This window comes from Streptosporangium nondiastaticum (genome assembly GCF_003011965.1).
GTDB classification, from domain to species: Bacteria; Actinomycetota; Actinomycetes; order Streptomycetales; family Streptomycetaceae; genus Streptomyces; species Streptomyces nondiastaticus.
In genome coordinates, this window is record NZ_PXWG01000007.1 from 56,674 (window position 1) to 112,160 (window position 55,487).

The 55,487-nt window shown below is 71.2% G+C and carries 56 protein-coding genes and 1 pseudogene (1 of these 57 running past the window's edge); 28 read left to right on the forward strand and 29 right to left on the reverse strand.

The features are described from left to right. The 4 genes from B7P34_RS05500 to B7P34_RS05510 form a co-directional block, all read right to left on the reverse strand. Positions 1-338 carry the start of a cytochrome P450 family protein gene (locus B7P34_RS05500; protein ID WP_223267533.1) on the reverse strand. 658 nt of this gene lie to the left of the window's left edge, so only the first 338 of its 996 coding nucleotides appear in the window; its start codon is at positions 336-338; the stop codon falls past the left edge of the window. 30 nt (positions 339-368) lie between these two features. Then, positions 369-605 (reverse strand): cytochrome P450, encoded by a 237-nt coding sequence (locus tag B7P34_RS38270; protein WP_223267534.1) that lies wholly within the window; start codon positions 603-605, stop codon positions 369-371. A gap of 66 nt (positions 606-671) precedes the next feature. Next, complete coding sequence (locus tag B7P34_RS05505) at positions 672-1,679, reverse strand: TIGR04222 domain-containing membrane protein (protein ID WP_106674648.1); 1,008 nt, start codon at positions 1,677-1,679, stop codon at positions 672-674. Positions 1,680-1,792: 113 nt separating this feature from the next. Next, positions 1,793-2,668: a DUF692 domain-containing protein gene (locus B7P34_RS05510; RefSeq protein WP_223267535.1), complete on the reverse strand. Its 876-nt coding sequence runs from the start codon at positions 2,666-2,668 to the stop codon at positions 1,793-1,795. A 146-nt stretch (positions 2,669-2,814) separates the two neighbouring features. Between B7P34_RS05510 and B7P34_RS05515 the strand changes: the two genes are divergently transcribed. Beyond that, complete coding sequence (locus B7P34_RS05515) at positions 2,815-3,819, forward strand: TIGR01777 family oxidoreductase (protein ID WP_106674650.1); 1,005 nt, start codon at positions 2,815-2,817, stop codon at positions 3,817-3,819. A 52-nt stretch (positions 3,820-3,871) separates the two neighbouring features. Here the strand turns inward: B7P34_RS05515 and B7P34_RS05520 are convergent, their stop codons facing one another. The 3 genes from B7P34_RS05520 to B7P34_RS05525 form a co-directional block, all read right to left on the reverse strand. Further along, positions 3,872-4,594 (reverse strand): class I SAM-dependent methyltransferase, encoded by a 723-nt coding sequence (locus B7P34_RS05520; protein WP_106674716.1) that lies wholly within the window; start codon positions 4,592-4,594, stop codon positions 3,872-3,874. Between the two features lie 52 nt (positions 4,595-4,646). Further along, positions 4,647-4,868: a hypothetical protein gene (locus tag B7P34_RS36665; RefSeq protein WP_146166739.1), complete on the reverse strand. Its 222-nt coding sequence runs from the start codon at positions 4,866-4,868 to the stop codon at positions 4,647-4,649. A 129-nt stretch (positions 4,869-4,997) separates the two neighbouring features. Then, positions 4,998-5,735, reverse strand: a complete 738-nt coding sequence (locus B7P34_RS05525) for a TetR-like C-terminal domain-containing protein (RefSeq protein WP_106674651.1) — start codon at positions 5,733-5,735, stop codon at positions 4,998-5,000. Between the two features lie 188 nt (positions 5,736-5,923). Here B7P34_RS05525 and B7P34_RS05530 point away from each other — a divergent pair, with 188 nt between their 5' ends. The 3 genes from B7P34_RS05530 (at position 5,924) to B7P34_RS05540 (ending at position 7,535) form a co-directional block, all read left to right on the forward strand. Further along, positions 5,924-6,937 carry a MerR family DNA-binding transcriptional regulator gene (locus B7P34_RS05530; RefSeq protein WP_106674652.1) on the forward strand — a complete coding sequence of 338 codons (1,014 nt, stop codon included), beginning with the start codon at positions 5,924-5,926 and terminating at the stop codon, positions 6,935-6,937. A gap of 143 nt (positions 6,938-7,080) precedes the next feature. Further along, entirely contained in the window at positions 7,081-7,332 is a 252-nt protein-coding gene (locus B7P34_RS05535; protein ID WP_106674653.1) for a hypothetical protein, read from the forward strand. Further along, the gene (locus B7P34_RS05540; RefSeq protein ID WP_106674654.1) at positions 7,329-7,535 is read left to right on the forward strand and encodes a hypothetical protein; all 207 of its coding nucleotides are present in this window, start codon (positions 7,329-7,331) and stop codon (positions 7,533-7,535) included. Before B7P34_RS05535 ends, B7P34_RS05540 begins: the two co-directional genes overlap by 4 nt. A 206-nt stretch (positions 7,536-7,741) precedes the next feature. Here the strand turns inward: B7P34_RS05540 and B7P34_RS05545 are convergent, their stop codons facing one another. Next, positions 7,742-9,031 carry an MFS transporter gene (locus B7P34_RS05545; protein WP_106674655.1) on the reverse strand — a complete coding sequence of 430 codons (1,290 nt, stop codon included), beginning with the start codon at positions 9,029-9,031 and terminating at the stop codon, positions 7,742-7,744. Between the two features lie 79 nt (positions 9,032-9,110). Here B7P34_RS05545 and B7P34_RS05550 point away from each other — a divergent pair, with 79 nt between their 5' ends. Continuing rightward, positions 9,111-10,034 carry a LysR family transcriptional regulator gene (locus B7P34_RS05550; RefSeq protein WP_189382490.1) on the forward strand — a complete coding sequence of 308 codons (924 nt, stop codon included), beginning with the start codon at positions 9,111-9,113 and terminating at the stop codon, positions 10,032-10,034. A gap of 54 nt (positions 10,035-10,088) precedes the next feature. Here B7P34_RS05550 and B7P34_RS05555 read toward each other — a convergent pair whose 3' ends face one another. Both B7P34_RS05555 and B7P34_RS05560 read right to left on the reverse strand, forming a co-directional pair. Further along, positions 10,089-10,451 (reverse strand): cupin domain-containing protein, encoded by a 363-nt coding sequence (locus B7P34_RS05555; RefSeq protein WP_106674718.1) that lies wholly within the window; start codon positions 10,449-10,451, stop codon positions 10,089-10,091. 111 nt (positions 10,452-10,562) lie between these two features. Beyond that, a complete protein-coding gene (locus B7P34_RS05560; protein WP_106674656.1) occupies positions 10,563-11,339 on the reverse strand; it encodes a hypothetical protein in 777 nt (258 codons plus the stop codon). Positions 11,340-11,704: 365 nt separating this feature from the next. Between B7P34_RS05560 and B7P34_RS05565 the strand changes: the two genes are divergently transcribed. Together B7P34_RS05565 and B7P34_RS05570 are read left to right on the forward strand one after the other, a co-directional pair. Next, entirely contained in the window at positions 11,705-12,124 is a 420-nt protein-coding gene (locus B7P34_RS05565) for a nuclear transport factor 2 family protein (protein ID WP_223267536.1), read from the forward strand. Between the two features lie 171 nt (positions 12,125-12,295). Continuing rightward, positions 12,296-12,769 carry a flavodoxin family protein gene (locus tag B7P34_RS05570; protein ID WP_106674657.1) on the forward strand — a complete coding sequence of 158 codons (474 nt, stop codon included), beginning with the start codon at positions 12,296-12,298 and terminating at the stop codon, positions 12,767-12,769. A 70-nt stretch (positions 12,770-12,839) separates the two neighbouring features. Here B7P34_RS05570 and B7P34_RS05575 read toward each other — a convergent pair whose 3' ends face one another. Both B7P34_RS05575 and B7P34_RS05580 read right to left on the reverse strand, forming a co-directional pair. Then, positions 12,840-13,292, reverse strand: a complete 453-nt coding sequence (locus tag B7P34_RS05575; RefSeq protein ID WP_223267537.1) for an RpiB/LacA/LacB family sugar-phosphate isomerase — start codon at positions 13,290-13,292, stop codon at positions 12,840-12,842. Positions 13,293-13,395: 103 nt separating this feature from the next. Continuing rightward, positions 13,396-14,004, reverse strand: a complete 609-nt coding sequence (locus B7P34_RS05580; RefSeq protein ID WP_106674658.1) for a TetR/AcrR family transcriptional regulator — start codon at positions 14,002-14,004, stop codon at positions 13,396-13,398. Between the two features lie 151 nt (positions 14,005-14,155). On the opposite strand from B7P34_RS05580, the gene B7P34_RS05585 reads away from it, so the two are divergent. Both B7P34_RS05585 and B7P34_RS05590 read left to right on the forward strand, forming a co-directional pair. Next, positions 14,156-14,533, forward strand: a complete 378-nt coding sequence (locus tag B7P34_RS05585; protein ID WP_223267545.1) for a nuclear transport factor 2 family protein — start codon at positions 14,156-14,158, stop codon at positions 14,531-14,533. After that, complete coding sequence (locus tag B7P34_RS05590; protein ID WP_106674660.1) at positions 14,530-15,429, forward strand: NmrA family NAD(P)-binding protein; 900 nt, start codon at positions 14,530-14,532, stop codon at positions 15,427-15,429. The genes B7P34_RS05585 and B7P34_RS05590 overlap by 4 nt, the downstream gene beginning before the upstream one ends. Positions 15,430-15,452: 23 nt before the next feature. Here the strand turns inward: B7P34_RS05590 and B7P34_RS05595 are convergent, their stop codons facing one another. Next, entirely contained in the window at positions 15,453-16,511 is a 1,059-nt protein-coding gene (locus tag B7P34_RS05595; RefSeq protein ID WP_189382492.1) for a hypothetical protein, read from the reverse strand. 457 nt (positions 16,512-16,968) lie between these two features. Here B7P34_RS05595 and B7P34_RS05600 point away from each other — a divergent pair, with 457 nt between their 5' ends. From B7P34_RS05600 to B7P34_RS05635, 7 genes are all read left to right on the forward strand, one after another. After that, complete coding sequence (locus tag B7P34_RS05600; protein WP_106674662.1) at positions 16,969-17,274, forward strand: hypothetical protein; 306 nt, start codon at positions 16,969-16,971, stop codon at positions 17,272-17,274. A gap of 535 nt (positions 17,275-17,809) precedes the next feature. Continuing rightward, positions 17,810-18,337, forward strand: a complete 528-nt coding sequence (locus B7P34_RS05610; RefSeq protein ID WP_286157447.1) for an SDR family NAD(P)-dependent oxidoreductase — start codon at positions 17,810-17,812, stop codon at positions 18,335-18,337. Positions 18,338-18,924: 587 nt separating this feature from the next. Continuing rightward, entirely contained in the window at positions 18,925-19,281 is a 357-nt protein-coding gene (locus B7P34_RS05615; protein ID WP_106674664.1) for a hypothetical protein, read from the forward strand. A 180-nt stretch (positions 19,282-19,461) separates the two neighbouring features. Further along, positions 19,462-20,073: an aminotransferase class I/II-fold pyridoxal phosphate-dependent enzyme gene (locus B7P34_RS05620; protein ID WP_106674665.1), complete on the forward strand. Its 612-nt coding sequence runs from the start codon at positions 19,462-19,464 to the stop codon at positions 20,071-20,073. Between the two features lie 73 nt (positions 20,074-20,146). After that, positions 20,147-20,809 (forward strand): sterol desaturase family protein, encoded by a 663-nt coding sequence (locus B7P34_RS05625; RefSeq protein ID WP_189382495.1) that lies wholly within the window; start codon positions 20,147-20,149, stop codon positions 20,807-20,809. A gap of 401 nt (positions 20,810-21,210) precedes the next feature. After that, on the forward strand, positions 21,211-22,290 hold the full coding sequence (locus B7P34_RS05630) for a serine hydrolase domain-containing protein (RefSeq protein ID WP_189382497.1): 1,080 nt from the start codon (positions 21,211-21,213) through the stop codon (positions 22,288-22,290). 251 nt (positions 22,291-22,541) lie between these two features. After that, the gene (locus B7P34_RS05635; protein ID WP_106674668.1) at positions 22,542-23,363 is read left to right on the forward strand and encodes a lipase family protein; all 822 of its coding nucleotides are present in this window, start codon (positions 22,542-22,544) and stop codon (positions 23,361-23,363) included. Positions 23,364-23,420: 57 nt separating this feature from the next. Here B7P34_RS05635 and B7P34_RS38275 read toward each other — a convergent pair whose 3' ends face one another. Beyond that, positions 23,421-24,134 carry a hypothetical protein gene (locus tag B7P34_RS38275; RefSeq protein WP_223267538.1) on the reverse strand — a complete coding sequence of 238 codons (714 nt, stop codon included), beginning with the start codon at positions 24,132-24,134 and terminating at the stop codon, positions 23,421-23,423. A 200-nt stretch (positions 24,135-24,334) separates the two neighbouring features. Between B7P34_RS38275 and B7P34_RS05645 the strand changes: the two genes are divergently transcribed. After that, on the forward strand, positions 24,335-24,910 hold the full coding sequence (locus B7P34_RS05645; protein ID WP_106674670.1) for a GNAT family N-acetyltransferase: 576 nt from the start codon (positions 24,335-24,337) through the stop codon (positions 24,908-24,910). Further along, positions 24,907-25,287 (forward strand): type II toxin-antitoxin system death-on-curing family toxin, encoded by a 381-nt coding sequence (locus B7P34_RS05650; RefSeq protein ID WP_106674671.1) that lies wholly within the window; start codon positions 24,907-24,909, stop codon positions 25,285-25,287. The genes B7P34_RS05645 and B7P34_RS05650 overlap by 4 nt, the downstream gene beginning before the upstream one ends. 96 nt (positions 25,288-25,383) lie before the next feature. On the opposite strand, the gene B7P34_RS05655 is transcribed toward B7P34_RS05650, so the two are convergent. The 3 genes from B7P34_RS05655 to B7P34_RS05670 all read right to left on the reverse strand — a co-directional run bounded on the left by B7P34_RS05655 (position 25,384) and on the right by B7P34_RS05670 (position 27,377). Then, positions 25,384-25,758 carry a hypothetical protein gene (locus B7P34_RS05655; RefSeq protein ID WP_106674672.1) on the reverse strand — a complete coding sequence of 125 codons (375 nt, stop codon included), beginning with the start codon at positions 25,756-25,758 and terminating at the stop codon, positions 25,384-25,386. A gap of 72 nt (positions 25,759-25,830) precedes the next feature. Next, the gene (locus tag B7P34_RS05660; RefSeq protein ID WP_223267539.1) at positions 25,831-26,310 is read right to left on the reverse strand and encodes a VOC family protein; all 480 of its coding nucleotides are present in this window, start codon (positions 26,308-26,310) and stop codon (positions 25,831-25,833) included. Between the two features lie 581 nt (positions 26,311-26,891). After that, entirely contained in the window at positions 26,892-27,377 is a 486-nt protein-coding gene (locus B7P34_RS05670) for a carboxymuconolactone decarboxylase family protein (RefSeq protein WP_106674674.1), read from the reverse strand. A gap of 172 nt (positions 27,378-27,549) precedes the next feature. On the opposite strand from B7P34_RS05670, the gene B7P34_RS05675 reads away from it, so the two are divergent. Further along, complete coding sequence (locus tag B7P34_RS05675; RefSeq protein ID WP_223267540.1) at positions 27,550-28,494, forward strand: RNA polymerase sigma-70 factor; 945 nt, start codon at positions 27,550-27,552, stop codon at positions 28,492-28,494. An 80-nt stretch (positions 28,495-28,574) separates the two neighbouring features. Here the strand turns inward: B7P34_RS05675 and B7P34_RS05680 are convergent, their stop codons facing one another. Then, entirely contained in the window at positions 28,575-29,630 is a 1,056-nt protein-coding gene (locus B7P34_RS05680; RefSeq protein WP_146166741.1) for a YncE family protein, read from the reverse strand. 145 nt (positions 29,631-29,775) lie between these two features. On the opposite strand from B7P34_RS05680, the gene B7P34_RS05685 reads away from it, so the two are divergent. Continuing rightward, complete coding sequence (locus B7P34_RS05685) at positions 29,776-30,687, forward strand: LysR family transcriptional regulator (protein WP_106674677.1); 912 nt, start codon at positions 29,776-29,778, stop codon at positions 30,685-30,687. A gap of 173 nt (positions 30,688-30,860) precedes the next feature. Beyond that, entirely contained in the window at positions 30,861-31,847 is a 987-nt protein-coding gene (locus tag B7P34_RS05690; protein WP_106674678.1) for an aldo/keto reductase, read from the forward strand. A gap of 270 nt (positions 31,848-32,117) precedes the next feature. On the opposite strand, the gene B7P34_RS05695 is transcribed toward B7P34_RS05690, so the two are convergent. Beyond that, complete coding sequence (locus tag B7P34_RS05695) at positions 32,118-32,831, reverse strand: class I SAM-dependent methyltransferase (RefSeq protein ID WP_189382499.1); 714 nt, start codon at positions 32,829-32,831, stop codon at positions 32,118-32,120. 316 nt (positions 32,832-33,147) lie between these two features. Then, positions 33,148-34,401, reverse strand: coding sequence for a HEAT repeat domain-containing protein (locus B7P34_RS05705; RefSeq protein ID WP_189382501.1), 1,254 nt, complete (start codon positions 34,399-34,401; stop codon positions 33,148-33,150). 236 nt (positions 34,402-34,637) lie between these two features. Here B7P34_RS05705 and B7P34_RS05710 point away from each other — a divergent pair, with 236 nt between their 5' ends. From B7P34_RS05710 to B7P34_RS05725, 3 genes are all read left to right on the forward strand, one after another. Next, positions 34,638-34,871: a hypothetical protein gene (locus B7P34_RS05710; protein ID WP_106674680.1), complete on the forward strand. Its 234-nt coding sequence runs from the start codon at positions 34,638-34,640 to the stop codon at positions 34,869-34,871. A 711-nt stretch (positions 34,872-35,582) separates the two neighbouring features. After that, positions 35,583-37,919, forward strand: coding sequence for an Orn/Lys/Arg decarboxylase N-terminal domain-containing protein (locus B7P34_RS05720; RefSeq protein WP_106674681.1), 2,337 nt, complete (start codon positions 35,583-35,585; stop codon positions 37,917-37,919). 52 nt (positions 37,920-37,971) lie between these two features. After that, positions 37,972-38,385, forward strand: coding sequence for a VOC family protein (locus B7P34_RS05725; protein ID WP_106674682.1), 414 nt, complete (start codon positions 37,972-37,974; stop codon positions 38,383-38,385). A 55-nt stretch (positions 38,386-38,440) separates the two neighbouring features. On the opposite strand, the gene B7P34_RS05730 is transcribed toward B7P34_RS05725, so the two are convergent. The 4 genes and pseudogenes from B7P34_RS05730 to B7P34_RS05740 form a co-directional block, all read right to left on the reverse strand. After that, the gene (locus B7P34_RS05730) at positions 38,441-39,169 is read right to left on the reverse strand and encodes a DUF2625 domain-containing protein (protein WP_106674683.1); all 729 of its coding nucleotides are present in this window, start codon (positions 39,167-39,169) and stop codon (positions 38,441-38,443) included. 68 nt (positions 39,170-39,237) lie between these two features. Further along, positions 39,238-39,645 carry a peptidase inhibitor family I36 protein gene (locus B7P34_RS05735; RefSeq protein WP_106674684.1) on the reverse strand — a complete coding sequence of 136 codons (408 nt, stop codon included), beginning with the start codon at positions 39,643-39,645 and terminating at the stop codon, positions 39,238-39,240. Next, positions 39,646-39,939, reverse strand: a pseudogene (locus B7P34_RS39655) (glycosyltransferase family 2 protein); the annotation flags it as partial. 116 nt (positions 39,940-40,055) lie between these two features. After that, positions 40,056-40,766 carry a sulfotransferase gene (locus B7P34_RS05740; RefSeq protein ID WP_106674685.1) on the reverse strand — a complete coding sequence of 237 codons (711 nt, stop codon included), beginning with the start codon at positions 40,764-40,766 and terminating at the stop codon, positions 40,056-40,058. Between the two features lie 400 nt (positions 40,767-41,166). Between B7P34_RS05740 and B7P34_RS05745 the strand changes: the two genes are divergently transcribed. Then, entirely contained in the window at positions 41,167-41,700 is a 534-nt protein-coding gene (locus tag B7P34_RS05745; protein WP_106674686.1) for a hypothetical protein, read from the forward strand. A gap of 151 nt (positions 41,701-41,851) precedes the next feature. Here the strand turns inward: B7P34_RS05745 and B7P34_RS05750 are convergent, their stop codons facing one another. The 3 genes from B7P34_RS05750 to rsgA all read right to left on the reverse strand — a co-directional run bounded on the left by B7P34_RS05750 (position 41,852) and on the right by rsgA (position 45,359). Continuing rightward, positions 41,852-42,025: a CsbD family protein gene (locus tag B7P34_RS05750; RefSeq protein WP_106674687.1), complete on the reverse strand. Its 174-nt coding sequence runs from the start codon at positions 42,023-42,025 to the stop codon at positions 41,852-41,854. A 167-nt stretch (positions 42,026-42,192) separates the two neighbouring features. Further along, entirely contained in the window at positions 42,193-44,166 is a 1,974-nt protein-coding gene (locus tag B7P34_RS05755; protein ID WP_106674688.1) for an APC family permease, read from the reverse strand. A gap of 152 nt (positions 44,167-44,318) precedes the next feature. After that, complete coding sequence (gene rsgA / locus B7P34_RS05760; protein WP_106674689.1) at positions 44,319-45,359, reverse strand: ribosome small subunit-dependent GTPase A; 1,041 nt, start codon at positions 45,357-45,359, stop codon at positions 44,319-44,321. 494 nt (positions 45,360-45,853) lie between these two features. Here rsgA and B7P34_RS05765 point away from each other — a divergent pair, with 494 nt between their 5' ends. The 3 genes from B7P34_RS05765 to B7P34_RS05775 all read left to right on the forward strand — a co-directional run bounded on the left by B7P34_RS05765 (position 45,854) and on the right by B7P34_RS05775 (position 51,021). Beyond that, positions 45,854-47,041 (forward strand): sensor histidine kinase, encoded by a 1,188-nt coding sequence (locus B7P34_RS05765; protein WP_353620231.1) that lies wholly within the window; start codon positions 45,854-45,856, stop codon positions 47,039-47,041. Further along, complete coding sequence (locus B7P34_RS05770) at positions 47,029-47,772, forward strand: response regulator transcription factor (protein ID WP_106674691.1); 744 nt, start codon at positions 47,029-47,031, stop codon at positions 47,770-47,772. Before B7P34_RS05765 ends, B7P34_RS05770 begins: the two co-directional genes overlap by 13 nt. Positions 47,773-48,078: 306 nt before the next feature. Beyond that, positions 48,079-51,021: a helix-turn-helix transcriptional regulator gene (locus B7P34_RS05775; RefSeq protein ID WP_223267541.1), complete on the forward strand. Its 2,943-nt coding sequence runs from the start codon at positions 48,079-48,081 to the stop codon at positions 51,019-51,021. 43 nt (positions 51,022-51,064) lie between these two features. On the opposite strand, the gene B7P34_RS05780 is transcribed toward B7P34_RS05775, so the two are convergent. Both B7P34_RS05780 and B7P34_RS05785 read right to left on the reverse strand, forming a co-directional pair. Next, positions 51,065-52,648 carry an ATP-binding cassette domain-containing protein gene (locus tag B7P34_RS05780; protein ID WP_223267542.1) on the reverse strand — a complete coding sequence of 528 codons (1,584 nt, stop codon included), beginning with the start codon at positions 52,646-52,648 and terminating at the stop codon, positions 51,065-51,067. Continuing rightward, complete coding sequence (locus B7P34_RS05785; RefSeq protein ID WP_106674693.1) at positions 52,645-55,407, reverse strand: lanthionine synthetase LanC family protein; 2,763 nt, start codon at positions 55,405-55,407, stop codon at positions 52,645-52,647. Before B7P34_RS05785 ends, B7P34_RS05780 begins: the two co-directional genes overlap by 4 nt. Between the last annotated feature and the right edge of the window lie 80 nt (positions 55,408-55,487).

The window sequence follows — 55,487 nt, forward strand, 5'->3', positions numbered from 1 at the left end:
TCGGCCATGGCACGGTTGGCGGCCAGGGCGCGCTCGGGGCTGGTCGTGGTGCTCACGATCAGGTTCGACAACTGGTGCAGCTGTCCCCGCATGCCGGGGTCGACGCCGAGCAGTTCGCTGATGACTGCCATGGGCAGGGGGAGGGCGAAGTGCTCGCGCAGGTCGACCACCGCCGAGGCGCCCGTCTCCGCGTCGAGCGCCGCCTCGTCGAGCGTGTGCAGCAGCCGGGCCGTCAGCTCCTCGACACGCGGCCGTAACCCCTCGATGCGGCGAGGCGTGAAGACCTGGGTGACCAGTGCGCGCAGCCGCCGGTGGTCGTCCCCGTCCGCGGTGGTCATGCCCTCGACGGTGGCGAAGGTGGTGAGCGGTCACCCCGGCGGTATGGCGCCTTCGCGCAGCGCCGTGAAGTGGCGGGCGTTCTTGGCGACGTCGGGGTGGGCGAGGAACTCCTTCAGTTCCTCGTACCGGGTGACCGCGACGGAGGCGACCTCGCCGGGCAGGGTGACGGGAACGGCGGGGCCCTGCGCACGCAACCGCTCGTTGACTGCGTGCTGTTCGGATCCTGCCGGGTCGAGGCGGTGCGGTGTGTCGGACCGGTCCGGCATCGGAGTCTCCTCGGGGGACGGATGAGGGGTGGCGGCGAGGGCCGCAGCAGGCGGGGAGCCGTTCTGTCAGCCCCCGCAGCCGCCGCACCCTCCACCGCATCCACCGCCGCAACTGTGGCCCCCGCAACTGCTGTGACCTCCGGCGGACCCGTCGCTGCCACCGCATCCGCCCTGGCCGGGGGGCGTGGATCCGCTTGAGTAGCCGGTGGCAGCCGCGCCCGCCGCCGCGGCGGTGGCGGTGGCTGCGGTGGCTGCCGACCGCCGATCGCCGGCGGACGCGACAATCCTGAATTCGTTGAGAAGCGTCTGCACCTCGTCGTCCGCCATCCCCGGCACATGCGTGGTGCTGCCCAGTGCGAAGGGTTTGAGCGCCGCGGTGGTCTCGGTGGCAAGTCCCACGTCGGCCGGCTGCCAGGCGGCGTCGCCCTGCAGTGACGCGAACTGTCGCCGGTGCTCTTTGCCGCTCCTGAGGGGGTCCGGAATGCGGTAGCGGAAAACCGGTACGGAGCCCAGTGCGAGAAGGAGCAGGAAAGCGAGAAGGGAAGGTAGGCCTCCATTTCCGGTCGCCGTGGCGACCGGTACGGTCACGACTCCGACGACAAGCGCCGCGACGAGCATCCAGCCGTGGAATGCCCGGTGCTTGGCCAGGTAGCGGAACCCGTCCACCGTGATGGGCTGCAGAATTGCCCCTTCACGGGTCAGCCGTACGCCGAGCGCCCGGACGGCCGCGCTGGTGCGCACGCCGGGGGCCAGTTCACGCAGAGCCTTTTGGCGGGTGGGACCGGCCGCGCTGATGATCGCGCCTTCGACGTCGTTGCGCGGGGCGGGATCCGTCACCGTGACCGTGCCGGAGCGGGAGAGGATCAGCCGGCCTTCGAGGCGCATGGCCAGGAAGGCCGTCACCGCTGCGTGTGCCGTACCGCCGTGGAGGTAGGCGACGTCGAACAACGAGAGCTCCTGCGGCGAGAGGGCATCCGGGGCGGGGGTGCGTCGCAGGGACAGGAAAGCTTTACGGAGGTGCCATGCGCCCGTAGCCACGAGTGCGGTGCAAATGAGGAAGGGTATGGTCCACATGAATTCCCCTCGGTTCTCCGGGCGATTGATGCCGAATGAGCCGGGACATCGAGATGATACGACGAGCGGTGCGGGCCTGCTGCCTCGTTTTCTCCTGCTTTTCAGGGTCCCGGTCACCCCGAGGCGGGGAGCACGGGCAGCGCGGGCGGTACGGGGCTTTCGGCCGCGCTGCCCTGCAGCGCCTTGCGGATCATTTCCAGTTCACCGGCGAGCTCGTGGGGCGGAGGGTAGTTGCCGTCCCGTTCCAGCAGTACTCCGGGAGGCTTCATGCGCCCGCACAGTTCCGCCAGCAGTTCCAGTACGGGCCGGGACAGGGGATGTTCGTGCGTGTCGTGCCACACCCCGTCGACCAGCCGGCCGCCCGCCACGTGGACGTACGAGATCCTCTCCATCGGCAGCGCGGCGATCTCGGCCGCGGCATCCACCCCCAGATTGATCTGCCTGGTGTAGAGGTTGGCGACGTCGACGAGCAGTCCCACGCCCGTCCGGTCGGTCAGTTCGGTGAGGAACTGCGCTTCGGACAACTCGTCCTCGGGCCAGGCGAAAAGAGGGGCGATGTTCTCCAGCGCAAGCGGTACGGGCAGTTCCTGCTGTGCGATCCGGACGTTCTCCGCGATCACCTTCAGCGCCTCGCGGGTACGGGGCACCGGCAGCAGGTGCCCGGCCTCCATCCCTCCGCTCCTCACGAAGGCCACGTGTTCCGTCACCAGAGGCGCGTCCAAGGCGGACGCGACCCGAGCCAGCCTGTCCACCCGAGCCATGTCCGGAGTGTCGGCGCCGCCCAGGCCGAGCGCAACGCCGTGCGGGATGACGGGAACTCGGCGATCGCGTAGGAGCCGGATCGATGTCGGCAGGTGCTCCGGGCAGATGTTCTCGGCGACGACCTCGACCCATGCGACGCCCGGGAGTTGCTCCACGACGACGTCGATCTCGTCCCGCCAGCCGATGCCCACCCCGAGCGCGGGCCGGGTTCCAGACGATTCATTCACTGTCATCCCCTTTCGTTCCCCTCGACTGCCCTTGACTGCCCTTGAGTGCGGCTTCGCTCCGACGGTACGACAATGACGGCATGCGATTTTGAACGCGTTCAACTTTGAGTATGGTTTCTCTCACCACATGAGGGAGGCGACGCCGCATGAAGATCGTGATACCCGGGGGGACCGGGCAGGTGGGCACCGTCCTGAACCGTGCGCTGAGCGCCGCCGGGCACGAGGTCACCGTGCTCAGCAGACAGCCCGCCCGCCCCGGCGAAGTCCCGTGGGACGGGAGGACCGTGGGGCCCTGGGCCGAGGTGATCGACGGCAGCGACGTGGTCATCAATCTGGCCGGCCGGAGCGTCAGCTGCCGGTACACCGCCCCTCACCTGCAGGCCATGATGGACTCTCGCGTGCGTTCCACCCGGGCCGTGGGCGAGGCGATCGCCGCCGCCGCGCACCCGCCACGGGTCTGGCTGCAGATGAGCACCGCGACGATCTACGCCCATCGCTTCGACGCGCCCAACGACGAGCGGACCGGCGTCATCGGAGGGGCCGAACCGGGAGTTCCGGGCTACTGGGCCTACAGCGTCGACATCGCCAAGGCCTGGGAACGCGAGCAGGCGAACGCCGACACCCCGCACACCCGCAAGGTCGCCCTGCGCTCCGCCATGGTGATGAGCCCCGACCGAGGCGGCGTCTTCGACGTCCTGCTGCGGCTGGCACGGCTCGGCCTCGGCGGCCCGGTCGCCGGTGGCGCACAGTACGTCTCGTGGATCCACGACCACGACTTCGCCCGCGCCGTCCAGTTCCTGACCGCCCGTGACGACATCGCCGGACCCGTCAACCTCGCGGCGCCCGGCCCCCTCCCGCAGCGCATGTTCATGCACGCGCTGCGCACCGCCTCGGGAGTTCCGGTGGGCCTGCCCGCGACGAAGGGCATGGCCGAACTCGGCGCCTTTGCGCTGCGCTCGGACACCGAACTCCTGCTGAAGAGCCGGCGCGTGATCCCCGGCCGCCTGCTCGACGCGGGATTCGACTTCCGGTACCCCCAGTGGCCGGCTGCGGCAGGCGACCTCGTGGGGCGCGTACGAGGTCGCCGGCGCCGGCACTGGACCGGCCCCACGACTCCGTCGGGCGCCGACCGCACACCGGCGACGCCGTAGGCCGCTCATTCCACCGGGCGGCCCGGGCGGGCTCGTGCCCGGTCGGTCGGGCCTAAGCCCCGGCCGGGGTGGACCTGGAGGGTCCCTGGTCCGCGTGGACCGCCCGTACCCATATCCGGTCCTCCGTCAGGTACGCGTCCACCTTCAGGCCGGCCTCCGCCAGGGCGGCCTCGAACTGCTCCGTCGTCAGCGGCCGGGACCGGAACGTCTGCGTCCATGTGACGTCCGGGAACTCGTACTCCACGCGGAACGAGTTCACTCCGTCACCGGCCGGCTCCACCGAGGCCACCCGCGTGGTGAAACCGCTGGGGTCGGTGCGCTCACGCGGCACCTCCGTGTGGAAGTTCTCACCCTCGCGCTGGATCAGTACGCAGCCGTCCGGCGCGAGATGCCGGGCACAGGTGCGCAGCAGTGCCCGCCGCAGCTCGGAGTCGCCGGTGTGCACGAGGAAGGAGGCGAGCATCACCACGTCGAACGTCTCGCCCAGGTCGAGGTTCTCGATGGGGCTGCACACCTTGCGCACCCCGTGCACCCCACGCACCCGGTCGAGCATGTGCGGCGACTCGTCCACGGCCGTGACCGTGAACCCCCGCTCCAGCAGGGGCCGGGTCACGCGCCCCACTCCGCACCCCAGCTCCAGGATGCGCGCACGGGCCGGTACGGCCGCCGCGATGATGTCGGGTTCCTTCCCGACGGGCAGCCGCGCGTAGAACTCGACGGCGCAGCCGTCCGGAGTGATCTCCCCGGGTCCGGTGCCGTGATGTCCCGGTCTCATGGTCGTCTTCATGTCCCCCCAACGAAGCGCCCGTTGCCGCCAGTTCCCCACGTCACCTCGCGGCTGCACGCTCGCGGGACCAGCAGCCGCCGCGGGCAGCCGGTGCCGGCGGCTTCTCCAGCTCTCCAGCTCCTCGGCCGACCGAGTGGACTCCGGGGCCGGCCGGCCGGGCGCGCTGCCAGACGTTACGCGTCCCGGACTGCCGGCCCGCGCCGGTCCGGGACGCCAGGAGCGCGATCGCGATGATGGACCGCCGGTCGATCGCCGTCGGCATGTTGTCGTTCGTACGCCGCCCACCGGCTCGCCTGCGCCGGCCGGCTGCGCCCCGGCACCACACCCGAGGACGTCCTGGCAGACCTCCAGCGCTTCTACTTCGACACGGCATTCGCGACCGGCCCGGCCCTCATCGCGTCGAGCCCCGCTCCTGGTCCAGGGATATCTCGATGCCGACGTTCTCCGCGGACACGGCGATGGCGAAGTCGAAGAAGGAGGACTGATCCCGGACGCTGTCGTGGGTACGGCTGAAGACCTCGAACACCAGGAGCCCGACCAGGTTGCTCCACAGCACGATGCCGCGCTCGATGACGTCCGTGAACGGCTCGGGAGGCAGGCCGCCGAACAGCGCGGTCGCCTCCGGCCGGATCAGCGGCGGGCCGGGCACCGCTCGGCGGGGCGGGGTGAGCTCACCGGATTCGAGCGCGGAACGCAGGATGCCGGCGAGCACGGCCGGGGTGCGGGACGCGGGCGGGACAGTGTCCTCCGGCGCGTGGTATCCGGGGACCGGCGAACCGTAGACCAGCGCGAACACGGCCGGGTTGGCGACGGACCACTGCCGCAGCGCCCGGGTCGCGGCGAGTAGACGTGTCCCTGCGGAAGCGTTGCTGTCCGCGGCTGCCCGGTCGGCCTCCTCCATGGCGGCGCCGGATTCGTTATAGGCGTCGATGAGCAGAGCGGTCAGCAAGTCGTCCCGGTGGGGGAAGACGGTTTCGACCTCGGCGACCGCAAGGCCGCCGGCGGCGGCCACGGCTTCGAGCGACAGCCCGCCGGCGCCCAGGTCGGCGAGCAGTTCGCGGGCGGTTTCCTTGACGGCAGCGGCGAGCCCGCTCGTCTCATGCGCGGTGGTTGTGCTGGAAGCATCCATGATCAAACCGTACCGGTCGTCCTGTCAGCCGGACGTCTCCGATGGGCGGCGGCAGGTTGTCGTCTCCGCCCCCGTCATCTCCGCCCCCTCGCCCCGAGGGCCCGCTTCGGCACCGGGGACTTCGACAGCCGTTGACCTTGCCCCTGAGGGCAGGGTTTAGCGTTCCTGGAGACGAGGAGATGAGCGGAATGAAGATAGGCGAGTTGGCCGGACGCGCCGGTGTGACGGTCAAGGCGGTGCGCTATTACGAATCGCTGGGGCTGGTCACTCCACGCCGTCTGGCCAACGGCTACAGGGACTACACCGAGGACGACGCACCTCTGGTGCACGAGATCAGGGTTCTGAGCGGCCTGGGCATTCCGGTCGAGCGCACGCGGCCCTTCCTGGCGTGCCTGGCGGCCGGGCAGCAGCACGCCGACGACTGCCCGGAGTCGCTGGCCGGCTATCGCGAGGCGGTTGACGAGCTGACCGAACGGATCGAGGCCCTGACCGCCCGCCGCGCGATCCTCATGCACCACCTGAGGCAGGCCGCCTATCGGAACAGCAGCATCCCCGTGCCCGATGACGAAGCGCACGGAAAGCACGGAAAGCATGCAAAACACGGAAAGCACAGAGAGCGCGGAGAGCACCCCATGAGCGACCTGTACCGGCTGCCTGCCGATCTGCCTGTTCCGGAAGACGACGGCGCGGCCGACCACCTTCCCGGGCTCAAGATGCCCCGCATCGAACTGTCCAGCACCACAGGAGAGACGGTTGGTCTTCACGCACTGGGCACCGGCCGCACGGTCGTGTACGTCTATCCGCTCACGGGCCGCCCGGACGCCGACCTCTCGCACGGCTGGGACTCCATCCCCGGAGCACGGGGCTGCACCGCAGAAGCATGCGACTTCCGCGACCACCACCACGAGCTTCTCGCGGCCGGAGCGCGGGGAGTGTTCGGCCTGTCCAGCCAGGACACCGGCTATCAGCGCGAGGTCGTCGAGCGGCTCCGCCTGCCGTTCGCGATGCTGTCCGATCCCCGGCTGAGCACGGCCGCGGTGCTCGGCCTGCCCACGTTCGCATTCGGCGGGGCGACGCTGTTCAAACGGCTCACCCTCGTCATCCGCGACGGAGCGATCGAGCACGTCTTCTACCCGGTCTTCCCTCCCGATGAGCACGCCCAGCAGGTCTTGGCATGGATGCGGGACAACCCTACGGCGTAACTCCTGCCGTCCGTCGGTGGTGAGAGGGGCCGATAGGCCGATCGGGTCGTCGGTACCGCAGGCGGCGCCGGTCCTGCATGTGCCGTCGGCCTCCGGGTACCCGGGTGCCGTCCCACCGCGCCCGTGCGGCGGGGCGAACGCCCATGATCACGGAGGTGGCCGAGATGGCCCGGCACCAGCCCAAGGACGCACGCCGCGAGCCTCACGAGCGGGCTCGTGACGCCGAGGAGCCGGGGGCGCCCTCCGGCCGGAAGAGCCAGGGGCACCGGCCCCCTGGAGGCACCGCGCAGGACGAGGCGCTGGAAGGCGTGCGGGCGCACGGCGAGGACGCGGAGCAGGACAGGGGGACGGAGCGGACGCGCGACGATGCGCACGGCAAGAGGACCCAGCCATGAGCGGCCGGCGCGACGAGAAATCCGCGGGCAGCGGCAAGGCCGTGCCCCGGGACATGCAGGACCAGCAGGCGAGGGTCCCTCCGGACCGCGGCACGGCGGGCCCGCCCGCCCGCCGGGGCCGGAAGAACGGGAAGACCGCCGGTGAGCGCACCGACAGGGCGGGCGACGCCGGTGAAGGAACGGAGGATGAACCTCCGGACTGAGACTGAAGCCGGGCGCCGGAAGGGCAGGCGGTACGGCACCGCCCGGCGCAGAGCGGGAGGGCGGTGACCTCCTCGCCGTGACCGGAGGCCGCTCCCGACCCGGAGGCCGCTCCCGGCTCCGGAGACCTCGCCGGTGCCCCTACCGGTTGACCACTGCTCGGGCAGCCTACGGATCGGTCGAGGGCCGCCGGCTCACTCCCCCTACGTCACCGGGCCGTGTCCGCCACGGTCGGCTTCGGACGGGCCGCCGGGGACTGGGCGACGGTACGGGTGCGCGATGCCTGGTGCCGCGTCGCCCGGGGCTCGGTCAGCCAGACCAGGACCAGGGCCGCCGAGAGCGCCGCCCCCAGGACGCAGACTCCGGCCCAGTGGTACGCGCTCCACACGGCCGAGGTGAGGGCGGAGCCCAGGGCGCCGCCGGCGAAGTAGGAGGTCATGTAGGCGGAGTTGAGCCGGTTGCGGGCTTCGGGGCGGAGGGCGTAGACGAGGTTCTGGTTGCTGATGTGGACGCCCTGGACGGCGGCGTCCAGCACGATCACTCCCGCCAGCAGAGCGGCCAGGGACCAGGCTCCGCCGTAGCCGCCGAGCCCGAGCAGCGCCCAGGAGGCGAGCAGGAGGACGGAACCGATGCCGGTGACGCGGTGGACCAGGCCGCGGTCGGCCAGCCGCCCGGTCACCGAGGCCGAGAGGGATCCGGCGGCGCCGACGAGGCCGAGCAGCCCGATGGCGGACGCGGACCAGTCGTACGAGGGGCCGGAGAGCAGGAAGGTCATGGCGGTCCACAGGACGCTGAAGGCGGCGAAGGACAGCCCGCCCATCAGGGCGCGGCGCCGCAGCACCGGCTCGTGGGCGAAGAGCGCGAAGGTGGAGCCCAACAGCCGCGGGTAGGACAGGCCGACGGGGGTGCGCAGCCGGGGGAGGGCGCGGTACAGGAGGACGGCCATGGCGGCCATGAGCACGGCGTTGACCCAGTAGACCGTGCGCCAGCCGCCGAGGCCGGACAGGAGGCCGGCCGCGGTGCGGGCGAGCAGGATGCCCAGCAGCAGGCCGGTCATCACCGTCCCGACGGTGCGCCCGCGCTTCTCCGGCGAGGCGAGGGTCGCCGCGTAGGGGACGACCACCTGCGCGGCCACCGAGGTGAGCCCGGTCAGCGCGATGCCGGTCAGCAGTACGGCGGCGTTGGGCGCGCTCGCCGTCACGAGCAGGAAGGCGGCGGTCGCGGCGCACAGGCCCGTGGCCAGGCCGCGGCGTTCGGCGAGGTCGCCGAGCGGGACGAGCAGGATGAGTCCGAGCGCGTAGCCGACCTGCCCGACCGTCACCACCAGTGCCAGAGCTCCGGCGCTCATGTGCAGATCGCGGCCGATGATCTCCAGCAGGGGCTGTGCGAAGTAGTTGCCCGCGACGGACAGGCCGCAGGCCACGGCCATCAGGAGCAGGGTGCCGCGCCCCAGGCCCTGCCGGCCGGCCGGTGTGTCAGGTATTCGTGCAGATGGCATGCAACGAGTTTCCGCCGGCAGCGATCGATGAGTCCAACACATTGTTTTCATGCAAACCATCTCGATTTACGATGGATGGATGGAGCTCCAGCAGATGCGCTACGTCATCGCGGTGGCCGAGACGGGCGGCTTCACGCGCGCCGCGGAGCGCTGCCACGTCGTGCAGTCCGCACTCAGCCATCAGATCGCCCGCCTGGAGAAGGACCTCGGCACCCGCCTGTTCGACCGCACCAGCCGCAGCGTGCGCCTCACCGCGGCCGGCGAGGCCTTCGTCCCCGTCGCCCGGCAGGCCGTGGAAGCGGCCGACCGCGCCCGCGCCGAGGTCGAGGCGGCCACCGGCGTGGTCAGGGGCCGGCTGGCCGTCGGCGCCATCTCCACCGTCGCCGCCGTCGACCTCGCCGACGTCCTCGGCCGCTTCCGCGCCGGCTACCCGGAGGTGCGCATCAGCCTGCGCATGGGCATGAGCGAGGAGCTGATCGAAGGCGTACGGCAGGGAGCGCTCGACGTGGCCTTCATCGGGCTGGTGCCGGGCACGCGCCCCAAGGGCGTCCGCGTCAGGAAGATGGCCCACGGCGAACTGGTCGCCGTCGTGGCGCCGGAACACCCCCTCGCCGGCACGGAGCAGACGGACCTGCGGCGGCTGGCCGAGGAGTCGTTCGTCGACTTCCCCACGGGATCGGCGGCTCGGCGCCAGCGCGACGCCGCCTTCGAAGCCGCGGGCCTCACGGCCGAAGCCCCCTTCGAGATCACCTCCGTCGAGTCCCTCGCCAAGCTCGTCCGGGCCAACCTCGGCATCGGCATGGTCCCCGAAGCCGTCGCCGGCGAACTGCGCGGCCTGCACGTCCTCCGCGTCCGCAACGCCCCCACCCGCGAGGAACTCCTGGTCTGGAACTCGCTCGGCCCCTCCCCGGCGGCCGCGGCATTCCTCTCCGGCCTCGGCATCGACCCGTCCGAACGTTCCCAGCGCTCTGGGCGTTCCGAACGCTCCGAACGGTCTGCGTGACCGCTCGGCGCTTGCCTGGGAGAGGCGATGATCTTCGGACGCCGCCCCTCCCGCCTAGCGCTTGGCGTAGTCGGCGAAGCCCTGCCAGTCGATCACGACGCACGGCTCGTCGCCGACGACCCACGCGTCGTGCCCGGGCGGGCAGAGCATGCAGTCGCCGGGGCCGAACTCGTCTTCCTGCCCGTCGTCCATGACGACCTTCATCCGGCCCGAAACGACGTACGCCATATGGGGAGCCTGACAGCTGTCGGTCCCGGCGATCGGCTTGACGTGCTGGGACCACCGCCAGCCGGGTTCGAACGTCGCCCGGCCCACCGGCCCGGCGCCCACGTCCACCAGCTCCAGCCGCCCCTTGCCGTCCTCGAAGGGGCGCACTTCCTCCGGCGAGGCGAAGCTCTTGCGTACGAGTCCGGCCACGAGCACTCTCCTCCAGCGAGTCGGCTGTCCTGAACATCTAGCCACGGGAGCAGGCGCACGGCGAACGCTGCGGTCCGGCCGGGTGGCCCGGCGGCGACCCGGCGACCCGGGTCACGGGAGCCGCGGGCACCGCCGCAGGTGGTTCCGGGCGAGCTCGGCCATGACCGTCCGGGTTTTCGACGCCTGTTGCGGGGCGGAGCTGAGACCCCGTGCCAGGACGGTGTGCTCCAGCAGGTTTTGCGCACGCGGGGCGTCGGCGGGCCGGGCGCGCAGCGACAGTTCGAGGAAGTGCAGCCCGTCGGCGCCGATGCGCCAGAACTCGGCGGTGAGCGGGTGGGGCAGGCCCTGGAGGGAGAGTTTCCACTTGATGGCCCGGACGGGGCCGAGGGCGACAGTGCCGCGTAGGTGGTCATCGAGGACCCCGGCGACCGCCAGCAGGTCGCGCTGGTCCGGGGTGAGCCGGGGCCCGGCGGCGGAGGCGGCTCCCTCCTCGTCGACGGGCTGCCCGAAGGGCCCGTCCACCTTGAGCGAGGCCGACCAGACGCGGTCGGGGCCGTTCCAGTCCTCCTCGATCTTGAATTTCCATCCCTTCCCGCTGCGGTTCTGGCGCCACCTCCGGGGCAGGGTGGCCGGATCGCACGGGCGCAGCTTCGCGGTGAGGTCGCCCTTGCCACCGTCGGTCGGCTTGCGCAGCCGGATGATGGCTCCGGCCTCCGCGAGGGGGAGACGGATGCCGGGGCCGTCCGCCTGCGGGGCGTCCCAGAAGCAGACGTTGAGGTGAGTGCCGTCTTCGGGCGCGAGAGCGAGCGAACGGCACGCGTCCTCTGCCGTGTCACCGACGAAGATGATTTTGATTTCAGCCTTGGCATTCCTGAATGTATCCCCCATGTCACTCTTTATGGCATGGAAGAGTGTGCGTGCCAATGGGTGGGCATTCATGGGCGGTTCGGCGATTCCGTGCAAAAGGCCAGCTCAACAGGTCAGTTCCAACGCTGCGTTGACTCTTCCGGGGTGTTGCGGCCCGATACCTCACAACGGCGCGATGCGTTCACGCGCGCCCCTGCCCCCTGCCTGCCGGCTTCCGCCACGCCACCGTTTCTACGCCCCTGACCCCGTGCGACAACCGTCCGTTGTCGGCCGGGCGGATGCGTTGTTGGCCGGGGCACCACCCCGCCCGGTCAGATGGTTCCGGGCGCCGCACCAGAGCGGGGTCCCGAACGACCGGGAACATCAACCACCGAAGGAGCACGACCATGACCATGACCAACACCGCCGCCACCCCCAAGGCCGTCGTCATTCGCTACGTCGAGGCCGTCCGCGACGGCGACGCCGACGTCATCCACGACAGCTTCGCCGAGGACGTGACCTGGCACTACCCGGGCGACCTGCCCATATCCAAGGTGTGGCACGGCCGCGACACGGTCATCAACGACTTCCTCGGCGGCATGGGACCGATCCTCGTCCCCGGCACCCTGGAGATCGAACTGGTCAGCACGATCGCCGAAGGCGACCGCGTGGTCGCCGAATGGACCTCCAAGGCCAAGACGGTCCATGGCGGAACGTACGACAACCGCTGCATCGGCATCTACACCGTCCGCGATGGGAAGATCGCCTCCGTCGTCGAATACACCGATACCCGGCACGTGGCCGCGACCCTCTTCCCGGCCCTGTGACCGCAATCACCTTCCTTCGATGTCACGGTCACCGCTCGGGCGGTGTCTCAATGGCGTGACCGATCTGATCGGAGGTGGTGGCGTCGGCGAAGGTGCGGGTAGTGCGTTTGCCGTCTCACCGTCAACTCGCAGCCCCGAGGAAACTCCTGCGGAAGCGAATGGAGCGTCATCATGAAGGCCGTCATTGTGTGCGCCTCCGTGTCTCACGGCAACACGAAGAGGATCGCCGACGTCATGGGGCAGGTGCTGGAGGCCTCGGTCGTCGACCCTGAACAGGCCGACATGGCGGAGCTCTCCACCTGCGACCTCGTGGGATTCGGTTCGGGAATCTTCCTGGGGAAGTTCCATCCGCGGCTGGGCGAGTTCGTACGGTCGCTCCCGCAGGGGGAGCGGCGCAGGGCGTTCGTCTTCGCGACCAGTGGACTGCCCGAAGCGCGGCTCCGGCCCTTCACCCGGCCCCTGGTGCGAGTTCTCGAACGGAAGGGGTGGGATGTGAGTGACACCTTCTCGTGCCGCGGATTCGACACCTGGCTGCCGTTCAAGCTCGTCGGCGGCATCAACAAGGGGCGGCCCGGCGCCCCCGATCTGGAGGCGGCGCGCACGTTCGCCGAAGAACTGCGAGGCCGGATCGGTGCTGTGTCCTGACCGGCTAGAACGGGGTGGGGGGCGGGACTTGCCCGGCTTCCCGCCCCTCGCCGCTCTCACATAGCTGCTCTCACGCGCGGCCGATGCGCTCCACCTGCTGGATGTTCTCAAGGTCGACCGGGTCCTCGCTCGGTGCGGTCTCGAACCAGGCGTCGAGGATCTCGCCGAGCACAGAGGACGAAGTCAGCCGCAGGCTCAGGGCCAGGACGTTCGCGTCGTTCCAGCGGCGGGCGCCGCCGGCCGTGTAGGCGTCCGTGCACAGCGCGGCGCGTACGCCGGGCACCTTGTTGGCCGCGATGCTGGCGCCGGTACCGGTCCAGCAGCACACGATGGCCTGGTCGGCCCGCCCCTGCACCACGTCCCGGGCGGCGGCTTCGCTGCAGAACGCCCAGTCGTCCTTGTCGCCGGGCTTCAGCACGCCGTGCGGGATCACCTCGTGGCCGCGGCGCTCCAGTTCCTCGGTGAGCTGCCGGGCCACGCCCTTGTCCCAGTCGGCGGAAACGGAGATCCGCAGACTCGCCATGACCACACCTCCTGTTCTCGTCGCGATGCCTCCAGTACACCACTGCCACGACTGCGGCCCGCACACGCCTGACCGGGGCGGGAGGCATACGCCCGGCCGGTTGTCAGCCTTCGGCGTCCGGCCCCGGTCGCTCTCGGGTGCCGAGGACGCCGGCGGTGAAGTCGGCCAGCTGCCTGCGGAGTTCTTCCCGGGGCGTGCGCTGCTCGCCGGCCAGGTATTCGACGAGGTCGGCCCGGGTGGCGGCGAGCAGGACGTGGGCGGTGAAGCCGCTGTCCGCCGGGCCGGGGATCCTCCGGAGGAGGTCCCGGAGCAGGGCGTGCCATCGCTCGTAGTGTTCCGTGCGGTAGGGGCTGTCCGCGCCGGTCTGTTCCAGGGCCAGTGCGAGGTGGCGGTTGTCGAGCTTGAAGCACAGGATGGCGTCGAGCAGGGCCGGTACGCGCTGGAGCGGTGGGGTCGCGGGCCCCAGTGGGGGCGGGCCCTCTTCGACCGTGGTCCTGACCGGTTCGAGCCGCGCTTCGTACAGCGCGCGGATCAGCCCGGTGCGATCGCCGAAGGCGCGGAAGAGCGTTCCCTTGCCGACGCCTGCCGCCGTGGCGATGCCGGCCATGGTGACCTCTTCGGGGTGCTCGCACCGGGCGAAGAGGGCGTCGGCGGCCGCGAGTACGGCTGCGCGGTTGCGGATGGCGTCCTTGCGCGGCCTGCGTTCGGTCATGTGGTGCCTCTCGATTGAAATCCGGACCCGCGGTCCGTATTGTTCCTGAAGGAAGCGGACCACTGGTCCGCATCGTACGGGAGGGAGACACTCATGCCCACGATCCCCATCACTTCAACCCGCGGATCTCTACCGCCACAGCCTGCGCCTGCTGCTGGACAAGGACATTCCCGCCTGGCTCGACCTGTGGGCCGAGGACGGCGTCATGGAGTTCCCCTTCGCGCCATCGGGCCGGCCCGGGCGCCTGGAGGGAAGGGCGGCCGTCGCCGCGTACATGCGCGACTATCCCGACCACATCGACCTGCACGACTTCCCCGAGGTGCGGATCCACGAGACCACCGACCCCGGGACCATCGTGGTCGAGATGCGCGGCGTGGGCCGCTGGGTGAAGCGTGGCGGCCCCTTCGACATGACCTACATCGCCGTCGTATCCGTCCGGGACGGACGCTTCTCCTCCTACCGCGACTACTGGAACCCCCTCGCCGTCGACGAACCCGGCACGGACTTCACCCGGAGCAGCACCCGATGACCCCCACCGCTACCGCCATCAGCACCTCCACCTCCGTCTCCACCGGAACCACCGGAACCACCCTGGTCATCGGCGCCACGGGGACCACCGGCGGCCGGACCGCCGCGCAACTCGTCGCCGCCGGCCGCCGCGTCAAGGCCGCCGGGCGCCGCGCCACCCCGGTCCCGGGCGCGCAACCCGTCCGCTTCGACTGGTACGACCCCTCCACCTTCGGCGACGCCCTCGCCGGTGTTGACCGGATCTACGTCGTCCCGCCGGTGGGCGAACCGGACCCGGCGCCGGTCATGCTCCCCTTCCTCCGGCAGGCCGGCACCGCCGGAGTGCGCCGCGCGGTCCTGCTCAGCTCCTCGGCCATAGCCGCGGGAGGCCCGGCAGTGGGAGAAGTGCACCAGGCCCTGCCGGACCTCTTCGGCCAATGGGCGGTACTCCGGCCCTCCTGGTTCATGCAGAACTTCACCGGCACGCACATCCACGCCCGCAGCATCCGCGACGACGGCACTATCCTCACCGCCGCGGGAGCCGGCCGCGTCGGATTCGTCGACGCCGACGACATCGCCGCTGTCGCCGTACGCGCCCTGACCGACGACCGCGCACCTGATGCTGACCTGCTCCTGACGGGGCCGGAAGCACTCAGCCACGACGGCATCGCCACCATCATCACGGAGGTCACCGGCCGCCCCGTGGCCCACCGCGCTCTGACCCGCGAACAACTGCGTGACCGCCTGGCCGCACAGATGCCGCCGGCGTTCGCAGCCATGCTCGCCGATATGGACAGCGCCATCGCCGAGGGAGCCGAAGACCGCACCACCGACACAGTCCACCGCGTCACCGGCCGCCCCCCGAACAGCTTCCGGGCAGTGGCCGAACGGGAACTGCTTCGCACGCCCCGCCCTTGAGACAGCCTCTGTCCCCCGGTGGCTCAGCCTGGCGCGAGGGTCAGGCGCAGGAAGCGCGGGCGGTAAATGTCGGCGCGGTGGATGACGTCGGCCGGGGCGAGGCTGTTGACGTTGTAGGAGAGCACGATGTCACGGGGGCCGTGTTCGAGTTCGGGGTGCTCGTGGGGGTTGTAGGCGATGACGTTCCGGTTGCGGTACGTGCCTGCCGGTCCGGCTTCCGGCGCCGTGTACACCGTCCGGGGCCGGGTGAAGGGGCCGCCGGGGGAGCGTGACCAGGCGATCTGCGTCTCCGCGCTGAACGGGACGTCCGCGCGCTGGGTCACCAGCGCGTACCAGGAGCCGTGCCGCACCACGCTGAGTTCGTCCGAGGTGAGCAGCGCGCCGTCGGGGCCGGCCAGCCGGGCGGCGTCTCTCTCCCGGTCGGACCAGACGCCGCGCGTCGTCCAGTACTGCCAGGAACGCCGCAGGTCACGGCCGGTGACCCGGGCGAGCCGCAGGTGGCTGCGGCCTTCGCGGGTGCGCTCGGTCCCGTAGACGTACGTGTGCTTGCCCGCAGGCTCCAGCCACGCACCCCACGCGATGCGGGCGGAGGACGGCAGCGGGGTGACGGAGGCGGGTCTGCCGTAGGCGTTCGCGCGGAAGGCGGCCAGTGCGTTGCCCTGCCAGGCGATGTCCAGGGGACCGCTGCCCGTTCGCGTGTAGCGGGCGTAGACGACGCTCACGCCATGGCCGTCGGGGAGGCCCGCGCGTGCCCAGTACCAGGACGTGCGGTCGGGGCCGGCCATCGGAGGTGCGGGCTGACCGGTCTGATCCAGGGCGGTCGCAGTGTGCGGGCCGTGCGCGGTCCACAGGACGAAGCTGTTGTGCAGGAAGGGGGTCGTTCCGCCGTCGGCGACGGTGGGGGAGCGGGATCCGTCGGGCCGTACCGTGCCGAGGAACGTGTCGGAGAACACCCACAGTTCACCGGCCGGGGTCGGTACGGAGTACGTGCTGTCCCCGCCGGTCCAGTGCCGTGGTGAACGGTCATGGTCGGCATACGTTCCGAACGCCGCGCCGAGGGTGTCAGCGGTGCGTACCGCCACTACGCGGGGCGGTACGGGGGCCGGGGCGGACCCCGAAGGAAGGAAAGCGCAGAGTACGGAGAGCACGGCGGCTGCGGCGTATTTCCGCAGGGCGAAGATCTGCATGGCGCAGGGTTCAACGAGCTGTCCGGCCCGGAGTGTCCCCCCACCGCCGGTTCGCAGTCGTGATGGAGGGCGGCGTCTGTGCAGTGCGGTGGCCCGTTTGCCGGCGCTTGTCCGGCAAGATCCCGCCAGGGGCGACCCACCATGCACGGACATGGCCACGCGCACGGACCGCCAGGGTTCGCCCTCCCCCGGGCGGCGTCCCGCCTCGTCTCCTCACGCCGCGTGAGGTTCGAACCCGCCCGCGCGGGGAGTGCGGGGACCCCCGCATCCACACGCCCGGGGCACCGGCTTCCGACGCCGGGGTTCCGAGCCCACCATCAGGGCGAAGGCCGAAAACGAGAGAGGGAAACCCGTGAACTCGAGGAACTTCCGCCTCGCCCCGGCGGTGGCCGTGGCCACCGCGGGACTGCTGTTCGCCGGCGCGGCGGGGACGGCCGTCGCGGCTCCGTCGGACGAGTCCCCGACCCCGACGAGCAGTGCCGCGAGCGATGAGGCGCAGAGCAACTGGAAGCCCGGCGGCTGGTACGACGACGAGGCGTCCTGCAAGAAGGCCGGCGAGCAGGGCAAGCAGGACCACAAATGGCGTGAGTACCAGTGCAAGCGCGAGGAGAGGCACCCCGGCCGCTACGACTACCAGTGGCATCTGTACTACCACTAGGGCCACTGCCGCTGCCGCCGTCTCCCTGCCCCTGCGGGACTCCAGCGAGGAAGCCGTCCTCTTCCTGGAGCTGTCGCGCAGAGCGGACGAGGAGGCCACGGTCCGGCTCGCGGACGCCGTCAGGCTCGCGGTGCTGCGGGACTTCCGGATCCCCGTCCAGGAGGTGTACCTGGGGCGGCGCGGCTCGCTCCCCAGGACGACCAGCGGCAAGGTCCGCCGGCTCGACCTGCCGCGGCGCACCGCGAGCGCACCCTCGGCAGCAGCTTCCACCCGGCAGGGAGTCCTCTTGCGGACGGTGGACATCAGCTTGTGAGGACCCAGCTTGTGAGGACCAGCTTGTGAGGACCAGCTCGGGCCGGCTCGGGTCAGCCCGGGGGGATCAGCCCGTGAAGATCAGCGAAGCCCGTGTCCTGCTCACCGGCGCCAGCGGCGGCATCGGGCACGCCCTCGCCCATGCCCTGGCCGCCCGCGAGCCCGGCTCGCCGGGCCGGTCGACATCCTCGTCGCCAACGCGGCCCTGCCGGCCGGCGGCGAGGTGCTGGGCTGTTCCCCCGAGCAGATCGACCGCGCCCTCGACGTCAATCTGCGGGCGCCGGTCCTCCTGGCCCGGCTGCCGGCCCCGCGGATGGTCACGGCGGGACGGGGCCACCTGGCCATGATCGGTTCGCTCTCCGGCCGCGCGGCGTCCCCCGGCGCCTCGCACTACAACGCCGCCAAGTTCGGCCTGCGCGGCTTCGACCTCGGCCTGCGGCAGGACCTGCACCCTTCCGGCGTGGGCGTGTCCGTCATCCAGCCCGGATTCGTCCGCGACGCCGGGATGTTCGCCGGCACCGGGGCCGCCGCACCACGCGGGACGGGAACCGTCAGCCCCGAACGCGTGGCCATGAAGACGCTGCACGCCATCGAACGCAACCGGGCCGAGGTGAACGTCGCCCCGCTGCCCCTCAGGCTGGGCAGCGCCGTGGGCAGTCTCTTCCCCGCCCCGGCCGAGAACGTCCAGCGCCGGGCGATCAGCCCGGAAGCCCCGCACCGCATTGCCGATGCGCAGCGCCACAAGCGCTGAGCCTCGTGCCCATGAAACGAAAGGATGAAGCGAACGGATGACCGTTCACAGGTAATCGCCCCTCGGACGCCTTTTGTGCTTGGGGATGATCTGTGTACTGGGTAGGAAAGTTGGCCATGCACGCGGCACACGACCGCCTGGTCCGCACCCAGGCCGACCTCCGCATCCTCCCGCCCGACGCCGCCCGCGCTACGTCATGACCCCCGAAGCGGGCGACGCGGGGGCAGGCGTGAGCGCGTGCGGAGGGCGAGGGCTGCCGCCCGGCCCCGGCGGACCCGCGCTCGTGCAGCCCCTGCGGTTCCTCCACGACCCCTACGGTTTCCTCGCCGAGCAGCAAGCCCGGTTCGGCGACGTGTTCACTCTGCGCCTCAGCGGCTGGGGCGATTTCGTCCTCGTGAGTGCGCCCGACGACGTCCGCAAGGTCTTCACGGCCCCGCCGGAGGTGCTCTCCGCGGGGAGGGCCCGTCGGGTGCTCGACCTGATCTACGGCACGCGCTCGCTGCTCACCCGGGACGGCCCGGAACACGCCCGGCAGCGGCGGCAGCTCATGCCGCTGTTCCATCGCGACCAGCTCGTACGAGGCGGAGGTGCTCACGCGGCTGCTCCTGGACCTGGAGCAGGAGGAGGCGCGCCGCTTCGAGCGGTGCCTGCACCGCTTCATCGACGCGGCCCACCACCCCGCCGTCTTCAACCTGCCTCCTGCCCTGACCCGGTACGGCGCAGGACCGTGGCGGCGCTACCGCCGTACCAAGGCCGACCTCGACGGCCACGTGGACAGGGTGATCGCAGCCCGCCGGGCCCGCTCACCGGCACCCGCACCCGCACCGGCACTGGCGCCCGCGCCGGCCCGCCTCACGCCACGAGCCCGGAAGGGACCGAAGGAACCAGTCGCCGGGGGCGACAGCAGGAGCAACGACCCGATGATCACGCGACACGGGAGCTGACCGCATGACCAGGCAACAGGAGCTGAGGCCGGAACCGGGACCGGAACGGGAACAGGCGATGCGGCCTGCGGCCTGCGGACACGGCGCGGGCACCCGGCCCCGCATCAGCACAGGACGCACGGGTACGGGACGAGAGCTGGCCGCCCTCGTCGACGAACTCACCAGGAGCGTACGCACCCCATGACGACCACCGACTTCGGCGCGGTGCACAACAGCGTGCTCGAACTGACCGACCGGCTGCGGAAGACGGACGCGTACCCGCTGTTCCCCGTGGTCGCCCAGGCCGGGCCGACCCGCGCCCGGGTCCGTGCCGCAGGCTGCGCAACCGAACGGGACGTCACCGTCCTCGCCTCGGCCGACTACCTGGGGGTGCTCGGCACGCTGGCAGGGCCCGGGGACGTGGTGTTCCTGGACCGCTTCGACCACGGTTCGATCACCATGGGCGCCCGGCTGTCCGGGGCCGGCGTACGGATGTTCCGCCACAACGACGCGGCCCATCTCGAAGCGTTGCTGAGCTCCGGTGAAGCGAGGGAAGCGCGCCGGCGGCTCGTCGTCGTGGACGGACTCTTCGGCGCCGACGGCGACCTGCCTCCGTTGCGGGAGATCGCCGACCTCGCGCAGTTCCATCAGGCCCTGCTGATCGTGGACGAGGCGCACAGCGCGGGTGCCCTCGGGGCCCGGGGGTGCGCGGCTGCGGCTCGGCGTCACGGCTGCACACTCCGAAGCCGAGCTGCAACGGGCCGTTCAGATGATCGCCGCAGCAGTGGAAGAGGAGCAGTGAACGGTGAATGAGTTCCCTGGTATCTCCGGGATCTCCGGCGTCTCTGGTATCTCCGGTGTCTCCGCCTCTGGCGGTGCCTCCGGCGTGGCCCCCGTCGACCGTGCCGCCTTCCGCAGGAGTTCACCGCCACCGGTGCGGTGGCGCTCGCTGGGCCGGCTGACGCACCAGCACCCCTCCGGACCGCTCGTCATCTTCACCTCGTTCATCACCCTCCTGCTGCCGGCCGGGCTCACCGCCTCGGGGACGGTGACCGGGGTGGCGCTGGTGCTGGTCGGCTATGCGGCGTGGACGCTCACGGAGTACGGGGTGCATCGCGGGCTCTTCCACTGGGAGGCCGAGGCGGGGACGGCAATGGCCCGGCTGCACTGGACGCTTCACGGGCACCACCACGATCACCCCGACGACCGCCGGCGACTGGTCATTCCGCTCGCCGTCACCATCCCGGTGGCCCTGCTCCTCTGCGGCTTCTCCCGGCTCGTCCTCGGTACGCATTGGATGGCATTCATGGCGGGCTACGCCGTCGGCTACCTGCTGTACGACATGATCCATTACCACGTGCACCATCACCGCCCGCGCTCCAGGGCGGGGAGAGCCCTGCGCAGGTGGCACATGCTGCACCACTTCGCCGACGACAGCCGGCGCTTCGGCGTCAGCGCGCCGTGGTGGGACCTCGTCTTCGGGACAGCGGGTGGCCGGCGTGCCGTCGGCTCCCGAGACCGGCCCGTGAGCGGGAATCCCGCCGAGTGATACCGAGCGCCAGTGCCGCACACCGGCAGGGCAGCCCGTACCGACGTCCTCTTCCGGGATGACGCAGGCTGCCCCCTTCGGACGACCGAAGGATCAGCTTCCGGTCGGACGCTCCGGACTGCCGCCGTGCCGAAGAATGACGGCCCATCAGGGCTGTCCCGGCGGAGGGCACGGCCGCGCGAGGGACGTCACGGGGGAGGGGCGGCCTGATGAGAGGCAGAAGCAAGAGCAGGAGCAGGAGCCGGGCTCTGCGGAGGACGATCGCAGGGTGGGCAGCGGTCGCGGGAGCGCTGGTCGGGGCGACGCCCGCGGCAGCCGCGCTCCCTGCCCCCGTCCCGGCTCCGGCCCCGCACGCGTCGCCGCAGGCGTCGGAACGGCCCGGCACGGACACCCGCGCCCAGGTGCAGCAAGCACTGGACGCCATGGTGAAGGCGGGAGCCCCCGGGGTGCTGGCCCGCGTCGACGAGCCCACCGGTTCCTGGACCCTGACCAGCGGCACAGCCGACCTCACCACGCGCCAAGGCATCCCGCACGACGCCCGGTTCCGCATAGCCAGCCTCACCAAGGGCATCGTGGCCACCACGGTCCTGCGCCTGGCCGAAGCCGGGCAACTGGAGCTCGACCGGCCCGTCGCCACCTGGCTCCCCGGCGCGATCCACGACGCCGACCGCGTCACCGTGCGTCAGCTCCTCAACCACACCAGCGGGCTCGCCGACCACCTCGACCACCCCTCCTTCCGCGACCCGCAGTCCTACACCCGGCGCACCTGGCAGCCGCAGCACCTGGTGGAACTCGCGGACGGCCTTCCCCGGGCACACCCGCCCGGAGAACGATTCACCTACTCCAACGCCGGTTACATCCTGCTCGGCCTGCTCGTCGAAAAGGTGACGGGAAACCGGCTCGGCGACGAGATCGAGCAGCGCGTGCTCCGGCCCGCCGGGATGACGCGCACCCGGCTGCCGCTCACCGACCCGCACCTGCACGGCCCGCACGCCACCGGGTACCTCCTGCCCGACGGAGCGGACGGAACGGATCCCGGCGCGCTCAAGCCCTTCACCGAGATCAACCCGTCGTTCGCCTGGGCCGCCTACGGGCTCGTGTCCGACGCGCGGGACGTCAACCGCTTCTACCGGGCCCTGTTCGGCGGGCGGCTGATCGGCCCGGCATCCCTGGAGCAGATGCGCACCCCGGTGGACACCCGGCAGGCACCGGTCTTCCCCCACTACGGACTGGGCCTGGAAACGGCCGGACTGACCTGCGGCGAGAAGTGGGGCGGGACCGGTTCGATCCCCGGCTACGTGACCTTCGCCTTCGCCGGCCCCGAGGGGAAGCGGCGCATGACCATCTCGGTCAACGTGCAGCGCAATGACCCGAGGGCGGGAGAGATGCTGATCCACGGGGTCGACGCGCTCAACCGGTACTTCTGCGGGAAGCCCTACCCGGCCCGGCCCTCCGCAGGCAGCAGCCCGCAGACGCCCTGACCAGCGCGGGCGAGGAGCCTCACCGGGGCACGGGCTGTCCGCGCGGACCGGAGGTCGCACCGGCGGACTGGCGGCCCACCGGCGTCGCGCCGGCATCGCATCGGCACCGCACGCGGTGGGCCGCTTGGCCGAACACGGCCGTGTTCACTCCGGCGCACGAGTCCGGTACATCGGTTCTTCGTCACGCATGTCCTACCGTGACGACTGTGCCGCGTCACCGCGTCCACCGGCCCGCGAAAGGGAGCATTTTCGTGTCCGTGCCCGTCGCGCTCGACCACAAGGCCCGTACGTACAGCCTCGCGCACGCCTACTGGCTTGCGCGGGCGGCCGACCTCTCCTACAAGGACAAGGCCACCATCGAGAAGCAGGCCCACGACTGGGGTTTCGACCGGGTGCGCCACCACGAGACGCGGTTCACGCCGCCCTTCCCGCTGGAAGACACCCAGGCCTTCACGATGGCCGGCAACGACATGATCATCACGGCCTTCCGGGGCACGGAACCCGCGCAGATCCGCGACTGGCTCTCCGACGCCACGACCCCGCCCTGGCCCGGCCCGGCGAAGACGGGATACATCCACTACGGCTTCGGCAAGGCCCTGGAATCCGTCTTCCCCGAAGTGAGGGACACCCTCAAGGAATACCGGACGAACGATCAGACCGTGTGGATCACGGGCCACAGCCTGGGCGGTGCGCTCGCCATGCTCGCCGGAGCCCGGCTGTACCTGGAGGAACCGAAGCTGCTGGCCGACGGCGTCTACACGTACGGCCAGCCCCGTACCTGTGACCGGCTGCTGGCGGCCGCGTGCAACAAGGGCTTCCGGCAGCGGCTCTTCCGGTTCGTCAACAACAACGACATCGTGCCGCAGCTGCCGCCCGAGCCCGCGTACACCCACGTCGAGACCCTGCGGTACATCGACTCCGCCGGCAAGGTCCACGAGACCATGTCGCTCCTCGGCGGCCTCGCCGACCGGGCGAAGGGCATGACGGCCGACGCGTTCGCGCCCGCGAGCGACGGCGTGCGCGACCACTCGATCCTGAAGTACATCGCGGCGCTGGAGAAGAACCTGGCCTGACCGGCCGCCGCGCCCAGGTCGGCTTCGGTCTGTGGCGAGCGCGGCGCGGCCGTGCCGTCAGTGCCCGAACGGCGGCTCGAAGCACCCGGATTCCAGGTACGGGCCGTTCGTCTGCACTGCGTAGTTGGTCTTCTGCACAAAGGCCGTGACGCAGGCGTCGGGGTGGACCCTGAGGCCGATCCGGGTGCCCTCGGGGGTGACGTAGTGATCCGTCTCGAAATGCGGTCTCATTCCCTGTACGGAGAGCGTGCCTCCCAACTGCTCACCCTTCGGCCCTGTCCGCTCCTCCTCGTACCCGAGAGCGAGCATTGCCGCGCGTACGCTTTCGGGGTCCCATTTCTTCTGTTCCCAGAGCCGCTTGAGCACGGGCTCGATCCGGTCGGCCTCCCTCTTGGCGTCCTTCGCGCCGGCGGGGGACATGTCACGGGGGAAGCGGTGGGCGTTGTTCTCCCGGTAATGCGGGGCGCCGTCACCGGCGCCGGGTTCGACGTAAGGGGAAGCGCCGGCCGAAGGGGCGCCGGACGCCGGGGCGCTGCTGGAGGAGCCCGGGTCGGCTGTGGAACCCGGGCCGGTACGGGAGCCCGGAGCGGCACTGTTGCTCGGGCCGGAGCCGGACCCCGGGCCGCTGTGAGCGCCCGACGCCGTACTTGACGCCGCACTCGGCGCACCGGCCGCCGCCCCGCTGCCGCGCTGCTCGCCGCAGGCGGTCAGGGATATGGCCGTGCCGAAGATCAGGGCGCCCGCGGTGAGGCTTCTGCTTCGCCGGATCATTGAGGTCAGCATGAGAGCGACTCTGCCATGACGGGTCCGCCGCCTGCAGTCGGCGGGGTGGTGGCCGGCGGTAAGCGCCGCTTCGTGCTCTGCCGGCTCTCCTGACTCGTCCGCTGACTCTTCCGCCTCTCTCGGCTCTTCCGCCTCTCCCGGTGGGAAAATCCGTTGTCGCGTTCCACAGGGTCGGAGACGCTTACCCTGTGATCAACATCAGAACGCTGTCCCCCGACGACTGGCCGCTGTGGCGCGAACTCCGTCTCGCCGCACTCGCAGAGGCGCCGTACGCATTCAGCTCGCGCCTCGCCGACTGGCAGGGGGACGGCGACCGGGAGGAGCGCTGGCGCGCCCGGCTGGAACTTCCGGGTTCCCTCAACCTGATCGCCGAACTCGACGGCAGTCCCGCCGGCATGGTCAGCGGGACCCCCGGCCCGAACGCAGGCACCGTCGAGCTGATCTCCCTATGGGTCGCTGCGGACGCGCGGGGCCGCGGAGTGGGCGAGCACCTGGTGCGGGCAGTGGAGCAGTGGGCGACGGACATGGGCGCGGAACGCCTCCACCTCGCCGTCATGCCCGGCAACGAGTACGCCTTCGCGCTCTACCGCCGCCTCGGCCTGCACGACACCGGCCCGTACGGCGACCCTCTGCCCGACGGCCGCAGGGAACACGTCATGGTCAAACACCTGCCCGTGGACCGGGATGCCCACCGGGCCGACGTCCGGCGCGTCGCCGCCGAGCAGGCCGCCATATGGCACGAGCTTCTGGAGCGACTGAAATGACCCCCCGCTACCTCGACGTCCAGGACGTGCTGATCGTCGCCGGCCCGGCCTGCGGCGACACCGAACTCGTCGTCCGCGACGCCGGTTCGCTCGACTCCGCGGCCCACCGCCCGTCGGCCGAGATGTACGGGCAGGAGATCCACCCGGGCCTCCTCGAAAAGGCGGCCGCCCTGCTCCAGGCCGTCGCGATCAATCACCCGCTCATCGACGGCAACAAGCGCACCGCCTGGCTCTCCTGCGTGACGTTCCTGGCGCTGAACGGCATACGGTTGCGTCCGGACATCGATGCGGCGGAGAGCCTGGTGATCGGTGTGACCACCGGAGCGATCCGGGAGGTGTCCGACATCGCCGGCGCGCTGTGGGACCTGGCGGAGTGAGCGACTGCCGACGACTTGCAGACGGCCCGGGCAGGGCGATCGCCCGCTTCGGAGGGCGTCCCGGGCCTGGTTCGCAGGCTGAGCGAGCCTGATCTCTCAGCGCTCGCGAAAGCCGCCGAGGAAGCGCCGGAAGACGCCGCCTTCCGGGGTGAGCGGGGCGGACGGCGGGGGAGCGGTGGGCCGTTCGCGGGCGATCGGCTGGTCGTAGTCGGCCCGGGCGATCGCGTCGACGGTCTGGTCGAGGTCGAAGCTCCCGGAGTCCTCGATGGCGGGCACGAAGCCGACCAGGACTCCGTCCCGCATGACCTGCGCTTCGAGGCCGGCGGTGTCGTCGGTGTCCCAGACGGCCTCGCGGCCGTCGCGCAGCACCACGCGCACCCCGATCTGGTAGACGCCTTCGCGCGCCAGGTGAGCGTTCACGCCGCGCTGCCGCAATGCGTCCACGACATGCAGCGCCCGGTTCTCCTCCATACAGCCACGATAGCGCCGATACCATCCGCATTTATTGCATTGGCGCTATATGCATGCATAGACGCGGAACCGTCAGCCCTGGTAGGCGTCCTCCAGCCCCTGGATGTCGATCTTGCGCATGCCCATCATGGCCCGCATGACCCGCTCGGCCGCGGCCCGATCCGGATCGTTCAGCAGCTCGACGAGCCGGCGCGGGGTCACCTGCCAGGACAGGCCGAACCTGTCCTTGAGCCAGCCGCAGGGACCCTCTTCGCCGCCCTCGCCCAGGCGGGCCCAGAAGCGGTCGACCTCCTCCTGGTCCGCGCAGTCGACGCTGAAGGAGACGGCCTCGGTGAAGCTGAACTGCGGTCCGCCGTTGAGGGCGACGAAGCGCTGGCCCGCCAGTTCGAACTCGACGGTCATGACGGACCCCGGCGCGCCCGGGCCCGCCTCGCCGTAGCGCTGCACTGCGACGACGCGCGAGTCGTCGAAGACCGAGACGTAGTGGGCGGCGGCCTCCTCGGCCCGGCCGTCGAACCAGAGGAAGGGCTTGATCTTCTGATTGATGCGCACGCTGACGAGTAGACCCGACTCGGGACCGGAAAGCCCGTCCATCGGGCGCGCATGTCACGGCCCTGGCCGAGCGCCGGGGCACAGTGACCGTCCTTTGGGCCGTGGCGTACGCCGCTTTCGGCCTGTGGCCTGTGCGCTGTGCGGGATTCCGCTGTTCGGCGGCGTTCTGACGTCCCCAGCGCTGGATTGGGCGGTCGTGGCAGTGGGGGCGCTCGCGGCGCTGGCCTGCGCCGCGGTGGTGCGCTACGGGCCTCGCCCGGGGCTGCGGGCGCTGCTGTGGACGCGGACGAGTCCAACTCGCCGCCTGCGCCGGGACCGCGGCCTTCCTCCCGTACGTCGCGATGAAATCGCGCGGTCGGGGCGGCGCGCTGTGAGGTCGGCCGACCGTATGAGCCGGGAGAGGGCTTCGGCGTCGCCCCACACCGGACAGGCCATGCGTCGTTCTCCGGAAGCTCCGGCAGGGCTCCGTGTCATACCGATGATGACGCACGACCCCACTGACAACGGACCGACCGCGCCCGGACATGCGTGGGCCCGGCCCAGGACCGCATGACCCTGGGCCGGGCCGGAATCGCCTGTGGTCAGTTGAGCGCGTCGGCGAACATGCCGGGCTCGTACGAGCCGCCCCGCTGGTGCAGGATCACGGCGAGCCGGTTGGCCGCGTTGATCAGGGCGACCAGGGAGACCAGCGCGGCGATCTGGTCGTCGTCGTAGTGCTTGCGCACCCGGGCCCAGGTCTCGTCGGACACGCCGTCGTGGGCGTCGGCGAGCCGGGTGCCCTCTTCGGCGAGTGCCAGCGCGGCCTGCTCGGCCTCGGTGAACACGGTGGACTCGCGCCAGGCGGCGACCAGGTTGAGCCGGACCGCGGCCTCACCGGCGGCCGCGGCCTCCTTGGTGTGCATGTCGATGCACCAACCGCAGCCGTTGATCTGGCTGGCGCGCAGCGACACCAGCTCCTGCGTGGACTTCGGCAGCGCCGACTGCTGGATCACCATGCCGGCGTTGGCGAACCGCTTGGCGAACTTGTTGCCGAGCTCGTTCTCGAACAGGTTGAAACGGGCGTCCATGACTTCGTCCTCACTCGTGGTGTCGCACTGGCGAACAAGAGATGCCGGCCGCCCGCTCCTTGTGACGGGACGGAAGTGTGACCTGAGCCACCGCTCGCGGGTGTCACAAAGCCGCGGTGACCGGCGTCTTGTGCGCGTGACACCTTTGAAGGCGAACAGGCAGGAGCAGTCGGTGAACAGCGAGTACAGCGAGCGCACAGGGGACACGGACGGGGAGGCCGCTGACGGCGCACGCACCAGGGACCCCGCCACCGAGACGTTCGTCGCCCACCGCAACCTGCTGTTCACCGTCGCCTACGAGATGCTCGGCTCCGCCGCCGACGCGGAGGACGTCCTGCAGGAGACCTGGCTGCGCTGGGCGGGGGTCGACCTCGGCACGGTGCGGGACCAGCGCGCCTACCTGGTCCGGATCACCACGCGCCAGGCGCTGAGCCGGCTGCGCACGCTCGGCCGCCGCAAGGAGTCCTACGTCGGCACCTGGCTGCCCGAGCCGCTGCTGACCGCCCCGGACGTGGCCGAGGACGTCGAGCTGGCCGACAGCGTCTCGATGGCGATGATGCTGGTGCTGGAGACGCTCGCGCCGACCGAGCGGGCGGTGTTCGTGCTGCGCGAGGTGTTCGACTTCGGGTACGAGGAGATCGCCGAAGCCGTCGGCAAGAGCCCGGCCGCGGTCCGCCAGATCGCGCACCGGGCACGGGCCCACGTCGCGGCGCGCCGCCCGCGCGGGACCATTTCCCCCACCGAGACGCGGGACGCGCTCGACGCCTTCCAGCGGGCGATCGAAACGGGAGACCTCCAGAGCCTGCTCGGCGTCCTCGCGCCGGACGTCGTCCTCATGGGCGACGGCGGCGGAGTCAAGCAGGCCGTCCTGCGCCCCATCCTGGGGGCCGACAAGGTGGGCCGCCTGCTGATCGGCGGGCTGGGCAAGGTCGCTGCAGCGGCGTCGCTGGGGCCGACGCAGGTCAACGGCCACCCCGCGCTGATGCTCCGGCTGCACGGCGAGATCGACACCGTCCTCGCGGTGCGCATCGACGAGGGCCTCATCACCGGGCTCTACGCCGTGCGCAATCCCGAGAAGCTCTCGCACATGCAGCAGGAGACCACCCTGCACCGCTGAGCCGGGTCCCCCTCCCGGACCTCGCCGGACCTCGCCGGTCACGGGCCGTCAGTCAGCCGCCGGGACGGGGGCGGTGCCGGTCAGTGGCCGGTGGGGCGGGCCGGTACGTAGGCGAAGCCGTGGGGGCCGCTCCCGCTCCCGTTGTCGCTATCGCCGTCGCCCTCGCTGCCGATGGCGATCTCGCCGGTGGCCTTGCCGTCGGCCAGGCTGATGGTGGTGACCGTGGAGCCGCCGCCGTTGGACACGTAGGCGACTGCGGCGTCGGGGGAGGAGCCGATGGTCAGAGGCATGGGTCCGGCATCGACGCTGCCGAGGGGCTCGAAGGTCCCGGCAGCGAAGATGTGCACGCGCCCCGGCAGGAACCGCGGCGCGCCCGCGTCTCCCTGGGCGGGAACGAAGCGGACCTCGCCCACCAGGAGTGTTCCGTCGGAAGTGATGTGGACCGGGACCGCAGGGCCGGGGAGCGGAATGGTGTGCTGGAGCGTGTCCGTGGCGGTGTCGAACACGCTCAGGCACGGCGGTGCGGCAGGAGCGCCGCGGAGGGCGAGCATCGGCGTCGCGGCGACCACGTACCGGCCGTCGGGGGTGACCGCGACGCCTTCACTGCCGCCGACCGGGATGGTGCCCGTGAGCCGGCGGGCCTTCAGGTCGACGACCGAGATGAAGGGCGCTTCCTTGTTCGTCGCGTAACCCTTGGTGCCGTCGGGGGTGACGGCGAACCAGTGCGGGCCGGGGGCGCGGGTGCCGATGCGTTCGACGACGGCGCGCCGGTCCACGTCCACGACCAGGACGCCGCCCTCGCCGACGGGTCCGGCCTCGACGCTGACGTAGAGCAGCCCGCGTGCGCTGTCCAGCGCCAGCCCGTGAGGGGCGTGCTCCGGGGACACGTCGACGGTGTCGATGACGTGGTGCGTGCGGGCGTCGACTATCACGAGTTCGTGCGCGCGCGGTCCGTGATGCCCGTAGAAGCCGCTGCGGTAGGTGCTCACGCAGTAGAGCACCTGACGGTCGGCGTCGTACAGCACCTCGTGCGGCTTCGGCGGGAGCTCCACGGCGGCGATTTCCCGGTGGCCGGCCGCGTCGAGGAAGTGGAGCCTGTGGGTGTTCTGGCCGATGACAGCCAATACGTCGTTCATCGTTCTCCCTGATGTGGGCTTGAAGAGGCCCAAGTGAGGCCTCTGTTGAGGCCTGCCCGGCGATGCCTTCGACGTTAGGACCCGCCCCTGGGTTATCACCAGTGAAAGTATGGTCAGCAGTCATTCCACTCCGGATAATCCGTGCATGCCCCGACTCGATCTCAACCTGCTGGTGGCCCTCGATGCGTTGCTGGAAGAGGGCAGCGTCACCGGCGCGGCCGAGCGCCTCAACACCTCGCCTCCCGCGATGAGCCGCACCCTCGCCCGCCTGCGCCGGACTCTGCAGGACCCCGTCCTCGTCCGTGCCGGCCGCGGCCTGGTACCCACGCCCCGCGCGCTCGAACTGCGCGCCGAGGTCAACGCCTTCGTCAGCCACGGACGTACTCTTCTCGCACCGCACGGCGCGGTGGACCCCGGCGACCTGCGCGCCACCGTGGCGATCCAGGCCAACGACGCGCTGCTCACCTCGCTCGCCGCACCGCTGACCGCCAGGGTGCGCGGCCAGGCGCCCGGTATGACCCTGCGCTTCGTACCCGAGAGCCACGAGGGCACCTCGGCCATGCGCGACGGCACCGTCGACCTCGAACTGGGCATCCTCGACCACCTCGACCCCGAGACCCGCACCCGGCCCCTGGCCGACTCGGAGCTCGTCGGAGTCGTACGCGACGGCCATCCGTTCGTGGCTGATCCGCCGGACCCGCGCCGGTACGCCGCCGCCGACCACATCGGCGTCTCCCGGCGCGGCCGCGCCACCGGCCCCATCGACGACCGGCTACGGGAACTCGGCCTCCAGCGGCGCGTCCCGGTCACCGTCCCCGGTTACGCCGCTGCGCTGTTCATCGTCCGCGACACCGACTTGGTCGCCCTCGCCCCCGCCGGACTGGGCGGTCGCGCACCGCAGTTGCTGGGCCTGTCCACCTTCCCCATTCCGCTGGACCTTCCGCCGGTGAGCATCGGCATGGCCTGGCACCCTCGCAACGACCGTGATCCGGCCCACCGCTGGCTGCGCCGGCAGATTCGCGAGACCGTCCGGGAAGTCGCCGGCGACCAGGGCTGACAGGTGCGGGCGCGCCCTTCAGCGCCCGCCTTCCCCCGGCTTGGTGAGCCGTCGCGCCAGGGTGTGCACCACGCGTGCCCGACCTCCATTTGACCTTGAGTGCGCTCCAACACCTAGCGTCTTGGACAGATGGTTCGAGTGGTTCGAGCGGTTCGAGATCAGGAGACAGCAGCATGAGTGACGTTCCCACCCGCTACCTGGGCGGTCTGGCGGTTTCCGGGCAGGGCCTGGGATGTATGGGCATGAGCCACGGCTACGGTGCCACCGACGACGAACAGTCGATCGCGACACTGCACCACGCTCTCGACCTCGGGGTGACGTTCTGGGACACCTCCGACTACTACGGCGCCGGGCACAACGAAGAACTGATCGGACGCGCCATAGCCGGCCGCCGTGACGAGGTGGTGCTGGCCACGAAGTTCGGCTTCGCCAACCGCCTGGGCGAACCCACCCGGGTCCGCGGCGACGCCGCCTACGTACGGCAGGCGTGCGAGGCGTCGCTGCGCCGGCTCGGGGTCGATCACATCGACCTCTACTACCAGCACCGGGTCGATCCGCTGGTGCCGATCGAGGAGACCGTCGGCGCCATGGCCGAGCTGGTGCAGGCCGGGAAGGTCCGCCACCTCGGGCTGTCCGAGGCCGGCGCGCACACCATCCGGCGGGCGCACGCGGTGCACCCGATCGCCGCTCTGCAGAGCGAGTGGTCGCTGTGGACCCGCGACCTGGAGACGGAGATCGCCCCGGTCTGCCGTGAACTCGGCATCGGCCTGGTCCCGTTCTCCCCGCTCGGGCGCGGCTTCCTGACCGGCCAGTACCGCTCGGTCGAAGGGATGGCCGAGAACGACGTGCGGCGCAGCCAGCCGCGGTTCGCCGACGGCAACCTCGAACGGAACCTGGCGATCGTCGCGAAGCTGGACGAGCTGGCTGCGGCGAAGGGCGTCACCGCCGGTCAGCTCGCCCTGGCCTGGGTGCAGCACCGGGGCGACGACGTGGTGCCGATCCCCGGCACCCGGCGCCGGCGGTACCTGGAGGAGAACTTCGCGGCCCTGACCGTCGAACTGTCCTCCGACGAGCTCGACGCCATCGAGGCCGCTGCCCCGCACGAGCAGATCGCGGGCACGCGCTACGACGCGACCAGCCTCACCTTCGTGAACCACTGAGCCCGCCCGCCGCTGTCAGTCACAGGCAGTGCCACACCGTCGTGGCTTGTCGTGTGCGTGCGCTCTGCGTGAGCGGGGCCGGGTCTGCATGAGTGGAGCCTGCTCCGCATCCCGGAGGCCCGGGCCGGGTTCGGTGCTCGTGGTGACGCCGGCGAACGTCAGGCCGACCGGGGCATCCTCAGGGCGGCCGCTGTCCCGGCTGCCAGGAGGGCCGGCACCGCTACGGCTCCTGTCCGCCTCCTTACTCGGCCCGCTGCCGTCACCGTCGCATCAACTGGACTTGGCGTAGGCGTAGAAGTTCCCTTTCGGGCTCACCCCGGTGAAGCGGAACCCGCACTCCTGCAGGAGAGCCTTCCCGCGGGATTCGGCCAGGACCCGGAAAACGCATTGCTGATGAGCGACCACGCGTCTGTCCTGCCGAAGGCAGTAGTCCTTGACCAGCCGGTCACCCGAGAGGGCTTTGACCGTCTGCTCGTAGACCAGCCCGTTGGGCAGCACGTGCTCGTAGTCGTCGTGGGGACGCTGGACGGCGATGAGCAGGACCGCGCCGGGCCGCAGCGCGGCGTGCAGGCGGCGCAGCGCGTTGACATTGCCCTCGTGGTCGGGGAGGTGACTGCCCAGCGGGGTCTCCGCGCCGGTTCGGTAGTGAGCCCAGACGCCGCCTACGGAGAACGCGCCGTCGAACGAGGCGGGCAGGTCGAGTCGCTGGATGTCCTGGTTCAGCAGTTGTACGCGTTCGCCCAGGCGGGCGCGGGCCTGCGCCAGCATGCTTTCGGTGTGGTCCAGTCCGGTCAGATGCAGCCCGTCGGTCCTGCACCGGAGCAGCCGCTCGCACACCAGCCCTGTCCCCACACCGAGCTCCAGGACGTCCCGGCGGCCCTGCAGGAGGTCGGTCAGCTCGGCCGCGTACGCGTCGTAGTCGTAGTAGCCCGACGTCATGATCAGGTCGTAGTAGTCCGACAACCCTGTGTATGCGTTGACCACGCCGTGATGCTAACAAGGACATCGCCGACACCGTCTCCCAGGATCCGCAGCAGCCGCGGAGCTCCCAGCACTCCCGTCACTTTCAGCGGTCCGCCCGCCACCGCCGGCGCGTCGCACAGGCCGCGCTCCTCGCCGTCACCGCCGTGACCTTCCGCCAGGCCCGTACGGCGATGCCCAGGCCGGATCGCTCGCCCCCGGCCTGCCGGCCACGCCCACCGACGCGGACCTGCGCACCCTGAGGCTCCAGCTCGACCGGGCCGGCGGCTGCGGCACCAAGACGCAGGACGTCCGGGTCCGGCTCCACGGTGTGCGCCGGTTAGGGGCTGGTGGGGTGCAGCGGCCGGTGGTGATACCGGACGGCGTAGAAGGCCGTGTGATAGGGCGAGTCCTCGTCGACGGGGCCGAGGGCACGCAGTACCTCGTCGCCGCGCGGATCGTCGTGCACGAACAGCTCGATGGCTGCCGTGACCCGTACGGCCTCGGCCTCGTCGTGGAGACGAGCGGCAAGAGCGTCCCAGGGGGCCGGAGAATCCGTGGCGGCCCTGCCGAGCGCCCTGCAAGCGCTCTCGCGTACCTGCGCGTCCGTGTCCCGGGCGCAGGCCATGACGGCGGCCAGTGCTTCCGGGTCCCCCTGCGCGACCAGCCGGTGGAGGCCGGAGAGCGCCCATCTCCGGACCTCGCGGTCGGGGTGCCGGGTCAGCGCCGGCATCAGCTGCTCGGCTCGGCGGTCCATGGCCTCGGCGAGACCGGCGGCGAGTGCCCGCATCACCCGTGGATCTTCCTCGCGCGCTGCCCAGGGGAGGAAGAGGTCGACGAGCGGCGCGTCGTAAGGGTCGTCGTCGCTCTCGTCGAAGAGGTTGAGGAGGCGGATCACTTCGGCACCGCAGTACCGCTCCAGCGGGTTCGGACGGTCGCGCAGGGCGGTGGCCTCCGCCAGGACGGCGGGGGCGCGGCGCCCCTGGAGCGTGAGCGTCGTCGCCGTCCACACCGGCTGGCCGACGTCCGGCTCGGCCAGGGCACGGCCCATCAGCTCGGCGAAGGCCGGCGCGATTCCGTATCGGGGCTCGAGCTCGGTGAGGATCGCGGTGTGCCCGTTGCGGACCGTCAAGCCGCCGAGCGACAGCTCCCGGCAGACGCTTCCCCACCCGTCCAGGGCTGCTCGGCGCACGACCGGCTCCGATGAGCTGGCCCCGCTCCTGCGGCGCAGCTCGGCCTCGGTGCCCGTGAGGTGCCAGTGCCGGGCCAGCTCCAGGGCGTTGCGTCCCTGGGCGTCGGTCAGCTCCGGATCCGCTCCGCCGCTGACGAGCACGGACGCGATCACGGGATCGCCGCCGTCGACGGCACGCAGCAGAGGCGTACGGCCGTCAGGGGCGGTGCAGTTCAACCGGACCGGCGGGGTGGAAAGCATCAGTTCTTCGATGACGGGGAGATCGAAGGCATCCACGGCCAGACACAGGGCCGGAGTGCCCTGCTCATCAACGGTGTCGGGGTCGGCGCCCGCGGCCAGCAGTGCCGCCACCGCCTTGGCGTCCTTGCTCCGCACCGCAGCTATGAGCGGATCCTCACCCAAGCCCTCACCCTGCCCTTCAGCTCGTCGGACCCGAGTGTCGCATGTGCGGGGCCGCGTCCTCTGCCGGGCTGCTCGTAGGGCTTGCCGGGAAGGTGACGATTTGCTCGCGCAAGGCGGGTACGGCGGCGAAGGGGGGAGAGGGCGACACGTCCGCCGAACCGGCAAAGTCGGCCCACGATCGGATCATGTCCGCCCGGGCCGGGGTAACCACTCGAAGACCCATCAAGGAGGTTGACATGGCCGGATTCCTCGACCGGGCCAAGGCACAGGCCCAGGAAGCCCTCTCCCAGGGCAAGCAGAAGGTGGACGAAGTGCAGGCCCAACGGGCCGGGGGCGACCTGCTGAAGAAGCTCGGCGCTGCCTACTACGCGGAGAAGCGCGGATCGGGCACGCCGGATGCCACCCAGCAGGCCCTCAGCGCCCTCGAAGCCCACATCGCCACGCACGGGGACGGCTTCCTGCGCGGCTAGCGGCTCGTGGGCGTTCCCGGTGTCGGCCGGCCCCGAAGCCGGGGCCGGCCGACACCGATCCCGCGGCCACGTGCGGTCAGACAGAGGCATGCTCCATGTCGGGCCCGGCGGCACCGGGCCACCCGCCAGGACGGAGGGTCGGGGCAGGACGGCCTGCCTCGCCGGAAGGGGACGCCGGTGCGCAGCATTCACGTCTTCATCCCGCCGCCCGCCGTCGGTGACCGGGTGGGGCATGACGAGGGCGAGCGCCCCCGGGCAGCATCACTCACCTGACCGAGGACGACTTCTTCCGCAACCGCCGGCTCACGCGCCTCGGCGACACCCGTCACCTCGAAGCCTGACGATTCGCACCGTCAGGGGCTCGCGGCTGTTGCTCCGGTAGCGGCCCGGGTATCCGGTGCGCTCGGCGTGAGGGGCACGAAACCGCCGCCGTCGTCGTCACGCTGCCGGAGTCTCAGAGCTTCCGGAACGGCCCGGCCCCGCCGACTGCATCCCGGCGGGACCGGCAGACGGAGAACCGGCAGCCGCAGCCCGGCTGAACATGAACAAGCGCAGCCCCTTGCAAAGCTCCTGCACCCGGCGAGCCCCTCCGACGAGTGGTTTGGCCCCGACCCCCGCGGGCCGATCCGCGCGCGCCCTCAGAATGTCGGAACTGGGACCTGGGCAGCGCGACACCGACCGCGTAGGCGGCAGTTGCGGTGAGGGGGCGGAATGACCGGCGGAACGGTTCTGTTCGCGGTGGGGGAGCATCCTGGAGAAGGAGCGCACGGCGGTCAACTGCGCAGGATCGGGCGGGAGACCGAGGCCAAGGGTCTGGAAGTGCGCTGGGCCGCCACGGAGCCCGAAGCGCGCGCCGTGCTCCGGACCGAGGCGGGCCTCGCGGCCGCCGTCGTGGCCTGGGACCTCCCGCCGGGCCCCCACGGCGGCGACGAACCGGGCGGTGCCGCCGTGCTCCGCCGCATCGGCCGCCGCTTCAAGAACCTCCCCGTGCTCCTCGTCATGGAAGAGGACGCCGACCAGGACCTCGAGCGACTTCCCCTGTGGGTCGCCGAGACGGTCGTCGGCTACGTGTGGCCCCTGGAGGACACTCCGGCCTTCATCGCCGGACGGATCGCCTCCGCGGCACACGCCTACCGCGAAGCCGTGCTCCCGCCGTTCTTCAAAGCGCTGCGCCGCTTCGACGACGCCCACGAGTACTCGTGGCACACGCCCGCCCACGCCGGCGGGGTGGCCTTCCTCAAGTCGCCGGTGGGCCGGGCCTTCTTCGACCACTACGGGGAACAGCTCCTGCGCAGCGACCTGTCGATCTCGGTCGAGGAACTGGGTTCGCTGTTCGAGCACACCGGGCCGATCGGGGACGCGGAGCGGAACGCCGCCCGCGTCTTCGGTGCGGACCGTACGTACTTCGTGCTGCACGGCAACTCCACGGCCGACCGCATGGTGGGGCACTTCTGCGTCTCCCGGGACGAGATCGCGCTCGTGGACCGCAACTGCCACAAGTCCGTCCTGCACGGCCTGGTGATCTCCGGAGCCCGGCCCGTCTACCTGATCCCGACCCGCAACGGGTACGGGCTCGCCGGGCCGCTGCCGCCCGCAGTGACGGAGGCCGCGGCCGTACGCGACCGGATCGCCGGCAACCCCCTGGCAGGCGGCGCCGCGTCACTCCGCCCGGAGTACGCGATCGTCACCAACTCCACCTACGACGGCCTGTGCTACGACGCCGTCCAGGTCGCCCGCGACCTGGCCGCCAGCTCCCCGCGGGTGCACTTCGACGAGGCGTGGTACGCGTACGCGCGCTTCCACCCGCTCTACGCGGGCCGCTACGGCACGGCCGTCGGCCCCGACACGTTTCCCGGGCCGGAGCGGCCCACCGTCTTCGCCACCCAGTCCACGCACAAGCTCCTGGCCGCGCTGAGCCAGACCGCGATGGTCCACGTCAAGTCGTCCCCGCGGGCGCCGGTGGAACACGACCGGTTCAACGAGGCGTTCATGATGCACGGGACCACGTCACCGCTGTACCCCGCCCTCGCCTCCCTCGACGTGGCCACCGGCATGATGGACGGCCCGCAGGGCCGGTGGCTCATCGACGAGGCGGTCACCGAAGCGGTCCGCTTCCGCCAGACCATCGCCCGCACCGGGCGGCGCATCGCCACTGCCGGAGACCGGCCCGCGTGGTTCTTCGGCGTCTGGCAGCCCGACACGGTCACCGACCCCGGGACCGGCGAGCGGCACGCGTTCGCCGACGCCCCGCTGGACCTGCTGCGCTCCCGCCCCTCCTGCTGGCACCTGGAACCCGGCGCCGCCTGGCACGGGTTCCCCGGCCTCACGGCGGGCTACTGCATGCTCGACCCGGTCAAGGTGACCCTCACCTGCCCGGGCATCGACGCCACCGGCACCTGGGCCGACCACGGCATCCCCGCGCGGATCCTGACGGCCTACCTGGCCACCCGCAACATCGTCGTGGAGAAGACCGACAGCTACACCACGCTCGTCCTGTTCTCCATGGGCATCACCAAAGGCAAATGGGGCACGCTGCTCGACGCCCTGATGGACTTCAAGGCGCTCCACGACGACGGGGCCCTCCTCGACCACGTCCTGCCGGGCATCGTCGCCGCGTACCCCCGGCGCTACGCGGGTACGAGCCTGCGCGAGCTGTGCGGCGCCATGCACGACCACCTGCGCGGGGCCGACCTCGTCACGCTCCTGGACCGTGCCTTCCAGGAACTCCCCGAGCCCGTCGCCCCACCGCAGTGGTGCTACCAGCAGCTGATCCGCTCCGGCACCGAGCGGATCCGCATCGCCGGCGCCGCGGGCCGCACGGCCGCCGCGATGATCACGGTGACGCCGCCGGGCATCCCGGTCCTGATGCCCGGCGAGTCCGTAGGCCCCGACGACGGGCCGCTCCTGCGCTACCTGCGCGCGCTGGAGTCGTTCGACCGCGCCTTTCCCGGTTTCCGCAGCGAGACCCACGGAGTCACGGTGGACGACGAGACCGGCGACTACCGGATCGAGTGCGTCCTGCCGGACCGGGCGCCGGGGGCGCCGTAAACATGCCGGATCGGGGTGGCGCTTCCCCTCGCCCGACCGGCAGGATCAGCGGATGCCTCATCTCGGACTGGTGACCGTCGTCGTACGTGACTACGACGAAGCCATCGCCTTCTACCGCGACGCCCTCGGCTTCGACCTGCTCGAAGACACCCGGATCGACAGCGAGAAGCGGTGGGTGGTCGTGGCTCCGCCCGGGGCGCGGGAGACAGCGGTCCTGCTGGCCAGGGCCGCAACCGGCGATCAGGAGGCCCGTATCGGGGACCAGACCGGCGGTCGGGTCGGCTGGTTCCTGAACACGGACGCGTTCGAGCGCGACTACGAGCGGATGCGCGCGGCAGGGGTGACATTCGAAGAAGCGCCGCGGCGCGAGCCCTACGGCACGGTGGCCGTCTTCCGGGACCTGTACGGAAACCGCTGGGACCTGATCCAGCTGAACGCGAGGGCCCGGCAGGACGGAATGCTCTGAGCAGGGCCGGGGCCGGCCTGATCACGAGTGAGAGCGGTCACCTCCACGGTGGAGGTCAGACCGCTCCCAGGAAGCCCGGGTCGTCCCCGTCGAACTGCCGGGACGTGTCGCGGGCGATGCCCAGGAGCTCCGCCATGGGGACCGGTCGGCGGCTGGTCGCCGCCAGGCCGTTCCTGCCTTCGGCGGACCACAGCGGCGGGTAGAGAGACATGCCCTCCGTGCCGCGCAGTGCCTGCACTTCCTCGCGCCACCCGGGCCAGCGCAGCGCCTCGTAGAACTGGTCGAGCGCACCCGAGAGGATCCAGGACAGCCAGGCGCTGTGGCCCGCGCCGAGCGCTTCCCAGCGCAGGGAATCCGGAGCGAAGTACACGACCTCTCCCGGCGATCCGGGACGCCCCGCCTCAGCGGGATCCGCTCCGTTGACCGCGAAGACGCCGCCCAGCACGTCATGGGCGACGACCAGCCCGGGGCCGGGCCGCCAGGTGGGGTCGGACTCCCGCGGGAACCCGTTGACGTGCGCCAGGCCGGGCAGCCCCCACGGATCGCCCGAAGCCGGGCTGCCGAAGACGCGCAACCAGCCCTGATCGAGTACGAGGCCACCGCAGTGCAGCACGAAAGCACCCAGATAGGACTTTGCCGTGACCTGCAGCTGATGGAGCGTGGCACGCCCCTGATCAGCATCGACCGGGCACAGGCCGGTCGGCACACCGGAGGCGTCGAGCTCCTGCCGCAGCAGGGGCCAGGCGGGGTCATCCACGTCGATCAACTGAGAGAGGTCACGCATCCCGGGATGATCTCACTGTGATCCGGTGCCGTGGCGGACGGGGTGCGACGCGGTGCCCGCGGGAGTGGTCAGCGGCCTTCGCCGGGCGGAGTGCCGCAGCTCGGGCCGCCCGGGCCGTCGAACTGCACCGAGCTGAAGAAGTCACGGTACGAGGGGAAGAAGTTGCCCTTGCCGGTCGGGCCGGAAGAAGTGACGGTCGTGCAGCCGGAGTAGTTCGCGTCCGACCAGAGGTGGATGGTGGACGAAGTCCGGTTCCAGTCCGACTTGGCCCTGTTGTCCATGCCCAGCCTCGCGAGGTCCGGCGTGTTCTGCGTCAGCTTGATGACGTCGCCGGTGCCGTCGAGGCCTGAGAACATGCAGTAGGAGCCGGCGGGGCACCGGTCGTACCCGGCGGCCGCATGTGCCGTGGAGAGCGGCAGCAGGGCGGCAGCCGCGACGGCCAGCGGCACGAACAGGGCACGCGATGTGTTCCTCATCTACGGACACTCCTCGGGTGACGGAAATGAACGATGACCTGGCGGACAGCGGTTCAGGACGAGGATCTCAGAAGTCGGGCACGCCCTCGCCTTGCCGTAGCCGTAGCCGTAGCCGTAGCCGTAGCCGTAGCCGTAGCCGTAGGCCTGGCGTGCTGCTTCCCCGACCGTGCGGCGGCAGCGGTAGTGCACGAGAGCGGCCGGGACGAAGCCGATCCCGAAGCCCGCGAGCTGGGCGCGCCGAGAGAACTCGATGTCGTCTCCGCCACGCCGGTACGTTTCGTCGAATCCACCGACCGCCTGCCAGGTCGCCTAGCGGAACCCGCAGTTGCCGCCCTTCACGCCGCCACCACGTCGTCCGCGTCGCACAGCACGATCAGCTCTCCTCGCGCAGCCCTGCAGCCGGCCTTTCGTCAGGACGGCGGCCAGTCACGGCCCCATTCGGCATAGGGCTTCCTTTCGGCCGCCGGCTTCGAACGGTAGCTGTGGGGCGTCCCCAGCACCCGGTCCACAGCCTCCTCCGCGTAGGGGGCACCCAGGAATGCGAAGAGAAGACGGAGTGCGGGGGTCTTTTCGACCACGTCGTGATAGTCGATGAGGAAGCAGTGTTCGCGGTGCGCAGCGTATCGCCGGAAGGCCGCATCGGTCTGTGAGAGCGCCTTCAACGACCCTTCCGGATCCCTCCTCCACCAGTCGCTCCTCACCACGTCCTCCAGCTTCCGCGTGTTGAACACGAGAGCCGGCCGGGGAAACATCAGGGTCAGGAAGCCCAGATACTCTTCGAGTTCCTCAGGAGCGAGGTCGGCGTACCGGATCTCCTTGAATCCGTAGCACGTGCCATGGCTGGCGCCGCCACGCGGGCCGATCAGCTGATGGCGCACCAGGCGCCGGGCGTCACGGAGAAAGAGCTTCTCGTCCCAGCCCGGCCCGTACCACGGGGATGTCACTCGATGGCCGGCACGCTTCCGGGTACCCATGAGGCTTCGGTAGGCCTGGAACAAGCCGTAGCAGAAGTTGTAGTTCTCTCCTCGTACTTCGCAGCCGTCGATCGTGTTCAGCAGGCCCTGGAGAAGGGTGGAACCGCTCCGGCCGTAGGTGATGATGAGCAGCGACTCGTACTTCATGTGAACGGTGCTTGCCTCCCCCCGGAGCTTGGTCCCACGAGAGCCTGGCTCGCCGGGCCGACCGTAATGCGGCGGTCCGCCACGTGCCACTCGTTCGGGGGACGGCGTGCTTCCCGTGGCCCAAGGTGCGTTCCCGTACCGGGCGCTCGGCGCACAGCGCACGTGTTCACGCCCGGCGCGTCGTGAGGAGCGTGAGGAAGGGGTTTGCGCTGCATACGGAAAAGCGAGTGTCCACACGTTCTTGTGAATCGGCACGTCACGAGGGTTGGTGCGTGCCGCCCGGGCAGGCGCGTGGTGGGGCCGTTCGCCGCTCGGACTTGCGGTTATGGCCTGGAAGGTCCATCGGCACGCACCACGTGCGCTGCGGGCGACGTGGTCCGTCAAGAGGAGAGGAAGGGACATGGCGACAGACCCCTCGACAGGGCTGCAGGGCATCGATCCGGGTGTCTGGGAGCAGCTCGCCAAGGTCATCAACGAGCACAAGCAGGACAGCGAGCCCGCCACGACGACGGCCGAGGAACTGAAGCAGCACTACATCGCCGAGGCGCAGCGCTTCGAGGACCAGGGAGTGGCGCCTCCCGAGGTCGTGCAGCGCGTGTCCGGCGAGGCGGACAAGTGGGACCCCTGGGAGATCACGGTCATCGGCCCCGTCAGCGTCTACGGGGGCATCGAATTCTCCGGCGGCGAGAACTGGGTCGCGCGCGCCGAGGTGGGCATCAAGCTCTCCGGCAAGGTGATCTGGTCCGAGGGCTTCAACCTCAACTCCAGGATGAACAGCGTCAGCTGGGAGAAGAGCCTCGGGGTGGTCCGGGGCGAGCTCACCGTGGGCATCTACGGCGACAACAAGTGCCTGACCGTCAGCGGCGAGGGCTGTTACTGGTGGCTGAAGTGGCGCTGTGCCGGTTTCAGCAAGACCCTCGGCTGTTACGGCTGACACCGCGCGACGGACCGGCAGGCCGGACGCTTGGCCGCCGGCCTGCCGGGAGGGCTGCCCGGAAGGAGGGGGTGTCGTTCCGACGGCGGGAGGGCGGCAGCCGAGCCGCTTCGGGGGAGGAGGGATCGCGGCCCTGGCGCCACCGCCCTCGTCATTGCCGGAGGGCGTTCCTCGCGTGCACTCCGGCGAGCTTCGCGTCCGCCTTGGCCCGCTCCGCCTCGGCCCGGGCCCGCTCGGCGTCGTGGTCCGTAGCGGTGCCGGCGGCTTCCTTCGCCTTGCTCTTGAACTTCGCGGCTATGCGCTCCGTCATCTTCCCGGCACTCATGGACACCTCCTGGTCCTGAGATGCGCCGGATGTTCGGACACCATCGCGCCTTCCACTTACGGGCTCCGCTAAACGTGCCATTCGCGGCTTACCGCCCTGGGCGCGGTATGTTGCCGGCCCCCGGTCCGCGGCCCGCCCCTGCCCGGGCCGGGGACCGGCGGAGCGGGTCAGCCGACGTGGATGCGGGGGCGGCGGGTGGGATCGGGTTCCGCGCGGCGGAGCACCTCGCGGGCGACCGGGGCGACTTCGCCGTCGCCGAAGACGAGGAACCGCAGGAGGTGGCTGAGCGGGTGGCCCTCGGTCCAGTTGAAGTAGGCGTGGGGCACGTGGCCCGTCCGGTCACGCAGCTGGAGCAGGACCGCGGCGATGGTGTTGGGCACGCCGGCGCCCTGCACTCGCAGGATGCGGACCCCGTAGCGCTCTTCGCCGGTCACGGTGACCTCGGTGGCGAAGTCGGAGGAGTCGCGCACGGTCACTTCGAGGAAGAGGACGGGACCGCCGCTGGGGATGTGGGTCTCCTCTCGCTGCGTGTACTCCTTGGTGCGGTACTCGTCCGCGTCGCGTTCGTCCGGCTCGTTGGCGATGACGCGCAGGGGCCCGGAGCCGGCGGCGTCGTCGATGAGGCGGGCGGCGGTGTCGTCGAAGGTGACGTCGGCGGCGCGGAGTTCGAAGGCGCGGTGGATCCTGGAGGCCAGTGAGGTGAGCAGGATGCCCACGATGAACAGCGAGGCGATCTTCAGGCCGTCGGGCCGTTCGATGACGTTGGTGACCAGGGTGTAGGCGAAGACGAGGGTGATGAAGCCGAAGCCGGCAGCGGCGGCCCGGTGGTGCCGGTGGTGGGCGGCGATGGTGGCGGCGAAGGACGCGGAGAGCATGAGTACGAGCACGCCGGTGGCGTAGGCGCCGCCCTGTGCGTCGACGTCGGCGTCGAAGAGCACGGTGACGGTGAAGGCGGTCGCCATGAAGAGCAGCACCAGCGGCCGGACCGCACGCGTCCACTCGGGTGCCATTCCGTAGCGCGGGAGGTACCGGGGGACGAGGTTGAGCAGGCCGGCCAGGGCGGAGGCGCCGGCGAACCACAGGATGGCGATGGTCGACACGTCGTACACCGTGCCGAAGGCCTCACCCAGGTACTGGTGGGCGAGGTAGGCGAGGGCGCGGCCGTTGGCCTCGCCGCCCTTGCCGAACTCCTTCGCCGGTATGAGGAAGGTGGTGGCGAGGCTGCTGACCAGGAGGAATCCGCTCATCATGAGGGCAGCGGTGGTCAGTAGCCTGCGGGTGCCGCGGATCCGGCCGGCCGGCTTCGCGTACGTGTCGCCGGCGTCGCCTCGGACCTGCGGCATGACGGCGACGCCGGTCTCGAAGCCCGACATGCCCAGGGCGAGACGGGGGAAGACGAGCAGGGCCACGCCGATCATGGCCAGGGGGGAGGAGTGCTCGGCGGTCGCGGCGTGCCACCAGTCGTCGACGACGACCGGTTCGGCGGCGACCTTCCACACGGCGGTGGCCAGCACGATGACGTTCAGGACGAGGTACACCGACACCAGCACCACGGCCACGTCGATCGCCTCGCGGAAGCCCTTGAGGAAGACCGCGCCCAGAGCGGCGATGAGGACCAGGGTGATCCACATGTTGCTGCCGTGCATCCACGACGGGGCGAAAGGATTCTCCACGGCATGTGCCGACGCGTCCGCCGCCGACAGGGTGATGGTGATCATGAAGTCGGTGGCGGCGAAGCCGAGCAGCACCAGCACGAACAGCTTTCCCGCCCACCACGGCAACAGCCGCTCGAGCATGGCGATCGAGCCCTCGCCGTGCGGGCTCTCCGCCGCGACCCGCCGGTAGACGGGAAGCGCCCCGAGGAGCGTGAGCGCGATGAGCACGAGGGTCGCCAGCGGGGAGAGCGTGCCCGCGGCGAGCGCGGCGATTCCCGGCTGGTAGCCCAGCGTCGAGAAGTAGTCGACTCCGGTCAGGCACATCACCCGCCACCACCGGTGGCCCTTGTGCTCGGCCGGCGGGGTGCCGTGCGGGCCCGGATGGCGTGCCGACTGCTCGCTCAGGCCCTCCAGGAGCCAGGCCCGCCAGGGGCGGGCGGCGGCTGGTTCCGGTTCGGGCGCTTTGTCGACCTGTGTGGTGGTCATGCGGTGGTCCTCGTTCGATCAGTGGGGAAGAAAGGGCGAGTATCCATCAGGCCACCGCTTGCCCCTCCGACCGGGTTCCAGCCGGCACGAACCCGGGCTTGCTCTGCGCCCCCGACGATCCGACGATCAGGTGCGCAGAGCAAGAGACCGTCCTACGGCCGGTTCCTGCCGCGCATGGACTTGTGGATGATCTTCCATTCGCGGGTCTTCTCCGCCCGCAAGCGGGCGTCGGTGCGCGAGGCCATCCAGAGGGCCTCGCGCTGGAGCTTGCGCCAAGAGGCCAGCCGCCGTTCGGACAGCTCGCCTTCCTCAGCGGCCGCCAGCACCGCACAGCCCGGCTCCGCCTCGTGGGCGCAGTCGTGGAAGCGGCACTGGCCGGCGAGCTCCTCGAGCTCCGAGAACGCCTGGGACAGGCCCTCTTCGGCGTCGTAGAGGCCGATGCTGCGCAGCCCGGGAGTGTCGATGATCATGCCGCCGCCCGGCAGGAGCAGCAGCTCGCGGTGGGCCGTGGTGTGCCTGCCGCGTCCGTCGGCGGCCCGGATCTCCTGAGTGGCCATCCGGTCCGCCCCGGCGAGGGCGTTGACCAGGGTCGACTTCCCTGCGCCGGACTTGCCGAGCAGGACGGCCGTGCGGGCGGGCCGGATCCGCACCTCCTCCAGGCCCTCGCCGGTGAGCGAGGAGACGGCCCGGACCGTGGCGCCGGGTGCTGCGGCCTCCACCTCGGCGAGGTCCACCGAGGTGAGATCCGCCTTGGTGATCAGGACGACCGGTTGGGCTCCGCTCTCCCAGGCCAGGGCCAGGAACCGCTCGATCCGCCCGAGGTCGACGCGGGGCACGGCCGGCTCCGCGATGTAGACGACGTCCACATTGGCGGCCAGCACCTGGCCCTGTGCGACGCCCGGAGTGACGCCTGCTCGTACGATCGAGGACCTGCGGGGGAGGACCTCCTGGATCTGGTTGTCGCCGTCGATCGCGACCCAGTCACCCACGCAGGGCAGAGCGACCGGATCGGCGGCAGCGGCGCGCTTGAGCGCAGCGCTGTGTGCCGCGCGCAGTTCGCCGTCGGCGGTGAACACGTCGCACGTGCCACGGTCGACGCGCGTGACGCGCGCGGGAACGTGTCCCGGCTTCAGGGACGCGGCGAAGTCGCCGTCCCAGCCGAGAGCGGGAAGGTTGAAGTAAACAGAAGCCAACGGAGTGGCGCCCTTCGAGGAATCGGGCGGCCACCGGAGCTGTCTTCAGCTCAGACGGACACCCGGGGAGACAGGACTGCGGGGAGGCCTGCCACAGCGACGCTCATCATTTGGCCCTCCAGGGGTGTCCGGCGGATGGAGCTTCCGCCCGTGCAATCCGCGTATGCCGCGCCGTATTCCGCGTATGCCATGTATGCGCGTATGACGGCTTGGTCAGGAGGTTAGCGGGCCGGCCCGAGCGTGGCGACCGAATTATTCGAGGACGGGAACCCGGGCAGGCGTAGATCGCTTTCGGCCACCAGGGGTATGGACTCGGCCAAGCACGTGAGCTGCCCGGTCGGCACCTTCTTGGCGTGCACCTGCTGGGGCAAAATGCGCGATGTCACGATGTCATTGGCAATTGCGGGCCGCGTGGCTCCAAACCCACCTCGTTCCCCGCGGGACGGCTCTGGGACTCCTGGGGCCACCGCTACGGGGGAGGAACGGTCTTGGCGGTGCTGTCCTTGCCGGTACGGCACATACGAGCACTGCGAGGGACGGCCAAAGCGACCGCGGTGGGGTCGGGGCTGCAGCGCGCGCAGTCCTTCATGATCGTGGCCACCCTGCTCTACCGCGCGAGCCATCTGACGGTCGGCGTCCTCGCCGTCGCCCAGCACCGGCCGCGCCTCCCCCTGCAGTACGCGGGGCTCGCCGTGGCGCTGGCCGTGAGTGCGCTGGTCCACGGCACGGCCTGGCGGCGCGGCTGGTTCGAACGGCGCAGTGTCTGGGCCGACCTCCTCGTGACCGGATGCGTGCTGCCCCTGGTCCTCTGCGCCTGGGGCGGGGCGCGCGAGCCCGCCACGATCGGGTGGGCGATGCTCCTCGGAGGCTCGGCGAGCGCCGTCGCCTCCATCGCCCTCGACCGGCTCCACGCCCTCGCCGTGATCGGGCTGCTCGTGGTGACCCACTTCGCCGGCTACCAGGCGGTGGGCGCGAGCCCCGCCGTGATCGTCGGCCATCTCAACTCGCTGGTGGCCTCGGCCGCGATGACGTGGGTGTTCAAGTGGTACCTGTGCCGCCAGGGACGCCTGCTCGACGAGGCCAACGCCCGCGCGCTGGCCGCCGAAGCGCACAAGGCCCGCTACGCCGAACGCCTCGAACACCACCGGGCGCTGCACGACACCGTCCTCGCCACCCTCACCACTCTGGCGGCCGGCGGGGTCGACGCCAACGCTCCCGAGGTGAGGGAGCGCTGTGCCCGCGAGGCCGCCTACCTGCGCCGCCTGATCCAGCGGACCGCCGACGAGGTCCACCACCGGGAGATCGGCGCGGCCCTGGAAGAGGCGGTCGGCTCCGTCGAGGGCCTTCAGCTGCGGGTCACCGCCCAGTACCACGAGCTGCCGCAGGTGCCGCCCGAGGCGGCCGCCGCGATGGGCGACGCCGTGCGGGAGGCACTGAACAACGTACGGCGGCACGCGGGCACGGGACACGCCTACCTCACCGCGACCGGAGACCCGGACGGACACGGCGGAGTTGTCGTCACCGTGGTCGACCGGGGGCCCGGTTTCGACCCCGACCGGTACGAACCCGGCCTGGGACTGCGTCTCTCGGTCCACGACCGGATGGCGGAGGTCGGTGGCCGGGCGAGCGTGGACACCGCTCCCGGCGAGGGCGTACGGGTGGAGCTGAGATGGCCCGGGTGATCACCGTCGCGGTCGTCGACGACGACAGGATGCTGCTCGACGGCCTGCAGGCCTGGCTGGGCAAGGTGCCGGAGCTGCGGCTCGTGGCAACCGCGGCCACGGTGACGGAGCTCCTCGGCGCGCCACCGGACGGGCGCCTTCCGTACGGTTCCGGCGGAAGCGGAAGCGGAAGCGTAAGCAGAAGCGGGGTCGGGATCGGGAACGGCCTGAATGGCCTGAACGGCCCGGTGTACGTCCCGGCCGATGTCGTCCTCCTCGACCTCGTGCTGCGGGACGGTTCCGCTCCCGCCGACAACATCCGGCGGCTGCTGCGCACGGGAAGCCGCGTCCTGATGATCAGTACAGTGCCGGACCGCTCCCGGATCATCGAGGCGATCCGGGCGGGCGCCGACGGCTACCTGACCAAGGACCACGACCTGCCGACGCTGGTCGCCGCCGTCAAAGACCTCGCGGCGGGCCGGAGCGCCCACTCCGTGGAACTCGCCTTCGCCTGCGCGCACGACAACAGCCCCGCCCGCCCCCAGCTCTCGCCCCGGGAACGGCAGATCCTGCTCGACTACGCCTCCGGGCTGACCCTCAAGTCCGCGGCCCGGCGCGCGGGCATCACGGTGCACACGGCCAAGGACTACCTGGACCGGGTCAAGGCCAAGTACCAGCAGGCGGGCCGCCCCACGTACACGAAGCTCGACCTGGCCCGGCGGGTGCGGGAAGACAGCCTCGACGGGGGCTGACGCTCCGACGGGGGCTGACGTTTCGGCGGGGATGGCGCTTCGAAGGGGGCCGGCCACCCTGCGCAAGCCCCCCAAACGGACGGCTACAGGGGGTGCTCGCGCCGTTCGTATCGTCAGCTCCAGGCGGTGCCTCGGAAGGCCCGCGGGGGAGGGGACGACCCGGTGTTTGCATGCTGGCCGGCGCTGCCGGACGACGACTGTGCCGCTCTTGAAGGCTGTACGTCTTGTGACGGCTGTACTCCTTGCGCCGCCACCGGCCCGGACAGCGGGGACCACGGCCTGGACAGCAGCGGGGGCCGTGCCCCGGTGCGAGGGGGACTCATCGGCCGCGAACGCGAAATGGGACAGATCGCGGCCGCGCTGGCCGCTGCCCGGTCCGGGCGGGGCGGCGCGCTCGTCGTCACCGGCGAGCCCGGTGCAGGCAAGACCCGGCTCGCCGCCGAAGCCCTCGGCGCGGCCGCCGCGGCGGGCATGGTCACGATACGCGGGCGGGCCGGTACGGTCGGGCCGCCCGTCCCGTACCGGCCCATGGTCGAAGCACTGCTCCTGCTGGCCCGCACCGGCCTGCTGCCGGACCCGGACGAACTGGGCCACTACGGGCCGGTCCTGACCCGCCTGCTGAACGGCACCGAGGACGCGGGCCCCGGCGCCGCGTCGCACATCATGGTCGCCGAAACGATGCTGCGCGTTCTCGCCGCCGTCGGAGGACGCCCGGCCGGGCAGCCGGGACAACGAGAGCAACAGGGGCAACCAGGACAACAGGGGCAACGTGGGTGGCGCGGCTGCCTGCTCGTCCTCGACGACCTGCACGACTCCGACGCCGGAACGCTCGCGGTCGTCGAGTACCTCCTCTACAACATCGGGCAGCAGTCGGCCGTCCTCCTGCTCATCGCGGGGTGCGCCCCCTGCACGGTGACCGGCCTGGCCGTGCGGGCACGCCAGTACGGGGCCGCGGAGGTGCTCGACCTGCCGCCCCTCGGCCGCTCCGACGTGCACCTGCTCGTCGCCGCCGAGCTGGGCATCGCCCCGGAAAGGGCCTGCCCCGGGCTCGTCGAGCGCGTGGTGGCCGGCAGCGCCGGGATCCCGTTCGTGGTCAAGGAACTCGTCCGCGACCCCGCCGCCCTCCACGGCACCCCGGTGCCGTCCGTGCCGGCCGCCGTCGCGGTCCGCGTCAGACGCCAGGCCGAGCGGCTCGGCCCGCTCGGCCTGCAGTTCCTCAGCATGGCGGCCCTGTTCGGCCGGCGCTTCCCCCTGCCCGTGCTGGAGCACGCGATCGGCCGCGACCACGGCGAACTGTCCGCGATCCTGCGCGCCGCGGTCGCCTCGTACCTGATCACGCCGGACGGCTCGGACACGCAGTGGTTCGCCTTCCGCTACGGGCTGGCGGCCGAGGCCCTGACGGCAGGCCTCGGGCCGGGGGAGCGCGCCGGACACGCACGGCTGCTGGCGCGCGCACTGACCGCCCTCCACCCCGGGCTGCCCGGAGCGTGGTGCGCGCACGCCGCCCGGCTGCACGAGCACGGTGGCGACACCGAGGAAGCCATCCGCCTGTACGGCGAAGCGGCGGCGCGGGCGATGAGCGAGGGCGGTGACGGCATGGCCGATCGGGCGGTGGCGCTGCTGACCCGGGCCCACCACCTCCTCGGACCCACGACGGCCCCCGACGTGCACGCCACGGTGCTGGAACAACTGCTGGACGCGGTCGCCCGTTCCGCACGATGCGACCGGCTGCCCGCACCGGGCACCGTCCTGGACGGTGACGGCAGCGTGCCCGGCATACCCGCCCGGCGGCAGGCCGGGATCCACGCCCGGCTGAGCGGCATCGCCACCCTGGCGGGCCGGCCCGCACAAGCTCTGCGACACGCCGACACCGCCCGCAAGCTGCTGGGAATCCACCACCCGTTCGATGACCACACCACCCTCGTGGACATGACCGCGGCGTACGCGGAACTGCACCGACCGGGCCCGTACCGGCTGCGCACCGCCACCCGGTTCGCCCGCCGGGCGCTGGACGCCGCCCGGCGCACCGGCCTGCCGGAGGCGGAGTGCGAGGCTCTGCTGCTGCTCGGGCAGCTCGCCCGGGAACAGGACGAGCCCACGGCGACCGCCCACTTCGAGCAGGCCCGCACGGTCGCCCTCGCACAACGGCTCCCCGCTCTCCTCGTGACCGCCGAGGTCCGCCTGGCCACCGTCGCGGCGAGCCATGACGGACAGCCGGGCCGGATCGAGCGGGCCCGGCGGGAGGCCTTGCGCATGGGCCTGCGGCCGCCCGCGTACGAAGCCGGCTTCGCCCTCGCGCTCGACCGGATCCGGCGCTGCGAGTTCGCAGAAGCCCAGGACCTGATCCGCGAGGAGGCGGCCGGTGCCGAACGCCGGGGACTGGGCCGGCACCTGGCCATGATGCGGCTCGCCGAGGCCGTGTGCCACGCCCACCAGGGCCGGCGCGCCCCGATGGAGGAGGCGCTGGAGCGACTGGCCCCGCTCATCGACGCCGCACCGGGCCTGCGAGCGATGTCGTACGGGCAGGCGCGGGCGTTCTGCTCGCTGCTGGAGGAGCGGCACGAGGCAGCCGTGCACGAGTTCGCGCAGGCGCTCGCCTACGACGTGGAGAACCCCGCGACCAGCGAGTTCGGCAAGCACGGCATCATCCTGCTGCTCGGCGTACTGGCCGGGCGCATGGGCCGGCAGCACTACGCCGCCGCCGTACGGGCGAGCGTCAGCCGCACCCGCTGGAACCGCCAGTTCGTGGGCTTGGCGGACGCCGTCCTGCTCGGTCGCGAGGGCCGCCCCGGCGAGGCGGCGGCCGCCGCGGGCACGGCGCTGGAAGCGTCCGAGCCCTACCCCATGGCGCGCCGGCTGTGTCTGCGCCTGGTGGCGCGGCACGCGCACGAGGACGGCTGGGGCGAGCCGGTCGAGTGGTTGCGCGAAGCGGAGGAGTACTTCCACGGGGCGGGCCTCCAGGTGGTCGCCGGCGCCGGCCGGGCCCTGCTGCGCGGGATGGGCGCTTCGGTCCGGCAACGGCGCACGGGCACGGAGCAGGTGCCGCCGGAGCTGCGCCGGTGCGGCATCACCGTCCGCGAGTTCGAGGTGGCCCGGCTCGTCGCCGAACGGATCGCCAACAAGGACATCGCCGGGCAGTTGCACATCTCGCCGCGCACCGTCGAGAAGCACGTCGCGAGCCTCCTCCAGAAGACCGGTCACCCGAACCGGAAGGCGTTCGCCACCGCCGCCCGCGACCTGGTCCCCTGAGACCGCGGCCTCTGAGCACCCGATCCCCTGCCGACCCGGTCTCCTAAGAGAGCGCGGCGGCCCCGGACAGGGTCACCACCCTGTCGAAGCGCCCGTCGAGGTCCTCGTCCCCGTGGTGGACGACGAGCAGGGCGCGCCCCCCGGTCCGCTCGCGCAGCATCCGGAAGACCAGCTCCTTGCCGGGCCCGTCGAGGTTGGCGAACGGCTCGTCGGCGAGGTACGCGTCGGCGTCCTCGCACAGGAGGGCCGCGACTCCCGTCCGCTGGCGCTGGCCGGAGGACAGCTCCGAGGGCAGCTGGTCCGCCAGCCCGTCCAGGCCCATCGCCGCGCGCAGCCGCTCGTCGGGGACCAGGTCGCGCACCGGCAGCGGGGGCAGGTTGACCGGAGTGGTCAGGCTCGCGACCCGGGGCGGCAGGGTGACCGATCCGGCGTCGGGCGCGAGCGTTCCGGAGATGATGTGCAGGAGCGTGGTCTTTCCGCAGCCGTTGGGGCCGCGGAGCAGAACGTGCTCGCCGGCGCGCAGCTCGAACGCGTCGATCACCACCTCGGCTCCGTCGCCGCGGCTGCCGGTGTCACTGCCGCTGCCGTCACTGCTGCCATCACCGTTCCCGTGTCCATTCCCGTATCCGACCCGGGCGCCACGGACCCGCACCAGCGGCCCTTCGGCGTGGTACGTAGTCTCCCGGGAGCCGCGAAGGGACTCGATCCGCTGGAGGACGGCGGCGCTCCGGCGGGCCTGCGGAATCGTGTTGACGAGGTCGAACACCCCGGTCACCGCCCGCCACAGCGAGTTCACGAAGGCGAGGAAGCTGCCGAACGACATCCGTCCGGAGAAGACGAAGAAGGCTCCGATGACCATCGAAGCGGTGTCCGACAGGTTCATGACCAGGTCGCTCAGGGTCCGCTGCCGCTGCGACAGGCGGAAGTTGACGAAGGTGATGCCGAGGAACCCGCGCAGCGCCTCCTTGTTCGCCGCGCGGGTGCCCGGCAGCAGCGACGGCAGACCGCGCAGCGCGGGGAAGGACTCCAGCGTCCGGGTCAGCACGTTGACGTACCGCGCCTCCGCCTCGCGCTCGGGCCCGGTGTTCTTCTCGATCCGCTTGCCCAGCCGGTTGCTCACCAGCACCAGCGGCGGCACGATCACCAGCAGGACGAGGCTGGCCTGCCAGGACAGGTACAGCAGCACCCCCAGGAAGACGACCGAGGTGACCGCCTGCCGCGCGATGCGGATGGAGACGTCGATCGCCGGCAGGACGCCCTGGGAGACGTCGTTGTGGATGCGGCTGACGTACGAGGCGTTGCCCGTCTCCGCCACCTTGCGGCCGTCCAGACCGAGCGTGCGGCCCAGCAGCTCCGTCTCCAGCACCAGCGTGAACGCGTTCTCGAACCGCTTGCGCCGGCAGGCGATCCCGTACGCCGAGACGTTGAGGGCCAGCCCGAGCAGGAGGTAGGCGAGCCCGAGGAAGAGGAACCGGCGGAGGTCGGCGGTCAGAATGGCCTGGTCGAACAGGGCCTTGAGCAGCAGCGGGTGCACCAGGGCTTCGATCCCGCCCGTGGCGGCCTCGCCGACGAGGATCAGCACGTACGGCGACCGGTGGCCCCGCAGGGTGCGCCACAGCTGCTTCACCGGGCGACCTCGTCCAGGAGGAAGTCGGCCGTGCTCCCGGTGTTCACGCGGTGGAGCACCCGCAGCACGCCCGCCGAGCCGGTCAGGTAGTCGGTGGAACAGCGCAGCAGCCCCTCACCGGGGAGGCCCAGAAGGGTCCGGCCGTCCTCGTGCGACAGCGCGAAGCGCTCGGCGGGCTCGAAGAGGAAGACCCTCCGGACGATGTCGAGCTGCCGCAGGGCCGTGTCGCGGTACGAGCGGTCGCCGGTGAACTCCGCCGCGTCCAGCAGGGCGTCGGCTATCCCGCTCATGCCGAAGGAGTACCCCGGCAGCACCGAGTACCGGACGTCCAGCCCGCGCAGGACGGTGCGCGCCGCGTCCAGGTCGCCGTAGCGCAGCAGCACCTGCGCCACGCCCGCGGACCCCACTTCGACGTACGGCTCCATGGTCCCTTCGTGCTCGAACATCACGGGGCCGCCGTCGTGGAGGGGCTTGGCATGGGCCATCTCCCAGGCGAGCGCCTCCCGCCCGAGCCGCAGGTAGTGCTCCTCTCCCGTGACCTGGTGCATGCGCAGCAGGAACATCGCCACGCCGGCCTGTCCGAAGCCCAGGCCGGTCAGCGGCCCCTCGGTGGCGAACTCGTTCAGCCAGTGGGCCCGCCCGCCGTCGCGCCGCGCCGTCTGGCACAGGATGCGCGCGCATTCCCGCGCCGCGGTCAGGTCGCGCGGGTCGCGGTGGCGGAGGAAGAAGCGCAGGTTGGTCATGCCCACGCCGGAGAGGCCGTAGTAGAAGGTGTAGTCGCCATGCTGCACCGCACGCCGGTTGGCCTGTGCCAGCAATTCCCTGGCCCGTGCCCCGAGGCCGAGCGTGTCGGCGGCCCAGGCGATGCCGGACAGGCCGTTCATGAGACCGTCCGGGTACTGCCCCACGTCGATGTGCTCCAGCTTGCCGGCCAGCCAGGTGTGCCATTCGGGCCGGACCGGGACGCCGGAGGAGTGCAGCGCCCACAGGACCCCGCTCGCCCCGAAGCCGAGGCTCAGCGGGTTGGTGACGTGCGCGAAGGGGTCCACGGGGAAGAGCGTGTCCCGGCCGGTGTCGGCGACGGCCTCGACGAACGCGGCCACCCCGGTCTCCGCGTCCACCAGGCCGAGCCGCTCCTCGGCGACGGGTCGCGCCGGTGGCGCCTCGACCCGGCGGAGCAGGTCCGCCTCGTCCTCCAGAGCCGTGAGCACGTCGGTGAGGCCGATCCGGTCCCGGGCCAGGTCGGTGATCAGCCGGTGTACCTCCTCCGGCCAGCCCAGGCCCTCGGTGACGAAGATCCGGTACAGGTCGAGGACGTCCTCGCGCAGGTACGACATCGCCGCGATCGGGAAGACGAAGTAGGCCATGGTGGAGGCCAGCGCGTACCGGTCGCCCTCCGGCCCGTGCGCCTTGAAGATGTTGCGCGAGAGACTGAAGCCCGGTGTGAACAGCTCGACGGGCTTGCTCAGGTCGGCTTCGCGGGCAGCGGCATCGGCAGCCGCATCGGCGTCGGTGCCGGCGTCGGTCTTGCGGTCATCGGCGTCGGTGCCGGTGGCGGTGTCGGCCAGCCGGCATGCCTCCAGATCGACGATCGTCACCTCGTGGGTGTCCGGGTCGATGAGCAGGTTCGCGGCGGTGAGGTCGGTGAGGATCACACCACGCTCGTGCGCCGCCCGGACCGCGCGCGCCAGCCCGCGGAAGACGGCGAGGAAGATCCGCAGGTACTCGCGCGACTGCTCGACGTCGAACCCCGGCCGCGCCAGCGGATTGCGTTCGAGCAGCACCGAGCGCATGTCGGTGCGGTCGATGAACTCCTCGGCGATGTAGTGGTGCTCCCAGTGGCGGAACTTCGCGACCGGAGCGGGGTACGTGCCGACGTCGGCCAGCCGGTTCAGGAACATCCACTCGCGGTCGAGGATGTCCACGGCGTCGTGGTCCTGGCGGGGATTGAGGTTGGTGTACGGGCGGGCCTCCTTGAGCACCACCTTCCGGTCGTCGTCCTCCGTGTCCTCGGCGGTGTACACGCCGCCGCTGTTGGAGAACTGGAGCGCTCCGGTCACCCGGAAGCGGCCGCCGAGCAGGCCGTCACCGTCCCCCGCCTCGTCCTCGTCGGCGGGCTTCCAGTCGTCGAACGGCCAGGGCACCCAGTCGGGCTGGGCGTACCCCGGGCGCCGGTCGTCCGCGACGGGACCGTCAGGCCCGAGGATCCGCGGCAGGCGCCGCCCGAGGACGTCGACGGTGTGGGTGTCGAGGAACTGGCCGTAGCGGAAGTAGAGCGCCTTGCTGTCCCGGTAGCGCATGTCCGACAGCACGTAGGCCCCCTCCACGCCCTCCAGGAGCTCGGCCAGGCCGGCCAGGCACGCCCTGAACTCGTCGTCGTCCCGCGGGTAGACGGTGACGAGCTTGCCGCCGCTGCCCCGGGAGACGGACTTGGAGTTGAGCATCTCGAAGACGTTGAGATCGAGAGCGATCTTGAAGTCGATCTCGCGTTCCGTCAGATATCCGATCACTGAGGCGGCGGCCTCGCGCACGTGGCGGTGGCCCGACGACACATGGATCTTCCAGCCCTGCGCCGGCAGCTCCGGGTTGTGCCGGTGGCTCCACCAGATGCCGCTGCGGACGAACCGCGCCCGTACCCTCTCGTCGAACCCGGCGAGGAAGTGGTCCGCGCTCGGCTCGTAGTAGACGTCGAGCGGGTCGAAGAACAGCGTGTTGTCCCACGCGAAGAGGAAGCGGTAGACCCATCGTTCGTTGCGCATGTCAGCCTCTGTGATCGTGCGGATCCTGCGAGGGGCCGCCGGTGACAGCGGCCGGTGGGAACGGCGGATCCGTGCGGGGG

What these genes read in the sequence shown, in the direction of transcription:
- B7P34_RS38270 (WP_223267534.1), bottom strand. Translation starts at nt 605, where the DNA reads ATGCCGGACCGGTCCGACACACCGCACCGCCTCGACCCGGCAGGATCC.
- B7P34_RS05505 (WP_106674648.1), bottom strand. Translation starts at nt 1,679, where the DNA reads ATGTGGACCATACCCTTCCTCATTTGCACCGCACTCGTGGCTACGGGC.
- B7P34_RS05515 (WP_106674650.1), top strand. Translation starts at nt 2,815, where the DNA reads ATGAAGATCGTGATACCCGGGGGGACCGGGCAGGTGGGCACCGTCCTG.
- B7P34_RS05520 (WP_106674716.1), bottom strand. Translation starts at nt 4,594, where the DNA reads ATGAGACCGGGACATCACGGCACCGGACCCGGGGAGATCACTCCGGAC.
- B7P34_RS36665 (WP_146166739.1), bottom strand. Translation starts at nt 4,868, where the DNA reads ATGCCGACGGCGATCGACCGGCGGTCCATCATCGCGATCGCGCTCCTG.
- B7P34_RS05525 (WP_106674651.1), bottom strand. Translation starts at nt 5,735, where the DNA reads ATGGATGCTTCCAGCACAACCACCGCGCATGAGACGAGCGGGCTCGCC.
- B7P34_RS05530 (WP_106674652.1), top strand. Translation starts at nt 5,924, where the DNA reads ATGAAGATAGGCGAGTTGGCCGGACGCGCCGGTGTGACGGTCAAGGCG.
- B7P34_RS05535 (WP_106674653.1), top strand. Translation starts at nt 7,081, where the DNA reads ATGATCACGGAGGTGGCCGAGATGGCCCGGCACCAGCCCAAGGACGCA.
- B7P34_RS05540 (WP_106674654.1), top strand. Translation starts at nt 7,329, where the DNA reads ATGAGCGGCCGGCGCGACGAGAAATCCGCGGGCAGCGGCAAGGCCGTG.
- B7P34_RS05545 (WP_106674655.1), bottom strand. Translation starts at nt 9,031, where the DNA reads ATGCCATCTGCACGAATACCTGACACACCGGCCGGCCGGCAGGGCCTG.
- B7P34_RS05550 (WP_189382490.1), top strand. Translation starts at nt 9,111, where the DNA reads ATGGAGCTCCAGCAGATGCGCTACGTCATCGCGGTGGCCGAGACGGGC.
- B7P34_RS05560 (WP_106674656.1), bottom strand. Translation starts at nt 11,339, where the DNA reads ATGGGGGATACATTCAGGAATGCCAAGGCTGAAATCAAAATCATCTTC.
- B7P34_RS05565 (WP_223267536.1), top strand. Translation starts at nt 11,705, where the DNA reads ATGACCATGACCAACACCGCCGCCACCCCCAAGGCCGTCGTCATTCGC.
- B7P34_RS05570 (WP_106674657.1), top strand. Translation starts at nt 12,296, where the DNA reads ATGAAGGCCGTCATTGTGTGCGCCTCCGTGTCTCACGGCAACACGAAG.
- B7P34_RS05575 (WP_223267537.1), bottom strand. Translation starts at nt 13,292, where the DNA reads ATGGCGAGTCTGCGGATCTCCGTTTCCGCCGACTGGGACAAGGGCGTG.
- B7P34_RS05580 (WP_106674658.1), bottom strand. Translation starts at nt 14,004, where the DNA reads ATGACCGAACGCAGGCCGCGCAAGGACGCCATCCGCAACCGCGCAGCC.
- B7P34_RS05590 (WP_106674660.1), top strand. Translation starts at nt 14,530, where the DNA reads ATGACCCCCACCGCTACCGCCATCAGCACCTCCACCTCCGTCTCCACC.
- B7P34_RS05620 (WP_106674665.1), top strand. Translation starts at nt 19,462, where the DNA reads ATGACGACCACCGACTTCGGCGCGGTGCACAACAGCGTGCTCGAACTG.
- B7P34_RS38275 (WP_223267538.1), bottom strand. Translation starts at nt 24,134, where the DNA reads ATGATCCGGCGAAGCAGAAGCCTCACCGCGGGCGCCCTGATCTTCGGC.
- B7P34_RS05650 (WP_106674671.1), top strand. Translation starts at nt 24,907, where the DNA reads ATGACCCCCCGCTACCTCGACGTCCAGGACGTGCTGATCGTCGCCGGC.
- B7P34_RS05655 (WP_106674672.1), bottom strand. Translation starts at nt 25,758, where the DNA reads ATGGAGGAGAACCGGGCGCTGCATGTCGTGGACGCATTGCGGCAGCGC.
- B7P34_RS05670 (WP_106674674.1), bottom strand. Translation starts at nt 27,377, where the DNA reads ATGGACGCCCGTTTCAACCTGTTCGAGAACGAGCTCGGCAACAAGTTC.
- B7P34_RS05680 (WP_146166741.1), bottom strand. Translation starts at nt 29,630, where the DNA reads ATGAACGACGTATTGGCTGTCATCGGCCAGAACACCCACAGGCTCCAC.
- B7P34_RS05685 (WP_106674677.1), top strand. Translation starts at nt 29,776, where the DNA reads ATGCCCCGACTCGATCTCAACCTGCTGGTGGCCCTCGATGCGTTGCTG.
- B7P34_RS05690 (WP_106674678.1), top strand. Translation starts at nt 30,861, where the DNA reads ATGAGTGACGTTCCCACCCGCTACCTGGGCGGTCTGGCGGTTTCCGGG.
- B7P34_RS05710 (WP_106674680.1), top strand. Translation starts at nt 34,638, where the DNA reads ATGGCCGGATTCCTCGACCGGGCCAAGGCACAGGCCCAGGAAGCCCTC.
- B7P34_RS05720 (WP_106674681.1), top strand. Translation starts at nt 35,583, where the DNA reads ATGACCGGCGGAACGGTTCTGTTCGCGGTGGGGGAGCATCCTGGAGAA.
- B7P34_RS05725 (WP_106674682.1), top strand. Translation starts at nt 37,972, where the DNA reads ATGCCTCATCTCGGACTGGTGACCGTCGTCGTACGTGACTACGACGAA.
- B7P34_RS05730 (WP_106674683.1), bottom strand. Translation starts at nt 39,169, where the DNA reads ATGCGTGACCTCTCTCAGTTGATCGACGTGGATGACCCCGCCTGGCCC.
- B7P34_RS05735 (WP_106674684.1), bottom strand. Translation starts at nt 39,645, where the DNA reads ATGAGGAACACATCGCGTGCCCTGTTCGTGCCGCTGGCCGTCGCGGCT.
- B7P34_RS05740 (WP_106674685.1), bottom strand. Translation starts at nt 40,766, where the DNA reads ATGAAGTACGAGTCGCTGCTCATCATCACCTACGGCCGGAGCGGTTCC.
- B7P34_RS05745 (WP_106674686.1), top strand. Translation starts at nt 41,167, where the DNA reads ATGGCGACAGACCCCTCGACAGGGCTGCAGGGCATCGATCCGGGTGTC.
- B7P34_RS05750 (WP_106674687.1), bottom strand. Translation starts at nt 42,025, where the DNA reads ATGAGTGCCGGGAAGATGACGGAGCGCATAGCCGCGAAGTTCAAGAGC.
- B7P34_RS05755 (WP_106674688.1), bottom strand. Translation starts at nt 44,166, where the DNA reads ATGACCACCACACAGGTCGACAAAGCGCCCGAACCGGAACCAGCCGCC.
- B7P34_RS05770 (WP_106674691.1), top strand. Translation starts at nt 47,029, where the DNA reads ATGGCCCGGGTGATCACCGTCGCGGTCGTCGACGACGACAGGATGCTG.
- B7P34_RS05785 (WP_106674693.1), bottom strand. Translation starts at nt 55,407, where the DNA reads ATGCGCAACGAACGATGGGTCTACCGCTTCCTCTTCGCGTGGGACAAC.